General features: G+C 46.9%; 47 protein-coding genes and 2 tRNA genes (2 of these 49 cut by a window edge). 20 read left to right on the top strand and 29 right to left on the bottom strand.

Annotated features, from left to right (window positions below):
* Positions 1–223 carry the 5' portion of an adenylosuccinate synthase gene (locus KO518_RS19465; RefSeq protein ID WP_216027528.1) on the bottom strand. The gene continues 1,076 nt to the left of window position 1, outside the view, so only the first 223 of its 1,299 coding nucleotides appear in the window; it begins with the start codon at positions 221–223; its stop codon lies off the left edge, out of view.
* A 337-nt stretch (positions 224–560) separates the two neighbouring features.
* On the opposite strand from KO518_RS19465, the gene KO518_RS19470 reads away from it, so the two are divergent.
* The gene (locus KO518_RS19470) at positions 561–986 is read left to right on the top strand and encodes a hypothetical protein (protein WP_216027529.1); all 426 of its coding nucleotides are present in this window, start codon (positions 561–563) and stop codon (positions 984–986) included.
* Positions 987–1,071: 85 nt separating this feature from the next.
* Here KO518_RS19470 and KO518_RS19475 read toward each other — a convergent pair whose 3' ends face one another.
* Positions 1,072–1,932 (bottom strand): co-chaperone YbbN, encoded by an 861-nt coding sequence (locus tag KO518_RS19475; protein WP_216027530.1) that lies wholly within the window; start codon positions 1,930–1,932, stop codon positions 1,072–1,074.
* A 189-nt stretch (positions 1,933–2,121) separates the two neighbouring features.
* Here KO518_RS19475 and KO518_RS19480 point away from each other — a divergent pair, with 189 nt between their 5' ends.
* A complete protein-coding gene (locus tag KO518_RS19480) occupies positions 2,122–4,059 on the top strand; it encodes an aminotransferase class V-fold PLP-dependent enzyme (RefSeq protein WP_216027531.1) in 1,938 nt (645 codons plus the stop codon).
* Positions 4,060–4,112: 53 nt separating this feature from the next.
* Here KO518_RS19480 and KO518_RS19485 read toward each other — a convergent pair whose 3' ends face one another.
* The 6 genes from KO518_RS19485 to purE all read right to left on the bottom strand — a co-directional run bounded on the left by KO518_RS19485 (position 4,113) and on the right by purE (position 8,218).
* Complete coding sequence (locus KO518_RS19485) at positions 4,113–5,219, bottom strand: PQQ-dependent sugar dehydrogenase (RefSeq protein ID WP_216027532.1); 1,107 nt, start codon at positions 5,217–5,219, stop codon at positions 4,113–4,115.
* Positions 5,220–5,226: 7 nt separating this feature from the next.
* Positions 5,227–5,700 (bottom strand): Dps family protein, encoded by a 474-nt coding sequence (locus KO518_RS19490; protein ID WP_216027533.1) that lies wholly within the window; start codon positions 5,698–5,700, stop codon positions 5,227–5,229.
* Positions 5,701–5,808: 108 nt separating this feature from the next.
* On the bottom strand, positions 5,809–6,282 hold the full coding sequence (locus KO518_RS19495; RefSeq protein ID WP_216027534.1) for a copper chaperone PCu(A)C: 474 nt from the start codon (positions 6,280–6,282) through the stop codon (positions 5,809–5,811).
* A 165-nt stretch (positions 6,283–6,447) separates the two neighbouring features.
* Positions 6,448–6,523, bottom strand: a tRNA-Thr gene (locus KO518_RS19500).
* A 61-nt stretch (positions 6,524–6,584) separates the two neighbouring features.
* The gene (locus KO518_RS19505) at positions 6,585–7,730 is read right to left on the bottom strand and encodes a 5-(carboxyamino)imidazole ribonucleotide synthase (protein WP_216027535.1); all 1,146 of its coding nucleotides are present in this window, start codon (positions 7,728–7,730) and stop codon (positions 6,585–6,587) included.
* Entirely contained in the window at positions 7,727–8,218 is a 492-nt protein-coding gene (gene purE, locus KO518_RS19510; protein ID WP_216027536.1) for a 5-(carboxyamino)imidazole ribonucleotide mutase, read from the bottom strand. The genes KO518_RS19505 and purE overlap by 4 nt, the downstream gene beginning before the upstream one ends.
* Positions 8,219–8,429: 211 nt before the next feature.
* Between purE and KO518_RS19515 the strand changes: the two genes are divergently transcribed.
* Both KO518_RS19515 and nhaA read left to right on the top strand, forming a co-directional pair.
* The gene (locus KO518_RS19515) at positions 8,430–9,308 is read left to right on the top strand and encodes a LysR family transcriptional regulator (RefSeq protein ID WP_216027537.1); all 879 of its coding nucleotides are present in this window, start codon (positions 8,430–8,432) and stop codon (positions 9,306–9,308) included.
* A gap of 4 nt (positions 9,309–9,312) precedes the next feature.
* The gene (nhaA, locus tag KO518_RS19520; RefSeq protein ID WP_216027538.1) at positions 9,313–10,560 is read left to right on the top strand and encodes a Na+/H+ antiporter NhaA; all 1,248 of its coding nucleotides are present in this window, start codon (positions 9,313–9,315) and stop codon (positions 10,558–10,560) included.
* On the opposite strand, the gene KO518_RS19525 is transcribed toward nhaA, so the two are convergent.
* From KO518_RS19525 to KO518_RS19535, 3 genes are all read right to left on the bottom strand, one after another.
* Complete coding sequence (locus KO518_RS19525) at positions 10,515–13,343, bottom strand: hybrid sensor histidine kinase/response regulator (protein WP_216027539.1); 2,829 nt, start codon at positions 13,341–13,343, stop codon at positions 10,515–10,517. The genes nhaA and KO518_RS19525 overlap by 46 nt on opposite strands.
* A 34-nt stretch (positions 13,344–13,377) precedes the next feature.
* The gene (locus KO518_RS19530) at positions 13,378–14,673 is read right to left on the bottom strand and encodes an amidohydrolase (protein WP_216027540.1); all 1,296 of its coding nucleotides are present in this window, start codon (positions 14,671–14,673) and stop codon (positions 13,378–13,380) included.
* 131 nt (positions 14,674–14,804) lie between these two features.
* A complete protein-coding gene (locus KO518_RS19535; RefSeq protein WP_216027541.1) occupies positions 14,805–17,972 on the bottom strand; it encodes a TonB-dependent receptor in 3,168 nt (1,055 codons plus the stop codon).
* A 925-nt stretch (positions 17,973–18,897) separates the two neighbouring features.
* Between KO518_RS19535 and KO518_RS19540 the strand changes: the two genes are divergently transcribed.
* The 5 genes from KO518_RS19540 to KO518_RS19560 all read left to right on the top strand — a co-directional run bounded on the left by KO518_RS19540 (position 18,898) and on the right by KO518_RS19560 (position 23,639).
* Positions 18,898–19,632 (top strand): PhnD/SsuA/transferrin family substrate-binding protein, encoded by a 735-nt coding sequence (locus KO518_RS19540; RefSeq protein ID WP_252736345.1) that lies wholly within the window; start codon positions 18,898–18,900, stop codon positions 19,630–19,632.
* Positions 19,616–20,578: a hypothetical protein gene (locus KO518_RS19545; RefSeq protein ID WP_252736346.1), complete on the top strand. Its 963-nt coding sequence runs from the start codon at positions 19,616–19,618 to the stop codon at positions 20,576–20,578. The genes KO518_RS19540 and KO518_RS19545 overlap by 17 nt, the downstream gene beginning before the upstream one ends.
* A gap of 182 nt (positions 20,579–20,760) precedes the next feature.
* Complete coding sequence (udk, locus tag KO518_RS19550; protein WP_216027542.1) at positions 20,761–21,384, top strand: uridine kinase; 624 nt, start codon at positions 20,761–20,763, stop codon at positions 21,382–21,384.
* Between the two features lie 19 nt (positions 21,385–21,403).
* Positions 21,404–22,615: a NupC/NupG family nucleoside CNT transporter gene (locus KO518_RS19555; protein WP_216027543.1), complete on the top strand. Its 1,212-nt coding sequence runs from the start codon at positions 21,404–21,406 to the stop codon at positions 22,613–22,615.
* A 184-nt stretch (positions 22,616–22,799) separates the two neighbouring features.
* Positions 22,800–23,639, top strand: a complete 840-nt coding sequence (locus tag KO518_RS19560) for an isopenicillin N synthase family oxygenase (RefSeq protein ID WP_216027544.1) — start codon at positions 22,800–22,802, stop codon at positions 23,637–23,639.
* A gap of 58 nt (positions 23,640–23,697) precedes the next feature.
* On the opposite strand, the gene KO518_RS19565 is transcribed toward KO518_RS19560, so the two are convergent.
* On the bottom strand, positions 23,698–24,867 hold the full coding sequence (locus tag KO518_RS19565; protein WP_216027545.1) for a tetratricopeptide repeat protein: 1,170 nt from the start codon (positions 24,865–24,867) through the stop codon (positions 23,698–23,700).
* A 187-nt stretch (positions 24,868–25,054) separates the two neighbouring features.
* Between KO518_RS19565 and KO518_RS19570 the strand changes: the two genes are divergently transcribed.
* Positions 25,055–25,822, top strand: coding sequence for a ParA family protein (locus KO518_RS19570; protein ID WP_216027546.1), 768 nt, complete (start codon positions 25,055–25,057; stop codon positions 25,820–25,822).
* 11 nt (positions 25,823–25,833) lie between these two features.
* Here KO518_RS19570 and KO518_RS19575 read toward each other — a convergent pair whose 3' ends face one another.
* Positions 25,834–26,418, bottom strand: a complete 585-nt coding sequence (locus KO518_RS19575; protein WP_256444474.1) for a LysE family translocator — start codon at positions 26,416–26,418, stop codon at positions 25,834–25,836.
* Positions 26,419–26,687: 269 nt separating this feature from the next.
* Here KO518_RS19575 and KO518_RS19580 point away from each other — a divergent pair, with 269 nt between their 5' ends.
* From KO518_RS19580 to KO518_RS19590, 3 genes are all read left to right on the top strand, one after another.
* Positions 26,688–27,113, top strand: a complete 426-nt coding sequence (locus KO518_RS19580; RefSeq protein WP_216027547.1) for an MAPEG family protein — start codon at positions 26,688–26,690, stop codon at positions 27,111–27,113.
* 116 nt (positions 27,114–27,229) lie between these two features.
* On the top strand, positions 27,230–28,183 hold the full coding sequence (locus KO518_RS19585; protein WP_216027548.1) for a diguanylate cyclase: 954 nt from the start codon (positions 27,230–27,232) through the stop codon (positions 28,181–28,183).
* Between the two features lie 9 nt (positions 28,184–28,192).
* Complete coding sequence (locus KO518_RS19590) at positions 28,193–28,534, top strand: Hpt domain-containing protein (protein WP_216027549.1); 342 nt, start codon at positions 28,193–28,195, stop codon at positions 28,532–28,534.
* 35 nt (positions 28,535–28,569) lie between these two features.
* Here KO518_RS19590 and KO518_RS19595 read toward each other — a convergent pair whose 3' ends face one another.
* The 6 genes from KO518_RS19595 to KO518_RS19620 all read right to left on the bottom strand — a co-directional run bounded on the left by KO518_RS19595 (position 28,570) and on the right by KO518_RS19620 (position 35,773).
* On the bottom strand, positions 28,570–30,609 hold the full coding sequence (locus KO518_RS19595; RefSeq protein ID WP_216027550.1) for an EAL domain-containing protein: 2,040 nt from the start codon (positions 30,607–30,609) through the stop codon (positions 28,570–28,572).
* A gap of 359 nt (positions 30,610–30,968) precedes the next feature.
* A tRNA-Leu gene (locus KO518_RS19600) sits at positions 30,969–31,055 on the bottom strand.
* 84 nt (positions 31,056–31,139) lie between these two features.
* Positions 31,140–31,814 carry a 3'-5' exonuclease gene (locus KO518_RS19605; RefSeq protein ID WP_216027551.1) on the bottom strand — a complete coding sequence of 225 codons (675 nt, stop codon included), beginning with the start codon at positions 31,812–31,814 and terminating at the stop codon, positions 31,140–31,142.
* Between the two features lies 1 nt (position 31,815).
* Positions 31,816–33,648 (bottom strand): putative nucleotidyltransferase substrate binding domain-containing protein, encoded by a 1,833-nt coding sequence (locus KO518_RS19610; protein ID WP_216027552.1) that lies wholly within the window; start codon positions 33,646–33,648, stop codon positions 31,816–31,818.
* A 130-nt stretch (positions 33,649–33,778) separates the two neighbouring features.
* Positions 33,779–35,503, bottom strand: coding sequence for a sodium:solute symporter family protein (locus KO518_RS19615; protein ID WP_216027553.1), 1,725 nt, complete (start codon positions 35,501–35,503; stop codon positions 33,779–33,781).
* 3 nt (positions 35,504–35,506) lie between these two features.
* The gene (locus KO518_RS19620; RefSeq protein WP_216027554.1) at positions 35,507–35,773 is read right to left on the bottom strand and encodes a DUF4212 domain-containing protein; all 267 of its coding nucleotides are present in this window, start codon (positions 35,771–35,773) and stop codon (positions 35,507–35,509) included.
* A gap of 251 nt (positions 35,774–36,024) precedes the next feature.
* Here KO518_RS19620 and KO518_RS19625 point away from each other — a divergent pair, with 251 nt between their 5' ends.
* Positions 36,025–39,462 carry a PAS-domain containing protein gene (locus tag KO518_RS19625; RefSeq protein WP_216027555.1) on the top strand — a complete coding sequence of 1,146 codons (3,438 nt, stop codon included), beginning with the start codon at positions 36,025–36,027 and terminating at the stop codon, positions 39,460–39,462.
* A gap of 1 nt (position 39,463) precedes the next feature.
* Here KO518_RS19625 and KO518_RS19630 read toward each other — a convergent pair whose 3' ends face one another.
* Positions 39,464–40,081, bottom strand: coding sequence for a mechanosensitive ion channel family protein (locus tag KO518_RS19630; RefSeq protein WP_216027556.1), 618 nt, complete (start codon positions 40,079–40,081; stop codon positions 39,464–39,466).
* A gap of 177 nt (positions 40,082–40,258) precedes the next feature.
* On the opposite strand from KO518_RS19630, the gene rimK reads away from it, so the two are divergent.
* From rimK to KO518_RS19645, 3 genes are read left to right on the top strand one after another with little or no spacing between them, the layout of a single operon-like run.
* Positions 40,259–41,164, top strand: coding sequence for a 30S ribosomal protein S6--L-glutamate ligase (gene rimK / locus KO518_RS19635; RefSeq protein WP_216027557.1), 906 nt, complete (start codon positions 40,259–40,261; stop codon positions 41,162–41,164).
* A complete protein-coding gene (locus KO518_RS19640; RefSeq protein ID WP_216027558.1) occupies positions 41,164–42,198 on the top strand; it encodes a succinylglutamate desuccinylase/aspartoacylase family protein in 1,035 nt (344 codons plus the stop codon). Before rimK ends, KO518_RS19640 begins: the two co-directional genes overlap by 1 nt.
* A gap of 9 nt (positions 42,199–42,207) precedes the next feature.
* Positions 42,208–42,657 carry a RimK/LysX family protein gene (locus tag KO518_RS19645; RefSeq protein ID WP_216027559.1) on the top strand — a complete coding sequence of 150 codons (450 nt, stop codon included), beginning with the start codon at positions 42,208–42,210 and terminating at the stop codon, positions 42,655–42,657.
* 36 nt (positions 42,658–42,693) lie between these two features.
* Here KO518_RS19645 and KO518_RS19650 read toward each other — a convergent pair whose 3' ends face one another.
* Together KO518_RS19650 and acs are read right to left on the bottom strand one after the other, a co-directional pair.
* Positions 42,694–43,335, bottom strand: a complete 642-nt coding sequence (locus tag KO518_RS19650) for a response regulator transcription factor (protein WP_216027560.1) — start codon at positions 43,333–43,335, stop codon at positions 42,694–42,696.
* A gap of 12 nt (positions 43,336–43,347) precedes the next feature.
* The gene (acs, locus tag KO518_RS19655; protein ID WP_216027590.1) at positions 43,348–45,294 is read right to left on the bottom strand and encodes an acetate--CoA ligase; all 1,947 of its coding nucleotides are present in this window, start codon (positions 45,292–45,294) and stop codon (positions 43,348–43,350) included.
* Positions 45,295–45,538: 244 nt separating this feature from the next.
* Here acs and KO518_RS19660 point away from each other — a divergent pair, with 244 nt between their 5' ends.
* A complete protein-coding gene (locus KO518_RS19660; protein ID WP_216027561.1) occupies positions 45,539–46,708 on the top strand; it encodes a DcaP family trimeric outer membrane transporter in 1,170 nt (389 codons plus the stop codon).
* A 42-nt stretch (positions 46,709–46,750) separates the two neighbouring features.
* Here KO518_RS19660 and KO518_RS19665 read toward each other — a convergent pair whose 3' ends face one another.
* The 5 genes from KO518_RS19665 to trxA all read right to left on the bottom strand — a co-directional run bounded on the left by KO518_RS19665 (position 46,751) and on the right by trxA (position 52,251).
* Positions 46,751–47,908, bottom strand: a complete 1,158-nt coding sequence (locus tag KO518_RS19665; RefSeq protein WP_216027562.1) for a Na/Pi symporter — start codon at positions 47,906–47,908, stop codon at positions 46,751–46,753.
* A gap of 101 nt (positions 47,909–48,009) precedes the next feature.
* A complete protein-coding gene (locus tag KO518_RS19670) occupies positions 48,010–49,062 on the bottom strand; it encodes an aldo/keto reductase (RefSeq protein WP_216027563.1) in 1,053 nt (350 codons plus the stop codon).
* Positions 49,063–49,087: 25 nt separating this feature from the next.
* Positions 49,088–50,161 (bottom strand): chemotaxis protein, encoded by a 1,074-nt coding sequence (locus KO518_RS19675; RefSeq protein WP_216027564.1) that lies wholly within the window; start codon positions 50,159–50,161, stop codon positions 49,088–49,090.
* A 162-nt stretch (positions 50,162–50,323) separates the two neighbouring features.
* Positions 50,324–51,589 (bottom strand): transcription termination factor Rho, encoded by a 1,266-nt coding sequence (gene rho, locus KO518_RS19680; RefSeq protein ID WP_216027565.1) that lies wholly within the window; start codon positions 51,587–51,589, stop codon positions 50,324–50,326.
* A gap of 335 nt (positions 51,590–51,924) precedes the next feature.
* Positions 51,925–52,251 carry a thioredoxin TrxA gene (trxA, locus tag KO518_RS19685; protein ID WP_216027566.1) on the bottom strand — a complete coding sequence of 109 codons (327 nt, stop codon included), beginning with the start codon at positions 52,249–52,251 and terminating at the stop codon, positions 51,925–51,927.
* Positions 52,252–52,350: 99 nt separating this feature from the next.
* On the opposite strand from trxA, the gene rhlB reads away from it, so the two are divergent.
* Together rhlB and KO518_RS19695 are read left to right on the top strand one after the other, a co-directional pair.
* Positions 52,351–53,634 (top strand): ATP-dependent RNA helicase RhlB, encoded by a 1,284-nt coding sequence (rhlB, locus tag KO518_RS19690; protein WP_216027567.1) that lies wholly within the window; start codon positions 52,351–52,353, stop codon positions 53,632–53,634.
* A gap of 8 nt (positions 53,635–53,642) precedes the next feature.
* Entirely contained in the window at positions 53,643–55,154 is a 1,512-nt protein-coding gene (locus tag KO518_RS19695; protein WP_216027568.1) for a guanosine-5'-triphosphate,3'-diphosphate pyrophosphatase, read from the top strand.
* 66 nt (positions 55,155–55,220) lie between these two features.
* Here the strand turns inward: KO518_RS19695 and hemB are convergent, their stop codons facing one another.
* Positions 55,221–56,219 carry a porphobilinogen synthase gene (gene hemB / locus KO518_RS19700; protein ID WP_216027569.1) on the bottom strand — a complete coding sequence of 333 codons (999 nt, stop codon included), beginning with the start codon at positions 56,217–56,219 and terminating at the stop codon, positions 55,221–55,223.
* A 1-nt stretch (position 56,220) separates the two neighbouring features.
* Positions 56,221–57,671, bottom strand: partial view of a diguanylate cyclase gene (locus KO518_RS19705; RefSeq protein ID WP_216027570.1) — the 3' portion only. Its footprint extends 442 nt past the window's final position; 1,451 of the gene's 1,893 nt are visible here — the last part of the coding sequence; its start codon lies off the right edge, out of view — the gene reads right to left on this strand; its stop codon occupies positions 56,221–56,223.

A 57,671-nucleotide genomic window follows, 5' to 3' on the forward strand; every position in this document is an offset into this window, starting at 1 on the left:
GTACTACGCCGTTACCAATAATACAGGTAACATTATCGCGTAAAATGCCGGATGGAATTAAGTGAAGAACGGTTTTCTCACCGTCAATTACCAGTGTGTGACCGGCATTGTGACCGCCCTGATAGCGAACCACGTATTTAGCGCGATCTGTTAACAGGTCTACGACCTTTCCTTTACCTTCGTCACCCCATTGAGTGCCGAGTACCACAACGTTCTTTGCCATGAATCTAGTGCGTAAAAAAATTAGGTGAGGATTCTAACAAAAATACTGACCCATGATCATCTGTTTTATGCGCAAAAAAACCACAATGCGTCAGACTATGTGCAATTCTCACTATTTTAATTGCCTGACTGACGGAACAGGCTCACACGTCCTACCACAACAAATACGTCTTTGCGTTTCCAGAACTGATATGTTGGTTGCCGTCTAATCGACAGTAAACGCGAAGGGCAACTGCACGCACCCGGAATCGCAAACTGATTTGACCAGTGAATTTGTAATAACAATCGCTAAAAAATCTGCTATATCAATACAGTAAGTAATATAAAAGGGATTGTGAATGAGGTTTCCTTTACAGGGCCATTACGCACTTGATGTATCAGGCAATGTGCTGGAAGTATATGCGACGGGGGCTTGGAATAAAGCAACTGCTGAGGCACTTGCCGAGGACATGCACCGAATAACAGAACCTTTGTCTGGAACCCCCTGGGCGGTGCTAATGGACGGAAGACGATGGGTGTTGTCCACACCGGAATGTCAGAACGTACTTACCGTTGCTATTAAGAAAAGCATTGCAAAAGGGTTAGTTCGTTCGGCTTACGTACTCGACTCAGGTATGGTTAAAAGAGCCCAGTTAGAAAGGACACATCCCCACTTGCGGGAAGACATCTCAAACCACAACTACGACAGGGCGTATTTTACCCGATATTTTGAAGCACTGTGCTGGTTGGAAAGAGATGGCTTCACACCTTACCAGCACAAATAGTCACTGCCTTTGGGCATTGTCAGCAAATCAGTAGCAAGCAAAACAGCCACCAGCGCTAACACACACGGCAAGAGCATCCTCTTGTTTAATACAACAAACTGTATACCTTTCGGCGGTATTCCGACTTCAGAGGGTCTCCGTCTGGCAATGCGTTAATCATATCCAGCATTAACTTCTTCGCTTCACCAAAATTCAGATCTTTACTCAGCACGCTGAATAACAATGCCAATGCATCTGCAGACTTATGTGCCTGTTGTAACTGTACGGCAAGGTCCACTTTGAGCTGCAAGTTATCGGGCTGGGCCTCAACGTCTTTCGTCAACTGTTGAATTTCCGGTGAATCGGCAGCTTGCTCTGCAAGCTCTATTTTACCTGACAGAGTCTGATAACGACTATCCTGATCAACGAGCTTGATCTCTGAAAGCAGCGTTTTTGCCATCTCAATCGCGCCAGTTTCAACCAAACAATCGATATACATATAACGCGCGTTGACGTTTTCCTGATTTAGTTCAAAGGCTTGCTTTGCATGGGGAAATGCTGCCGCGTAATCGCCTTCGTAAATCGCTTCACCAGCCTTTGCCAACAAGGCGTCTTCTGGTTTAGGCAAATATTTTTCTAACATTTCTCTGATTTGCGCTTCTGGCTGTACTCCGGCAAATCCATCAACTGGCTGGCCATCCTTCACAACCATCACGGTGGGCAAGTTGCGGATACCGAACTGAGCGGCTACTTCCTGCTGCGCGTCACAATCAACCCGCGCAAGAAGTAAACTGTCACCATACTCAGCTGCAATTTTTTCCAATAATGGAGAAACATCTTTACTTTGTTCGCTCCATTCGGCCCAGAAATCCACCAGCACCACTTTTTCCTGGGAGTCGTTCAATATCACTTGCTGAAAATTTTCCGGGGTGATGTCAACGGTCTGGTTTGCTACTAAATTATCCATGAATGTCGCCTTTAAACTGTTTGCCCAATGATATGGGTATCCCAAAATAAATCTCAAGTACGCGAAAAGCAGTAGACACAATATAACGCGCAATACATATACTGAAATCGCGCCTTGAATTCCACTGACAGTTTGACAAAAGCAGGATACACTAAACAAACACCGTATTAATGGGCATCTTCCACTAACATGCTTCCTGCCTTAAAAATTCTTATCATCGAAGATTCAACTGCGCTTCTTGAACAACTAACTGACAGTATTCAAAATACAATTGCGTTATTTGATCGACCTGACATTGATATATCAATAGTCGAGGCAGCTTCAGTGGAAAAGGCGCTGCAAGTGGTGCATTGCGATGGAGATATACAAGCAGTGGTCTTCAGTTGGGACACTGATGTCAAGCAATGCGAAATAGACGCTGACAACCCCGGCAAACAACGGGTAGAAAATAACGCCATTGTTATTGAAGCGATTAAAGCGATTCGTCCGGAACTGCCGGTTTATGTACTCGGAGACGCCATCAAAGGCCTTGATATAGTTAACCAGTCAAACGGCATGGAGTCGTTTTTCTATCGCAATGACATCATCTCTGACCCCGAATCCATTCTCGGGTATATCATTAACGATTTCGATGATCGCAATGAAACGCCGTTCTGGACTGCTTATAAAGAGTATGTACTCGAAGCCAATGACTCCTGGCATACGCCCGGCCACAGTGGTGGTGCCAGCTTTCGAAACTCACCATATATAAGCGATTTCTATCGTTTCTTTGGGCGCAATGTTTTTGTCAGTGATTTGTCGGTGAGCGTAGATTCCTTAGGCTCATTGTCTGATGGCACCCATGCAATTGGCCGGGCGCAAGCGGCATTGGCAAATACCTTTGAAGTTAAACAATCTTACTTCGTCACAAACGGCTCTTCAACATCGAACAAAATCATATTGCAAACCTTACTTCGCGAAGGGGATAAAGTGATTGCCGATCGCAATTGTCACAAATCGGTACATTACGGCATTGTGCAAGCCCGGGCCATGCCAGTTTACCTCGACAGTGTGTTTAACCCGGACTACGGCATTTTTTCTCCGCCCAGACTGTCTCAACTACGGGAACTCATTGAAAGTAACCCGGACGCCAAGCTGATAGTGTTAACCGGGTGTACCTATGACGGGCTGCTCACCGACTTACAACAGGTGGTGAGCCTTGGACATGCACACGGCATGAAAGTCTTCATTGATGAAGCATGGTTTGCCTATTCCTTATTTCACCCTTACTTCAGGCACTATTCTGCCATTAACTCCGGCGCCGATTACATCACTCACTCGGCTCACAAAGTTGTATCTGCATTTTCTCAAGCCTCGTTCATTCATGTCAACGACCCGGATTTCGACAAGGATTTCTTTAAAGAAGTGTACAGTATTCACACCAGTACATCGCCAAAGTATCAGTTGATTGCATCATTGGATGTATGTCGACAGCAGTTGGAAATGGAAGGGTATAAAATACTCAATGAGTTGCTGAGTAACGTGGCAGAATTCAAAGAACAGGTAAGCCGCTTCTCAAAAATCCGTATTCTGGAAAGCGCAGATTTTAAAAAAATCTTCCCTCACTTTAGCGAAGATAATATCGGCCACGACCCCCTTAAAATTTTGATTGACGTGTCGGAGTTGTCCTATTCGAATCAGGAAATTCACCGTTTTCTTATGGATGAGGTTGGCTTGGAAATTGAGAAATTTACTCACAGCACTATTCTGGTTCTGCTTACCCTTGGCGGTATGCGCTCTAAAATTGTCAGATTATACAATGCTCTGAAAAAACTCGATCAAGGCAAAGCGTCCCTTACAAAAAGTAAGTCTCGACCTTCTCTCCCTGCCATCATCCCACCCATAAGCCTGGAAATGTTGCCGTCTTCGGCCTTTTTTGGTGAACGCGAAGCGGTTCCGTGGCAGGAGAGTCAAGGTTGTATCGCGGCCGGATTAGTAACGCCTTATCCGCCGGGTATTCCGCTCATCATTCCTGGGCAGCGCATTGAAGAAGACCACATTAATTACATGCGCTCATTATCGAATCAAAAGTTAACCATCCAGGGCTTGTATGACGGGGAACTTTACGTGGTCAAGCAACGCCCATAACTGACAGGCAAGAAACCGGTCTTGTAGCACTGACCGGCTTCTTATGCGGGTGCTCAATCTTCCCCTGGCATCACTTTTAGCAATTTGCCTTCTGGCGTATCAGTAAGCAGATAAAGATAGCCATCGGGCCCTTCAACCACATCGCGGATCCGCTCTTTTCTGTCTTGCAAATACACCTCCTGTTGGCCTGGCTTTCCCTCATTCATCCCGATGCGACGTAAGTGGGTAAATTTCAGTGAACCTACGAGTAAATCCCCACGCCAGTCAGGAAATTTATCGCCCTGATAAAATACCATACCACTTGGCGCTATAGATGGATCCCAGTACAACACAGGTTGCTCCATACCTGGCATCTCTGTTTTATCAGAGATGATGTCCCCACTGTAATCAATACCATAGGTGATCACCGGCCAGCCATAATTCTTGCCTTTTTTGATCAAATTGACTTCGTCACCACCTTTCGGCCCATGTTCCATTGCCCACACCGCACCGGTCTCAGGATGAATGGTCAACCCCTGTACATTGCGGTGTCCGTAAGAATAAATCTCCGGCGCTTTACCGTCGACAAAGGGGTTATCGTCAGGAATCGATCCATCTGGGCGAATGCGCACAATTTTGCCCAAATGATTGTCGGTATTTTGCGCTTCCTGCATAAGCTTATAGCGTTCACCCAGTGTAATAAACAAATCGCCGTTACCATCAAACGCCACTCGACAACCAAAGTGAAAACCATTGTCTACCCTGGGCGATGCCGTAAACAGTGTTTCGACATCTTCTAGCCGATCTCCTTGAATGCGGGCGCGACTAACCGCACTGGTACTGCCATCTTCACCGGGCTGACTGTAACAAAAGTAAATAGTTTGGTTGTCTCGGAAATGTGGGTCGACGGCTATCCCCAACATGCCACCTTGATTCACCGCAGCCACAGCTGGCACGTTTTTAAGCGGTGCACCCAGCCCTGTATCGTGACGAAAAAGCCTAATATTTCCCGGCCTTTCAGTAAGAACAATGTCTCCCCCAGGCAAAAATGCCAAACCCCAAGGGTGAGAGAGTGCATCGGTCAGTGTTTCCACTTTCACCGTATGCGCCCATGCCGATGTGAAAAAAGCAGTGCCCAACGAGGCAGCCAGACACCACTTTCTAAGTTGTGAAGTGATCATGTGATCACTAGTTTGGCAAAGTCGCGCGAAGCATCCACGCAGTTTTTTCGTGAACCCGCATACGATCAGACACCAACGCAGCAGAAGACTCGTCGTCGGCATCCTGCGCCAACTTGAGCGCTTCCCGGGACGTTTTCACCACAGCTTCATGACCTAGGGTTAACAGACGCACCATTTCACTCGCTTCCGGTACACCTTCAACTTCTTTAATTGAGCTTAACTCAACGAATGACTTATACGTTCCTGGTGCTGCTACACCTAATGTGCGGATGCGTTCCGCAATTTCATCCACGGCTTCTGCAAGTTCGGTGTAATGCTCTTCAAACATCAAATGCAGTTCACGGAATTGCGGGCCTGTGACGTTCCAGTGAAAATTATGGGTTTGCAGGTACAATGTGTACGAGTCGGCCAGTAAGCGTTTTAAACCTTCCGCAACTGCAGTGCGGTCTGTTTCTGAAATACCGATGTCTATCTTACTCATCTTACTCTCCTGATAGCAATTACCAATTAATAAGAAAATTTCAAATCTATAATTATGATACTAGCATGCTTTAATTTTGGATTACACTTATTCAGAATAATATTCGTACTAGTGGTGATGATGCGCAGGCATATCCCTATCTTCAGCCGGTTTTACGGGGACATTTACAGAAGAGCTTTGCCCGTTAGAAAACTGTAAATACAAAGGTACTGTTTGCCCTTCCGTTAGCCCTACCTTCAGCCCCACAAGCATGATGTGCGCAGCTCCCGGCTCTAACACAACTGATCCCTGCGCAGGGATCACGAGGCCTTTTTTCATCTCGCGCATTTTCATCATACCTTCAGACATAAGTGTAGTGTGAATCTGAGCAGCTCTTGCTATGCTCGCCTCAGTAGCTACAGACTCAAGCACCAGCTCGCTGTTTGACTTGTTACTAAGCGTTAAATAAACAGCACCAGAGTTTGCCATTGGAAATGTTGCCCTGGCCCACGCATCTGTGATGCTAATTTGCGCGAAACTCATTGTCGAAAAAAAAAGGAAAAACAATGCCGTTAAACCGGCCACACCTCGTACATTCATCATCTGCCACTCCGTGTCTGCGTTATTGCCATACTATCCCTAAGCAGACACAGAATGAAGTAATTTGCGCTGAAATAACCTTACCAAAGGTGATGTAAAACAAGGAAAGCTGATAAAATTGCGCCAAAAGATGACATTGGAGAGATAAGGATGGGAAAGTGAGAAAAATGGTGCCGACTGCCGGAATCGAACTGGCGACCTACTGATTACAAGTCAGTTGCTCTACCAACTGAGCTAAGTCGGCACACTTTCACACTTTTTGCTGCGAACAGCGGATGCGTATTGTAGCTATGAATTCCGCTGTGTCAAGGCTCTATGTGTTTTAGTTTTCTCGCTTCTCTGCCTAACGTTGGGAAAAACTCGGAAGGCACAAATTGTCCCAGCGCTTCCAGTTTCTCACCCAGCTCGCGATAGCTTGCTGCAGTAACGTTAATATGACCCATTTTTCTCTTTTCCCGCACTGTTTTGCCATACCAATGCAAATGGCAACCGGGTATTTTAAGCAAATCACGGGAAAAGCTGCTACAACCGATAATATTAACCATAGCACTCGGCCCTCGGGCAGCGGTATTTCCCAGCGGCAAGCCCACAACGGCGCGCAAGTGATTCTCAAACTGACTGGTATCACTACCACTCATTGACCAGTGACCGGAATTGTGAACGCGTGGGGCCAGTTCATTCACCAACAAACCGTTACCACACTGAAACATTTCTACGGCCAGCACACCGACATAGTTCATGCCGTCGGCGAGGTTGCGAAAGATGTCTTCTGCCTTGCTCTGCAAATCATCACTCACATTTGGCGCCGGCGCCACGGATACGTGGAGCTGCCCTTGGTGATGCAGGTTTTCAGCCAGAGGATACACTTTAATATCGCCTGATTTATCGCGTACACCCACCAAGGAAAGTTCGCGGTCAAAATTAACCATTTGCTCTACAACCAGCGGTACTGTAGTGAGGTTGAGATTACCCAGCGCTTGTTTTAGCTCTGGTAACTGCTCTTCACTGGTTAAACGCCACTGCCCATAGCCATCGTAACCGTCGCGACTGGCCTTAATAATGAGTTTATCCCCTAGGGCTGATATACAATCTTCCAACTCATCAATGTAAGTCACGACCTTATGAGCGGCATTCGGCACATTTAGTGCGTCTAACAAGCGTTTTTCCCTGACGCGGTCAGCGCCCACCAACACAGCATCGATGGAGGGGTATAATTTTTCTGACTTACTGGCTTCTTCCAGTAAGCGCTCCGGTACGTGCTCAAACTCAACAGTCAGCGCATCTGAAGATTCAATAGCCTGAGCCAGGGTAATGTCCAGCGGACGCTTGCTGACGGGGTGTACAACGGTGTCATTGCTGACCTCCACTGCATGCACTTCAATACCCAGGGGACAACCCGCCAGGTACATCATTTGCGCGAGTTGCCCCGCCCCGTACACCAAAACTCTCATTCATCTAACTCCAATTCACCACTGCTCAACACGGTATCGGTTTGCGACTGCCTGAAAGCAATGACTTTATCACGCACATTACCGTCATTCAGTGCCACAACCTGTGCGGCAAGTAATCCGGCATTGGCGGCACCGGCATCACCGATCGCAAGAGTACCTACAGCAACACCTTTGGGCATTTGCACGATGGACAACAGAGAATCTATACCGTTTAGCGCCTTAGATTTTACAGGGCAACCAAATACCGGCAGATGCGTATGCGCGGCGATCATGCCTGGCAGGTGTGCAGCACCACCAGCGCCGGCAATAATACAACTAAACCCCTCTTTGTGCGCAGATTCAGCAAACTCCACCAGCAAATTTGGTGTTCTATGAGCAGACACCACGCTTGCCTCATAGTCAACGCCAAGGTTTGTTAGCATTTTTGCAGCGTTCTGCATGGTGGGCCAGTCAGAGGTTGACCCCATAACAATAGCAACTTTGGCCATCGTGTGACTCCCGTCATCAAATTAATAGCTTGTGGGCCTGCGAATGTTTGATATTTATGCAACAAGCCAAAGAGCGGGAGATTTTAGCATAAATTCTGATAATACCCATATACCGTACGACAGCCATGCGCGTATAAATCTATCTTTTTAACTTTTTTACTATAATCTATAAGGGAAACGGCACAAAACACATCTGACAGATAGGATTTATATGCAGTCTCTCACATTTCGACTCTTGGAAGTGTTTCAAAGTATTGTTGACAATGGTTCCGTTACCGCCGCGTCCGCTGCCCTTTCATTGTCACAGCCGACAGTATCTTTACAATTAAAGAAGCTCACAGGCATTATCGGCATGCCATTATTCGAACAAACTTACGGACAGTTAAAGATGACTGAGGCGGGTGAAGCTGTGTATCAGTGTGCCCAAGAAGTGCTCGGTTCTCAGTCCCGACTTGAAAGTCAGGTTCGCGCTTTGCAGGGTGTTGAAATAGGCACGTTAAAGCTGTCGGTAGTCACCACTGCCAAGTACATCATTCCGCCAATCCTCAGCCCTTTCTGTCAACAGCATCCCAATATTGATGTACGTTTCACAGTGGGTAACCGGGCAGATATCATTGAACGCCTCCGACACAACCGTGACGACATTTATATTTTCACTCAACCACCTGCAGACAGTACCTTAGAATGTACGCCGTTTTTGCAAAACAAACTGGTCGTGATCGCCCCACCCAATTATGACGGCCCTGATCACTGTGATTTACAGACACTCAGCAAGCAAAAATTTTTACTCCGGGAGTTTGGCAGTGGCACCCGCCGGACTATTCAGGACTACTGTGATGAGCACGGTATCGTGTTTGAGAATCCCATGTTAATAGAGAGCAATGAGGCTATTCGCCTTGCCGTGACATCAGGTCTGGGTTTGGCTATCATTTCTGAGCACACACTGGAACAAACCCACAGAGAAAGTGTAAAAATACTTACGGTAAAAGATTTTCCGCTGGTGAACCACTGGCAGGCTGTCACCGTAAAACACCGACAGATAAGTCTTGCCGCCCAAGCATTTAAGCGGGCGCTATTGAGCGCGGAGTAGTTACATGGCTAAAAGAGATGTTGAACAGGTACTAGATGATATTGTCTCTGACGTTCACAATTTTCTGAACCGCGATTCTTCGGCCGGAATCGTGCTGATGGCAGCTACCGTCCTGGCATTGATCGTAGCCAACACGCCACTCAATTATTATTACAACCAACTTATCGACATGTATGTCACCATTGCGGCTGGTAGTTTTGCCATAGACAAACCTTTGTTGTTGTGGATCAACGATGGGTTGATGGCTGTGTTTTTCTTTCACGTCGGCCTGGAACTAAAACGAGAGGTTGCCGAAGGCGAACTTTCCAACCCTAAGGACATTGTCTTGCCCGCGGCAGGTGCCATTGGCGGCATGATTGCACCAGTAACCATATATTTGTGGTGCACCTGGGGAGCCGAAAATGCCATGTCGGGCTGGGCGATTCCGGCAGCAACGGACATAGCTTTTGCATTGGGCATCATGGCTCTGCTGGGTAGTCGCGTGCCTGCCAGTCTAAAGATTTTTTTAGTTACCCTCGCAATTATTGATGACATTGGCGCCATCATTATCATTGCCGTTTTCTACACCGAAAACATCACACTAACCGCCCTCATTGTTGCCGCCGTGTGCCTGCCGGTGCTGTATATGATGAATCGAAAAAACGTGGTTGATATTCCAGCTTATATAATGGTGGGCATTATTTTGTGGGTTGCTATGCTAAAGTCTGGTGTTCATGCCACTCTAGCCGGCGTAGTACTGGCCGCGTTTATTCCCATGCGTGATAACAAAGACCCGGGTTATTCTCCCGTAACCCGGCTGGAACACAGCCTGAACAGCACAGTAAGCTTCGCTATCTTACCAATTTTCGCCTTTGCCAATGCCGGTATTGATTTTAGCCAAATTCGCCCGGAAGGTATTTTTCACCCTGTCACCTTTGGTATTTTTCTGGGTTTGGTGGTAGGAAAGCAGCTTGGCGTTTTTGCGTTCAGTTGGATGGCAGTCAAGCTAAAGCTGGCGACATTACCTGATGATTTGTCGTTCAAACACATATACGGTTGTGCGCTGCTATGTGGCGTAGGCTTTACCATGAGTTTATTCATAGGTTCGTTAGCATTTGAAGGCACCGGGGTTAACCGAGTATTTGACGAACGAGTAGGTATACTCTCAGGTTCGGTGGTGGCCGCCCTCCTCGGTTACCTTGTGTTGTACGTAGTGGGAAAACCGACTCAATCGGCGGATGCAACGGATGTGGATACACCACTTGAGCCATAGTGGCGTTGGTAAACTTCCGACAATTTGGCAAACAGCGCTTGCCGCCTGACGGGCTTACTTAAATACCCGTTCATACCCGCGTCCAAGCAACGAACCTGGTCTTCACTAAATGCGTTCGCTGTGAGCGCCACGATGGGGATATGGCGTTTTTCACCCACCAGAGCACGGATTTCCCGGGTCGCCTCGAAGCCATCCATCACTGGCATCTGACAATCCATTAATACGATGTGAAAGTTAAACTGATGTATTGCGTTTAACGCGTCTTTCCCATGTCCGACTCTGATGCATTTCACCTTTTGCGCTTTTAACATATCGAGCACTATGTGAGCGTTAATATCATTGTCTTCCACTACCAGTACTTTGAGGTTGTCCGGAAGAGTTACCGGGGCATTTTCGAAACTTTGTACTTGGCGGGTTGCTGGCTTAAATGGCAAGGTAACAATGAAAGTGGTGCCCTCTCCCACTTTCGAATCCACCTGTATTTTCCCCCCCATTAATTCAACTAGCCGTTGCGTAATTGCCAACCCAAGACCAGTACCGCCGTATACCCGGGTGGTGGATGTATCAGCCTGGGCAAACTGCTCAAAAATACCTTGCAGCTTATCGTCCGGGATCCCGACACCGGTATCTTGCACCGTTAGCGTTGCCCATTGTTCCTCATAACCCAAAGACACTGTAATTTCACCGTCTTGCGTGAACTTAACGGCATTGCTAAGGAGGTTATTAATAATTTGCGACAATTTACCCATGTCACCAAGCACGGCATTGGGCAAGTCATTCAAATACGTTAACGAACAGGTGACGCCTTTATTAATCGCCGAGTCCTGATGCAGGTAAAAGGATGCTTCGATCACGTCTTGCAGGGAGAAAGACGTACTGTCGAGTTGCATTTTACCCGCTTCAATTTTAGACCAGTCCAAAATACTGTCCAGAATCATCAGCAAATTCGCGGCCGACTGAGAAATCATCGTGATCCTGCGCGTGATGAGTGGTGGAATATCATCGTCTAACAAATTCTCACAGGAACCGATAATCCCATTCATCGGCGTTCGAATTTCATGAGACATATTGGCAAGAAATTGTGACTTGGCAATATTAGCGGCTTCCGCCTCACGAAGAGCCAACTCAAGAGATTGGGTTTTTTCTTCAATACGAGACTCGAGCGTCTGATTAAAAGAATTGAGTTGGGCATTTAACTTTTGTTGATCCAGGTGGGCAGAATCGAGTTCATTAAACGCTTGTATAAGGCGCATCTGTAACGACGAAAATGCCTTTTCAAGTGCTTGAACTTCAGCAATAGGCTGGAGTGGATCGGATTTTGCGGAAACCCTTGAATACTTAGGATCAAAGCGTTCAAATTGTTCAACTAGCCGATTGAGCGGCAACGCCAAAAAGCCGGATAAGGCAAAACCACCTGTAAGACCCAACACCCCGAGAATGACAAGCAAACCGAGCACAGTTACCAGTGATTCATTGGTAATAGCAACAAATTCTTTGTAATCGAAAAAGAACCGTACATGCCAACCATAAGGCTGTATAACTGCACTCTGCGCAAACCATTTGTTGCCGTTAAAACCTACCACTCCGTTGCAGGACGCGGCGTCACAGGAATCAAAGGAAAACAACGACAGCGTATTGATATGGAGTGGCGTTGAGGCATATACAACTCTGCCACCGCTGTCTTCAACCATCATTCTGAAGCCGCCGATGTTTTGCGCATCAAAACGATTAAATGCACTCAACGACAGTGAACCTTCAACGATTCCCATGATTTCATTCTGCGCGTTTTTCACAGGAGCGGATATTGCCACAATGGGCTCGGTGCCAAAACCTCGCCCTTCGAAGGCTTCGGAAAAATAGGGTTCTCCAGTTTGTACGACTCGTCGATAGTAAGTCCGTTCCGAAATATCCAGCATGCCCGAACGCTTTACCAGTTCCAATAGGTTCTCAGGCCAGGCATTGGTAATAATGCCCTTATTATTGGTGGTCAGAAAGGTTAAAAATGACGGGCTTGTTACCGACAAAGACGCCAGAATAGCGTTGGCGTTATCACTCTCAACGTAAACAGAATTGTCTGCCTGCGACAAACTGATGGCAGCTAAATTAATTGCGCCCTGATGTTCACCGAGATAGGACTGAATTTGCTCACTTAACACAAAGACACGCTGCTTCATGTAGTAGCTAAACTGCTGCAACTGAGTTTGCTGGTTCTGATAAATAAACGCATAGCTGACAGTAAACACTGCCACAAAGAACAATGCACTAAAACAGTACCCCAACAATTGCTTAACGTGAATTTGCTCTGAAATACGTTGCGGGAAGAATCTCAGTTGAATGAAAAGAAAGGCCAAATGGCCCGTCATCATACTCATCAGGGCACAAAACCAGGTTACCGCTGTAGCGGTAATCGTAAGCTGCGAGAAATTGCCCAAACTGACACTGTAATACCCCAATAAAATGAGCACAAGAGCGCAGCTGTATGTAACCGTAGTAACTTTTAAGTGATAAAAAATGGCCTTCCCGTAAGCCTGCAGCGACACAAACACCGGTAGCGCAAACAGGGCAACAAGCGGTAAGCTCAAAGCGTGCAAATAGAGCGCGGGCGATAGCGCAACGCCAATAGCAAACAAAGCACAACGCGGCGGGAAAAACAATGCTATCAGTACAGCGACGGGCAACCCAAAAAGCGTTAACCCTTCACTTATAAACGGCTGTGGCAGAAAGCTCAGACCAAATCCAATCAGTGTTAATGCCACCAGCCATTTAAAATTTTTATCGCGCATTACGCCATTCTCTACGCGAGACCAACCCCAGTAGTTAGTCTGCTTGGTTCATGTAATCTAACGTCAGATTTGTCAACAACTTAACACCAAGCTTCATGCCTTCGTCATCTACGTAAAATTCAGGTGTATGATGTGCTGGTGACGCTTCTTCCGGCACATCCAGCGGTTTGCCGCCTACCCATAAGAATAAACCGGGCACCTTTTCCTGGTAGAAGGAGAAATCTTCTGCTCCCGTCACGGCCTTTGCAAGTACTGCTTTATCCTCACCCGCTGTTCGCTGCAAGGTTGGCAGCATTTTTGCTGTAAGCTCTGGGTCATTATAGGTAATTGGGTAACTATAATCGAGCGGTAATATCAGTTCCGCCGAAGCCCCCATACTGTCGGCAATGCCTTTTACTTTTCTTGCCATGGCTTCGTAAACGTGCTCACGCGCTTTTTTATCTAACGTGCGGATGGTTCCCACCAACTCAACCTCACGAGGAATAATGTTGGAACGGTTTCCACCATGAATAGAACCAACAGACACCACGGCAGCATCATCAATTAATTTAATCTCACGGCTCACTATCGTTTGCAATGACATCACCATTTGTGCAGCCGTTACCACAGGGTCAACACTTTTCCAAGGGTACGCGCCATGTGCCTGCTTACCCTTGATAACAATTTTAAACGGATCGACGGCGGCCATAGCGCCCCCAGGCTTGTAGCTTACTTTGTTCACATCCAGATTCGCACTGATATGCAATCCGAAAATAACGTCAACGTCAGGGCCTTTGAGCACGCCTTCTTTTACCATGATTTCAGCACCACCGACCTCACCGGGGGGAGCGCCTTCTTCAGCAGGCTGAAAGATAAACTTCACTTTTCCTTTCAACTCGCTTTTCATATCTGACAGAATTTTCGCGGCCCCCATTAGCATAGCCATATGAGTGTCATGACCACATGCATGCATTACTGGCACGGTTTTGCCGTCGTATTCTCCGGTTACCTGAGAACGCCAGGGCAGGTCATTTTCCTCAGGTACTGGCAAGCCATCCATATCTGCCCGCAGGGCCACAACTGGCCCAGGGTTTCCACTATCGAGAATAGCTACCACCCCGGTTTTCGCTACCCCGGTTTCTACTTCAAGGCCCAAAGAACGCAAATACGTCTCAACGTATCTGGCCGTCTCGAATTCACGATTAGATAACTCAGGGTGTTGATGCAGATGGTGGCGCCATTTAATAACATCAGCCTCGATGTTGTCTGCCATGGTATCGACATTAGTTGCAGCTAAAGAGCAGGAGGAAAACGCTAGTGCGAGGGAAACGCCAAATAGTTGCTTACGCATATTATTATTCCTGTTTGGTGTGTGTTTAGTTTTTGTTTTTCTACACCCTATCCCAAACGGCAGTTTTTTAACAGTCGAAAAAAAACCGCCGTGTGATACGGCGGTTTTTTTATTTGAAGAACCAATGGCAATTAGAAGTCGTACTTCACGCCAATTCGGATCTGCCACAACGACTGTTCGTTGAAGTAACCATTCTGGTTAGTGTTTCCTTCAAAGAACTCGTTGTAGGTGTAGGTGCCATCGCTGTTCAGCGACGCATCCAGCACTGGTGCAGATACAAACGGACCAATGCGACGTACGCCCCAGTCATCATTCAAGAAGTTACCTACGTTCTTAAGAATGAAGTATGCACTCGCTCTGTGACCTTCCATAAAGCCAGGCAATTCCTGATCAAGACGGAAATCTACGCGGCTATACCACTCAGCATTTTGAGAGTTACGGCCGTTGATTTCGCCACGAGTTAACCCTTCACGGTCGATGAATTCGTTGAATGCAGCGAGGTCGAAACCTTCAGCATAGGTTACGATAGCATCGTTTTCCTCAGGGATGTAAAGCAAGGCATTGTCAGTGTTAAATTGCGCTTCACCAATTGTGATACCGTCAAAGGTATAAGAGAACGGACGACCTTTTTGACGCGAACCGAACAATGAGAAGCTGGTTTTGTAACCATCTACAAACTCAGTGGAGTAACGCAGGTTAAAGGTGAAACGATGCGGAACTTCGTAGTTTGAAGTAGCAACACCTGGGTTCAATGGGTCTGAAGACGCAAAGTTTGTGAAGTTCGAGTAAGCTACAGAACTTGCCATAGGCGTTACGTCTTCAGATTTGTTGTAAGCATAACCAAAGCTTGCATCAAGGCCGAAGTCGTAGTTTTTCTGTACCGCGAAGGAGATAGTCGTGGACTTACCGTCTTCTTTGGCATTTGTCAGCACCAGGTCACTCTTCAGGAAGTTACGTACAACAGCATCGCCGTCATCGTCAGTACCAACCTGGATGTAGTTGTAAATAGGACGACCGTCAGCAGTATAAGTTACGTTTTCAGTATCCCAACCTACGTTGATGATTTGTGCGCTGTCCTGCTTGCGATTGTGCAAGATGTCAGCCTGGAACACGTAGTCGTCTTCTGTTACCCAGGTAAAGCCTAAGTTGAATTTCCACTCGCTTGGAATTTCAAAATCAGGGTGCACAGCGTTGGTTGATGGCTCGTTACCCAAAGAAGGATTCGCTGCAGAAACTTCGTCGTACATCTCCTGAACTGGGTCGTATATTAAACGCCCGCCGTTTGCGATAGGCACGTTCACGCCATTTTCGTCGAACAGGTAGAAGTCACGACGATAGGTATCAATGTTAGTAATACCGTCGTTAGAGAAGGAGTTTGACAACCAAACGTTCGGGTTACCGCCTGAGTACAGACCTACGCCACCACGAAGTTCCATGCTGTCGTTAATAATGTAGTTAAAGCCTACACGTGGTTGCAACAAGTCAATGCCGTCGAAGGTTGAGGTGTTGGCATAACCATAACGATCTTCAAATACTTCATTCAGTTTAGGCTTATCATCACTCACGTACTTGTCATAGCGCAAACCGAACAACAACGTCAAGTCGTCAATAACCCACTCGTCCTGAACATACAGGGTGTGCGTGTCATAAGTGAAACGCTGAGCGGCATCCTGAGGATTGTGCGTACCGGCAGAGTTATTGTAGTAGATATCGTCGGCCAAGCCGTTTTCGAAGTCATCAATAGTGTTGAAACGGTATTCACCGATAGTATGCTGCATAAACAAGTTATAGGCTTCTAGCGTTTCCCACTCATAACCAAACGTAATAGTGTGGTCGTCTAAGTAATACGTACCTGCAAATTTCGCTGTGGTGCTGTTCCAGTCCATTTCGTTAGACTGACGAGAGTCATCGGGACCGATATAAACATCAGCGCCGTTTACGTTATCAATGCGAATTTCACCGAAACCGCTGTCAGCATCTAAAGAGTTCTGGCGGTTAGTTAAACTGATGTGGCCTAAACGTACTTCGGTTGAGAAGCTGCTCGACCAATCAGAATATAAGGATGCCACAGTTGAATTAAGCTTTGCGCCAACTTCGTAGAAGTGACTGTCGAGTGACAACGCAGTAGAGTAATCGTCAGACTGATCGATGCGGAAACCATCGTTGTAGTTATAAACCAATGAGGCACGGTGGTCGCTGTTGATGTTCCAGTCGAGTTTAACCAACACTTTTTCATCTTCTACTGGCATTGAACCAGGCATTTCACCGATGTCGTAATTGTAAACATCACTGGCAATTTGTCTGATGCGGTCAAGGTCAGCTTGTGAAACCTGATTGCCCATAGGACCGTAAGAAAAGATTTGTGCACCTTCCAGTTTCTCGTACGCACCGAAGAAGAAAAGCTCGTCTTTAATCAGTGGGAAACCGACATTAACGCCATAACGTTTTTCAGTGAAGTCACCGGTATCAACATCAGTGTCTTCAATTTTATCACCCATCAGAGAATCGCTGGTGTAATCGAAGAAAACGCCGCCGTGCACTTCATTAGTACCAGACTTGGTTACTGCGTTAATGTTACACGCTGTAAAACCACCGTACTGTACGTCAAACGGAGCAAGTTCAACGGCTACCTGATCGATAGCATCAAAAGAGAATGGCATTCTTACAGTAGGGTAACCGTTCTGGTTAAGACCAAAACTGTCATTCATGCGCACACCGTCAACAGTCAATGCACTGAAACGCGGGTTACCGCCACCACAGATAATGGCTTCTTCACCGTCACTTTCTGAGATACTGATACGCGGGTCAACGCGAACAATATCTTTTAAGTCACGGTTAGCAGCAGGGGCTGACTGTAAATCTTCAAGGTTAAAAGTCGCAGCAGGACTTTTCTGGCCGAAAACATCAGCACCAATTTGAGAAGCCGTTACCTGGATACGCTCGATGCTTGATTCGTCAGACAGCGCCAAATTTAACACTAATGGCTCACCTAACTGCAGGTAAACATCGCTTACGGTTTTATCGTCAAATCGGTCGGAGTCAAATGCCACCGTGTAAGGACCACCTACACGCAGCCCCTGCAGGCTGAACTGACCACTGTTTCCGACTGTAACTACTTTAACCGCACCAGTAGGTACGTGGGTAATTGTCACAGTGGTACCAGCAGCTGGAGACCCTTGTGGACCAACAATACTACCTTTAATAGCAGAAGACGTTTCCTGAGCCATTGCTGCTGTAGATAACCCTACAGACACAGCAACAGCTAACGCAACGCGACTTAGCTTAGACTTGTTAAACATGTGTGTTTCCCTATCGTTTTTAAAAATTTATCTGAACGTCAGCGAATTATTGTTGTCTGACGTTACGAGATAAGATCTTGGCGTCATTGTGCCTCTTACAGGTGTCACTCTTATGACAACTCTGACCATATTATATATGGTTCAGTGTACGCCTTTTGCCATTGCAAACAAGCGAGCTTATCTGCAACGGTGAAATTCAAATTTATGTATTGCTCCCGCCCCGGCAAAAAGAACAAGCTACCTGGCTGGTAGCCTGTTTAATTCTGTCGCCAGTTGTACTTAGCCGTATTCCTGGCTTGTGCCCCTGCCTATATTATATTTTTGGTCAGTTTGCACAGGTTGTGATTCTGACCGAGGAAAAGCCGTGCACTTTGGAGAAGTGGCTTTTCCTCTGGTCACAATCAGCAAACGGACAACACGCCAGTATTCTTGTGTCATCCGATTTTAACTGAGAGCCGCTGCAATTCTTCGTGAGTTTTATGTCAGCTTTATGACAGTTTCGTCTCCCAAACATAATATAACACGCTGAGAAAGCTGATTTTTTTATTATAATCCGGAACAAATGGTCTGGAAAAGTTATTCATAAAACACTTGCGATTGCTTCACACTGTCAGCAAATCTATTCAACTCTGTATTTTCTCGGATAACCATCGTTTAATAGAATTCAAACTCCTTAATTAAAAAACATTAAAAATCAAATACATAACTCTTTAAAATAAACTTACCTATTGCATTAAATAAGGTTAACTGTTGAAATTCATTCATTAAATAACCCTGCGAAACACGATTCATCTTGGTTTACCTAAAGATTTTCAAACAATATCGGGTACTCATAGCCACGCTCATGGCTGTTTGTTGTGTGTTCGCAGGTTTTTCACAAAATTTTGTAAAATTAACTCCGATTCCGCCACAAACAGGGCAAATATTGACCTGTTCAACGGCACTTTCGACTAATCCTGAGACTTTCGACATCTATTTAACTGAACAATCTTTTGCGGAACTGGCTTTGTCTGCCTTGTGTAGCAACCCCGTCATTCAAAGACAATTTGGCAATGTAAGGGTGACAATAGGCGAAAATGATTACGACACGTTTCGCTACATTAGCCATGGCGTTAGTAATTTAGCGCTGGTTAAAGCCAATGTAGTTACCGCATTCGGAGCCGACGAAATTTACGGGTACGAGGAAGTGGCTATGCACCCGGATTACAGTGCGTACTTTATCGCTTTGAAAGAAAAACCCGAGCTGACAAAAGAGTATTTACTCGGTAAGCGCATTGGTATTTTGGATTACCCCAGCAGTCGCTCTGGTCATATTGTCCCTAAAACCCGCCTTAAAGCCCTGGGCTTAAACACCAATAATATCCACCTGCATTATTACAATTCACACGGAGAACTGCGCAGGGCGCTCTTGGCTGGAGATGTAGACATCATTTCCTCCTATTGGGACAAAAACGACGGAAAAAAATTATCGAGAAGCTACATTACTGCATTGGAAGAGAGTGTGAGTGGCATGCGCTGGTATTTAAAAATGCAAACACGAAACACAGATCTGCGCTGTGCAGTGCAATCTGCCATACAAACTATGTCTGCCAATCAAACCAAGAAGTACTATCAACAAGTACAAATAGAGGAGCCTTGTATTGATGCAGTCACTCAGTGAGATGCCATTGTCACAGTGGCTCAAATTAGCAGTGGTAGCAGTGGGTCTCTTTATCCTATTTCAGACTGTAACCGCCATAGGGCAAATGGCAGCCACGTTTGTTAATCAACACCGGGCATTGGATGAAATTGAACGTAGGATCAGTCTGGATTCTGCTTATCTCGATGTGGGGAATCAGGCATTAAATACCCCAGTTAATGATGGTGCCGTCTATCGATACCTCGGCAAGATCAATGGCTACTTGAAGGATCAGCAATACCCTATGTTCATAAGCAGTATACAGAACGTGCGCGTTCAAAGTGATACTCACCGCGGTTGGACAACAGAAACCGTGCTTGTGTTGTCAACTGCAGAACAGCAAATTAAGGTAGCCGTTGCAATGGCGCCTGTGACAACTGCATTACACCTGCACCCACTTCCCATTCTCTTTGCTCTATTGTTGGCCCCTGTGGCTTTTCAGCGCAGACCAGGCACTAAGCGAAAGCGAGCCAGAAACAAAGACGTGGTTGCACCACCCAAACCCAAACTGGTTATAGATATGAACGCCAAATCTATAGGCAATGGCATTTCCAGCCAATTTGTACAAATGCAAAACAAACCATTCTGTTTTTATATTGCTCTCGTGCGCTACTGTATTGACAACCCCCAGGCTACGCTGCCTCAAAATAAAGACGCTCCTCAGGAACTCATCAACATTGCAAACCGGGTTTTCCTGCGGCTTATAGAGCTTGGTCATACCAAACGCAAACGCCCAGATTTCAATGCCAACCTGGACAAAACGTTAAGTGAAATCCGCGCAGCCCTGGACGAATCTTTCATGGCATATCCCCAGGACAAAGAAAAGTACTATCCTCCGCGAGCGCAAGGTGAAGGTTCGCGGTCCAAGCAGCATTCCTACGCCCTGCCCCCCCTCTCAGAAGAAGATTTAACAATTATCGGGAAGTAGTTGCACAGAAATAAGACGGTGTTGATACGGACTTTATGTTTCGCTTGTATTGGCTAACCCCCTTAAAAATGGACAAAAACCAAGCCGAAACGGTAAACCTTCACTAATTATCGAGAATTATACATTGATTCACACAAGTCAAATGCGTATCTTTGCAAGAGGAAAAACAGCCCTCGAAAGTTATGCAGTCGCCATTAATCATTGCAATCTCCGGAGCTTCAGGCTCTGGAAAGTCACTTTTTACCGAAAATTTGTTAAAAGCATTCAGTGCTCAAGGTAGGCCCGTTCAGATATTGCGGGAGGATCATTACTATCGCGCCCAGGATCACCTCCCCATGGAGGCAAGAGAAAAGAACAACTACGATCATCCCAATGCATTTGAGCACGAGTTACTCAAAGCCCATTTGCAAGCGCTGCGAAACGGCGAGCCTATTGACTACCCCCATTACTGCTTTAAGACACACACCAGACTACCGGATACTGAACGGTTAAACCCGGCCCCGGTAATCATTCTTGAAGGCATAATGCTACTTGCCAGGCCCGAGCTACTGCCCCATTACGACGTTAAAATTTTCATTGACACGCCTTTGGATATTTGTCTGATGCGACGGATGATGCGCGACGTCAAAGAACGTGGGCGTACTTTGGATTCCATTGCCAAACAATACGAATCCACGGTAAAACCTATGTACCATCAGTTCATTGAACCCAGCCGGTTTACTGCGGATGTCGTGGTAACCCAGGGTGGTAAGAACCAAATTGCATTGGATGTCATTAAGTCACACATTCAACAGGCATTACAATAATAATTAAAGGAGCCTCATCATGGTGAGTTTACTGGGCATAGTGCTGCTGCTTGGCATCGCTTATCTGTTGTCTTCGCATCGCAGCCAAATCAATTGGCGCACGGTGGGCGGAGCATTTGCAATTCAGGCACTAATTGGTGCATTTATTTTGTACTTTGAGCCCGGTATAAAGTTGCTGCTAAACATGACTGAATTTGTCGGCAATATTATTGGCTACAGCCAAGACGGCATCAATTTTGTGTTTGGTCCTGTGGGCGACAAATCTATTGGTTTTATATTCGCCTTCAATGTATTGCCTGTCATTATCTTCTTTTCCTCCCTTATCGCCGTGCTTTATTACCTCGGAATTATGAGCTGGATAATCAACATTATCGGTGGTTTTTTACAAAAGGTACTTCGCACCAGCAGACCTGAAAGCATGTCAGCTGCGGCCAACATTTTCGTCGGCCAAACAGAGGCCCCGCTGGTAGTAAGACCCTTTATTCCACACATGACCCGCTCAGAACTCTTCGCGGTTATGGTAGGAGGCCTGGCCTCGATCGCAGGCTCCGTGATGGCAGGTTATGCAGGAATGGGCGTAGAGCTCAAATATCTCCTTGCGGCCAGTTTCATGGCCGCACCCGGTGGTCTGCTGATGGCCAAAATTATGTTGCCAGAAACCGAGAAGACCAAAGACGGTTTGAAAGAAATTGAAGCATCGGAAACCAGCTATGCCAATGTGTTTGATGCCGCAGCCAGCGGCGCCGCCTCAGGCTTACAACTGGCTCTCAACGTAGGCGCAATGTTGCTGGCCTTTGTTGCCCTTATCGCCATGCTGAACGGGCTCATCGGCTGGAGTGCTGCACTACTCGGTTTTGAAGATGTTACCTTCCAAGGCATTCTTGGCTATTTGTTGCAACCCCTCGCCTGGGCCATCGGCGTGCCCTGGGATGAAGCTCAGTTAGCGGGAAGCTTTATCGGACAAAAATTCGTCGTTAATGAATTTGTAGCGTATCTCGACTTTTTAAAACACCAGAGCGAGCTCTCTGAAGTATCGCAAGCAATTATCACGTTCGCATTATGTGGATTCGCCAACTTCTCATCCATTGCCATTCTCATGGGGGGAATTGGGGCTATGGCCCCTACGCGCAGAAAAGAAATAGCCCGTTTAGGTTTAAAAGCCGTCTTTGCTGCGACCTTGTCAAACCTGATGAGCGCCTCACTGGCTGGATTTTATCTTACGATGGCCTAACCACTCATTGGCAAAAAAGTGAGTAACACTCACTTTTTTGCCCTTCAAAACCAGACTGAATGGTCAGCTTTGTAAATATTATTGACCACAAAAACAAGGGTAATTAAGGCATATTACGTCTCGAACCTTTTACCGGCAAGACAGATTTTCTATAATCTGTATATCGATTAAACAGGATAATGTTATGCAACTAAAAGCTGTAGACTACCAATCTCCTTCTGCCCAAGAAGAATTTGTCGCCTCACTGCGCGAAACTGGCTTCGGCGTACTTAAAAATCATCCCATCAGCCAGGACAAGGTCACAGCGATCTACGACGCCTGGCAAGCTTTTTTTGACAGTAAAAATAAAGAGGCATTCCACTACAACAAGGGAACCCAGGACGGTTTTTTCCCCCAAAGTGTTTCTGAAGTCGCGAAGGGCTTTACCAAGAAAGACATCAAGGAGTATTTTCACTTTTACCCTTGGGGTCAGTGTCCGGACGATCTACGACCACAGTTGCAAGACTATTATGACCGAGCTAACACTCTCGCCAGGGAATTACTTGGTTGGATTGAAATTCACTCCCCTAAGGAAGTTAGCCAGCATTACAGCCAACCTTTGTCTGACATGATAGAGAACAGCGACCAAACGCTGCTGCGCATCTTGCATTACCCACCGTTAAAAGGCAATGAGGACGTCGACGCAATCAGGGCAGCGGCTCACGAAGACATTAACCTTATTACGATATTGCCAGCCGCGAACGAACCTGGCTTACAGGTAAAAGCCAAAGATGGCAGTTGGCTTGACGTGCCGTGTGATTTTGGCAATCTAATCGTCAATATAGGTGATATGCTGCAAGAAGCGTCGGGTCACTATTTCCCATCTACGACCCACCGTGTAGTCAACCCGGATGGTGCAGACATGACCAAATCGCGGATTTCCTTACCCCTGTTTTTGCACCCTCGTCCAGATGTGGTGTTGTCAGACAAGCACACTGCCCACAGTTACCTGCAAGAGCGATTAAAAGAACTCGGGGTGATTTAGTCCCAATGTAAACCCATGCGCTGTGATCAAATCACGGCACATGGGAATGCGCGAGAATCTAAAGGGCGCTTTGCAGCGTTGAAACTTTACTCAAATAACGATACTCGTCCTGTGTGTCAATAGCATGCTTAGCTGCTAACTCTATGAACTTTTTCGCCTTTGCGATATCCCCCAATTCCAGGTGTGCTTTACCCAACCCGAAGAGAATTTCGTGTCTGTTTCTATCTAACCGCCTTGCCCGGTTAAAATGAACGATGGCTTCATCAGGTTTACCATAATCCAGCGCTTCTTCTCCCAGTATAAAATGGTAAAACGGATTCGCTTCCCGCCTGGCTATAACTTTGCGTCGAATATCTTCAGCCGCCTCCTCCTTACCTTGCAAGCGAAAGAGTAACGACAGGTTTTCCCACGCAGTATAGTTATCTTCATCAAGGGCAATGGCATTTTCATAACTCGCCTGAGCCAGCTCGAACTGCCCCATACGACGGTACAGTACGCCCAGATTTACCCAGGTAGAACCAAATTTGTCATAAAAGGACGCAGCTTCCTTGAAGTACGCATAGGCCAGCGTATCATTTCCAGCCAACAAGGCATCAGCCCCCTTGTTATTATAGAACATCGCAATAACTTCGTTTTTACCCACCGCGTAGCGATGAAAATCATCCCGAATGGCCTGAGGATCAAAGTCCACATCAATGTAATCATCTGACATCTGGTTTTTCTTGCTGTTATTTTGCAATGAAATACGCAGGTTAATGTGCCCATTGAGAAGATTAACCCCTTCCCTACGCGTCCAATACTCAGGAATTTCAACTTCATAAAACGTGGCGTCAAAACCGGCGTGTTTAGCCATCGCATATGTCATGATGGTCAATGACAAACAGTTGGCGGCCTGATTCGCAAACGTTTCAGAAGCCACAGAATTAGCATCCGATTTGTATCGCAATCCGTGTTCCGAGTGATCAAAAATCTGCCTGACCAGGTTTTTGAGATTCTCATTCTCAGTTTTTGTCTTTAACTGAGTACTGTCGACAAAGGCTCGTGCAGCCCTGTCTAGCTCAAAAATTTCATCAGGCTGCTCAATTGTTACAAGTTTGTAATCAGGAAAGGTTTTATCACTAAGTAACTTTTCGGTTTCACTCACCGTGTAATCAGTAGATTGACACCCAAACAGGGTCAATACAGGCAATATAATAAGTAATTTATAATTTAAATTACGTCCCAGCATCGGCGTGTCCTCCAAACTTGGTCCGTATTCAAATTATAGCTCACATCGCCGGCATTAACATTTAATTCACATGTATTATTCAGCGTTCCACCGCAAGAAAAAACAAATGAACTTCTGTCCTTTACAAATGCATGTAAAACTGTGCATATTTTAAACATCAAGTGTCGAACTCTCACCAAGGAAAAACATGAAGCGCGTTGTGTTTAATCAAAAAGGGGGCGTGGGGAAATCGACAATAAGCGTAAATCTTGCAGCGGAAAGTGCTCGTCGGGGTCTGCGTACATTACTGGTCGATTTAGACGCCCAAGGAAACAGTTCCTATTATTGTGGTGTGGACAACACAGACAATGCCCTCACAGTCGCAGATATGTTCAAACAGATCGTCGGATGGTTCAGTAAACCCCAGCCTGCGACTGCATTTATTCACGAAACCCCCTTCAAGGGACTCTCAGTACTGCCCGCACACCCCACATTGACAGAATTGGAGCGGGAGTTGGAAACCCGCTATAAAATGTTTAAGTTAAAGGAAACTCTGGCTGCGTTGGAAGGACATTTTGATCGGGTTTATATCGACACCCCGCCCAACTTCAACTTTTACTCGAAAGCCGCTCTCATTGCTGCCGACAGCTTCATTGTACCTTTTGATTGCGATGACTTTTCTGTGCAGGCAATTGGGCGATTGTTGAACAATGTTCTGGAACTGCGAGCCGATCACAACCCCAACCTCGCCTTTGAAGGTATAGTGATCAATCAGTTCAACCCTCAGGCGAAACTGCCTTCGGCACTCATTGACGAGTTGAAAAGTCAGTCTCTGCCTGTATTTGAAAGTAAAATAACCAGTACCGTAAAAGTGAAGGAATCACACTCGAAGCGCACTCCCATGCCCTTTCTTACCCCGACTCATAAAGTCAGTTTGCAAATCGCCGCACTGTGGGATGAACTGGAGTCAAGGTAAATACGGCCTCGCTATGCAGTAGGGTGATAAAAAATTTGAGTGAAAATGACCAGCCCAAGAAGAACGAGAATAGCGCCCGCAACCCTCTCCTGCCAGATGGCAAACTGTGGACGGCGCTCAATAAGCATTTTTATTTTTGCGTACAGCGATACAACCAACAGGTCACTGCTCAGGGCCACTAGCGCGTATATTAGTCCAAGCACTAATAGCTGAACCGGCACACCTCCGCCCTCGACCTCAGCAAACTGCGGTAAGAAGGCGAGAAAAAACAAAATGGTTTTAGGGTTTGTCAGTTCAACAATAAGACTTTGTCTGAAAATTTTGCTCCTGGCTTTCACAATTGAGTCTTTCATCTGAGGTTTATGCGCTTTGTGCAACGTAGTTGCGCCCAAATAAAGTAGGTAGCACGCTCCGCCCACCTTAATGCCCACAAACAATGTCGGCGACACTACAATTAACGCACCGATACCCGCGGCTGTAAGTATCGCGTAAATAATACTGCCTAACGCCATACCAGTCGCCGCCGCTATTCCTCCCCGCGGGCCACTCCCCATAGTGCATGCGAGTATATACAGGTTAGAAGGACCGGGGGACAAGCTAAGTGCATAAGCGGCGATTAGAAAGGCGAGAAGCGTATCAAATGAAACGATGAGGATGGCCTCCTATAAATACTTCAAAAAGGACGTGACACAGCAAGCGACTATGCACGAGCTAAGCACGAGCTAAGCACGAGCCGTGTAACACGATAAGGAAAAAACCACCACCTGGGTTATTCACTTCAGTTACAGCCCTTGCTCTTTAAGTGATCTGATTTAGCATAAAATGAGAAAAAAGACTAGCAAACACAATGACAGGCGGGGGCGCAATGGCAAACACATATCTATGGTCTTTGATGGGATTGTCGGTAATTTTTTTTACTGTAATGATTCAGAGTATAGCGGCAGCGATCGCACACGCAAAAGCACCTGGTGCAGTTCCTGGAAAGTTATGCGATAACCTTAGCCATGATTCCTTCGTATTCCGCAGCCACCGAACATTCCATAATTCATTGGAAAATTTACTTATTTTCGCAGGTCCTGCGTTAATCGCCATATTTGCCGGGGTGTCAGAATTTACGCTATCAGCTATTATATGGGTTTACGCCATAGCCAGGGTTGTGCACATGCTGCTGTACTACTTTATCGCCACGGAAAAAAATCCCAGTCCCAGGAGCTACTTCTATTTAATCGGATTGGTGGCAAACCTTGCGTTATTTGCTGTATTAGCGTATCACTTTACCGTTTCTTTTTAACCTCTACCGGGTTTTGTGTTTAACACTTTATACGATGGGTTAATGTACATCTTTCCTTCATAGGTTTAGTGTAACCAAGTGATGGACGCCATTTATTCACAACTAAGGGGTTAGTTTTGCATCATCGCCCGGCCCGTCGATCGATTAAGGATTGCACGGTACTGATTGTGGACGATCAGACATCGAGTCGTCTCGTGATTGCCACATTGTTACAGGATATCGTAACTTGTGTTCAGGCGAGCAATGCCAGGGAAGCACTCGATTACTGTGCTCACATACCACCCGATCTGATTCTGATGGATGTATTTATGCCAGAAATGGACGGGCACGAAGCTTGCGCGCTGTTAAGCCTTAACCCCAAAACCCAACAAATACCCGTGGTGTTTGTAACCGGGTCAGTTTCTGACGAAGAGCAGGAAAAATGCTGGAATGCTGGCGGCGTGGATTTTGTGCAAAAGCCAGTCAACGCTACCACCTTAATCAATCGGGTTAAATCTCACCTCGCCCACAAACTCAAAACCGATTTGCTCGAACAACTCATTTATACTGACAGACTCACTGGCTGCTTCAATCGCCATTATCTTGAGGAACGTCTGCCAGATATCGTCAGAGATGCGAACAGAGACGCAACCCCTTTGTCCATTGCCATCTTTGATATCGATTTTTTCAAGCAATTTAACGATGAGTACGGTCATATAGAAGGCGATACCTGTTTGTGGAAATTGGCCAAAGCACTGAAGGAATCCTTATTGCGACCCATGGACAGGCTGATAAGAATAGGTGGTGAAGAGTTTATGATTATTCTTCCTGACACTAATGAAGCCGGAGCTAAAACCGTGTGTGAACGGATACTTGTCACCGTCGATCGCCTGCAGTTAAAGCACAATCGTTCTCCCACCGGCATGGTAACCGTAAGTGCTGGCGCAGCCACATTTTCCCACGATGGGATCGGTAATATTGATGAAGTCGTATTGAAAGCAGATCAATGTTTGTACAAGGCCAAAGAGAACGGCCGCAACACCTACGCATACATCAGCGAAGCGGGCGTCATCGAGTCTCCAGGATTGTAAAACGACACTATGAATACAACGTTAACACTTGACAAAAAATCGGCGCTCAAGCGTCTTATGAACAATGAAAACTTGTACGACAAGCTCGTGATCCTGTTTTCGGAGCAAGTTGAAGATATAAGAAGAACATTGCAAAACTACCGGGATATGGATACTGACTCTTTGCGATTTGCGCTGCACACACTGAAAGGTTCCGCCGGAGAAATCGGTGCCGAAGCCCTTCGCGTTGAATTGGCCCGCGTCGAAACCATTGTGAAAATGACACCGGATAGCATTTCAGATAAGGACATTCACGCCGTAGAACATGAAATTAGTCTTTTGATGGGTGAATTAGCGCTCCACTACCGCTAGTTTTCCAAAAAGTAGCGAAACGTGAGCGACGGACTTTACTTCAACGTGCGCACTTTTTTGTTGATTATCTGGCAAGTTTTGAGAAGTGCTGCCAAAGGCGCAGGCTTCGCAATGAGATAACCCTGAAAATATCTGCATCCCAACCCTGTCATTTTCTGCATTTGCTCTTCGGTTTCTACCCCTTCAGCCACTACGTCATACTTACAGATATTGGCTATTGAAATGATCGCATCAACAATCACGGCGCTTTTCTTGTCATTTAACGTCCACACAAAACTGCGATCTATCTTCAATTCGTTCACTGGCATATTGAGCAAATGCTGAAGTGAAGCATGGCCAGTTCCAAAATCGTCCAGAGACAGACGAATTCCCAATTGTTTCAACGCCTGAATAGATTCAAAGCACATCGTGTTTACGTCGACGAAGAAGGTTTCCGTGATTTCCAAACAAAGGTTACTCGCATCCACATGGTATTTTTCAATGAGTCGTTTGAGTTCATCTGCGAAGCGCGTGTCCATTAATTCTTTGCTGGAAATATTAACCGACAGAGTGAAGTCTCTTTCAGGTATGGACTTGAGGGCCAAAACCGCCTGTTCCATCACCCAAAAATCAATTTCGCGGATCAGCCCGACCTTTTCAGCTACTGTAATGTACACTTCGGGAGAGAAGCCAGCCAGCGGCAGGTGGCTGCTTCTGAGTAATACTTCCGCGCCACTTATCCGTTTAGACACAACATCATATACGGGCATAAACACAATGTTGAAGGCATTTCTTTCCAATGCTATGCGCAGTTCCTGTTCGATATAGCGCGCTTGGCGATACTCTTTTTTTAATGCGGGCTCGTAGACTGTATAGCTGGGTTCTGAATCTAAAATTGCATCGATGGCGATGGTGCTTTGGGACAACACCTCATCAATATTCATTCCGGGCATCCCTCTGGCAATTCCCAGCTTTACATCCAACCGTAAATGCCCCAGAGATGAGAAATCTACCCCCCGCTGTGACGCCGAAACCAACCTGGCGAAAAAGGCTTCGTTGCAATCGTCCATCACCATTAGTAAATTTTCGTCTTGCTTTTTAACCAGTATCGGTCCGTGCTTTTCCCCTTGAGAAAAAGGTTTAAAGGTTGAGTGAATTAGTTCCAGTACCGTTTCTCTGGAGAATTCTCGCTGCAAAGCGGCAAAGTTTCTTATCCGAATATTGACTAGGGTTAAGGGCTGTTTCAGAGGATCGGGGTAGCGCCGCTTAAACCCACGAAGGTTTAACATGTCGAATTCAGCATCATAGTCAGCTAACGTCCGCCACCTGGCCAACTCCCGGTTCTTTACCCACAGATAGTGAATCAAAAAACAGAGGATCAGCACTGGCCAGCTAAAGGAAAGTAATGTGTGCACAAACGACGGTGAAATGAGAAAGCTCACGAATGACAATTCGTGAATATGCAAAATATAGGTACCTGGGGTACTGATCACATTACCTGCAAAATTCACCGAAACATGGGAAACTGAAGAGAGATCAGTACCAGCGGCTGCAAATGGTACGTCAAACTGTCTTACCCACCACTGATCGGTGATTACCCGATCAAGAGAAAGCCGTTGAGGCCCCCCTGGTGAAAACCTCACGGATTGAAAACGGGTTGTGCTTAAATCTTCTTCGTTGTAATCCAGATCATTGCGCAAGGAGCGAAAGGTTAGCTTTAACGGCAGATTTACCTCGACACCAACTGTTTCCACCCCAGCGTTCACACTTATATAGGCCAGATTATCCAAATGAACAAAGATGTCTGTGCCTTCTTGACTTCTTAGGTCAAACTGCAACCCACATAAATTATTGGCGCGAATACTACTGATAGCGCAGTCCAAAATAACGCCCTGACGCTCATCGAACTCAAACAAACTTTCTTTTCTATAACCTGTGACATCTATGCCCGAATACGCTCTCAACACGTTCAATTCGTTTTTGTTAAAAGAGGAATGAGAAAACATCATCAAAGCCAATGAGCACAAAGCCACCGCGAGAAACACGTGTTTGTATATGTGTAACGACAATCTGCTTAATAGTAAGGCCGGCGGCATGATTTTTTTGCATGTCCTGGTTCGTAATACATTGGTTAAACCAATAGAATATTGGCTACTATCGACGATTGTATCGCTCCGTCCATACAAATAGGTATAAACCTTTATAACTGCTTATTGTCCCCTATCATTCGCAGTAGACTTTTGTCTAGGCAACGCCAGCTATCCCGTGGGATACAGCCTTTTCAGCAGAATTTAAGCACAGGCAAAAAGTTGATGTCGCGCAAAACCAAACCGCAATACCAAAGACGGTTCAAGATAACATTGATTGCAAACTATGCCAGCAACAGTATTTGACACTGCTTAATAATAGGAATTAATAGTATTTGAGAAGAGTGATATTGAGAGTTATTTTTAAATGGTGCCCAGGGGCGGACTTGAACCGCCACGACCGTTAGGTCACTAGCACCTGAAGCTAGCGTGTCTACCAATTTCACCACCTGGGCTAACAAGAACAATTCGGGTCGGTACCCTGCCTTGTTGTGGGAGCGCAATTTACGGGTTATCGTTGGTTTTGTCAATTCCCTGCATCACTTTTTTTCCATTTTTCTATAATCAACTGCGCGAGTGTGTAACAAATCGCCAAATCTAATCGCCTTGCTGCCATTAAGAGCGTGATTTTGTGCAATCCATAGCTGTAACGTAGCCATGGCATCATCCAAGGCGTTATGTGCCGGTGCAGCCGGTAACCCCAAACGTTGCCGACATACCGACAAGGTAGCGCTATTGGGCGGTAGAATTTGGTGGTACTTTTTTAATTGATAGACCGCAAGCTTCAGTGTATCAATGAACATCACTGGCGGGCAGTGAATACCCGTATCAGCAAACACCCGCTGCAATATGGATAAATCGAGGTTTGCATTGTGGAACACCCAAATATGTGTGTCGGCGTACGTTTTTAAGCGTTTTAATACATCACGCACGTGTTTTCCTCCGGCAATGTGCTCCTGGATGAGGCCGTGGATAACCGGGCTCTGCGCGAAATCACCTGAGGCTCTAACCACAGAATAAAAGCAACTATCCAGATTAATGGTATTTCCCAGCCCTTCCACCCAGCCCACTGACGTTACTTTCGCTTTTGCGCTGTCCAGTGAGGTTAGCTCTAGATCTATCGCTAACAGAGGCGCCTCATGTATCAGGCGCTCCGCTTTGTCAGCCGGTATTCTGTTGAATAGCCCCAAACACTGTCTTAACACGGCAAGCACGTTAACTCATCCCACCGGAAAAATGCATCACGGCCCCCTGCTGCGCCCGCTCAATGGCCTTAAAAGCCGCTTTCAATTGGTGCTTTTCGATAGATGATAAATCGGAAACGCGAACGCGATTATCGGTAACCTTGTTTGTCAATTGGTGACGCCAGCGCAATCGGTTCAAAAACAACCAAATATCGCGAAGATTCTGTGCATCTTTGGTTGATAACCCTGCCCCCGCTGGTAAAGCGGCCAGACGGGATAGTGTGGCAGGAACAGTCAGCCCACTCGCCAAGGCATATATGCGGGCTAAATTGTTGATAACTGCTACCGCTTTGACCTTTAAGTCAATCGTATCTTTATGCTCATAGCCTTTCTCGTATACAAACTTCTGAAACATGGACAAGGGCACAGACACATCGTTGTTGTGCCTGGCAAGTGCGGCGAGAAAGATCTTCTGCTTCAATACAGGAGCGCGCAAACGCTGCAGACAGTGAAATAAATCAGTATCGCCAGCAGCACAGCGCGCATCGAGGAATATGTTAAAGTGCATTATGGCAGCGGGAGTGGGCTGTCTTACCCATTCCTTTGCTTCTCCTTCTGCTTGCTTTAACGACAGGCGCAATGCGGGGTTAGACGCCATAATATTACCATCGCACAACTTAATGCCACACTTTGCCAAACCGTTGCACACATAGGCTGACAAGGCTTCAAAATACTGGCCCTCAGCATGGTCAGGCATGGTTTCCAGCAACAAACCGTTATCCTGATCCGACCCCATGGTTTGATCTTCTCTCGCTTGAGAACCATAGACAACCCAACTGAATTTTATCGGTGCCGGACCGTGTTCGCGCTGATAAAAATATATGAGCTTTCTGGTCATGATGTCCGTTGCCTGGGAAAGCACTTTCCCGGCAATATCAAAATCGCCTAATCGTTTGGCGTGAGTGGCAAAGTAATGGGGCATCTGCCAAGACAAGCGCGTCAACTCATACAAATTATCTGCTTTGGCCAACTCGCCAATGATGAAGAGTACGTTTCCACGTTGATGTCTGACCACGTCAGACGTCGTGATCATACCAAGGGGTTTTCTGCTATTGCGATCCACTACCGGTAAATGATGTATATTTCGCTCTGTCATCAATGCCATGGCATCAAACATGGTGCGATACTGATGCAACATGGCAGGTGTACGGGTCATGATGGTGTGCACTGGCAAAGTGATATCTGTTGCCTTCGCGACGACCCGGTTGCGCAAATCTCTGTCGGTGACAATCCCTACCAGTTTATCGTTCCGGGTTATCAAGAGCGAAGATACCTTGTTTTGTGCCATAACGTTCGCGGCATCGCGAATGGTTACATTCTGAGATGCCTGAACCGGCGTACCGGCAATAACGTCATTGAGGGCTTTATACAACCACATTGAATTTGAATCATTCACAGCCTGATTTTGTAACGCATCTGCACGGGAACCGTGAAAAAAATCGTTAACCGCCGGAAGATCCATAGCCCGCTTAAATGCCTCTGCAGTAAAGCAAAACACCAGTCCGGGTTTATCCACTTTTACCGTCAGTGGATAAGAGATATTGTCGATCAACTGATGATAGCCAAAATAGTCACCTTCACTGAGATGACGTTCTCCCTCTTCTGAATCCCTGACGGAAAACTGCCCGTTTTGAATAAGAAAAAGCCTGCCGGCATTTTCCTCTAGCAAAGTGTCTTGGTTTTCCTCAGTGAGATATATCAGTGAGGCGTACTTAGCTAAGTCACTCATATCGGCGTCACTTAACTGGTCAAATGGTGCCGACGTTTTGAGAAAATCCGTCACCTGCTGTGGTAGTACGCTCATGGTAACCCCCTTCACAACCTTTTCGTTACCGGGACAAAAAGAGTGTAGTCAATTCCTTCTTCGACCTGCAAACGACAAGAGGCTCATCGCTGGGATAAGCCTCTATTTCAGGTATTGTTATCAGGCGATGTTAGTGCGCTGACGCCTCACCTGACCCTTTGGGATAGCGAATATCTTCAACCATTTGCTGAATCTCTTCTGGTGCTTCACCTGTCATTTTGAAAACGGCAAAAGCAACCAGGAAGTTTACAACCATGCCCAACGTACCAATACCTTCAGGTGAAATACCAAACCACCAGTTGTCAGGCGTGTTAGCCGCTGGATTGACAAACTTGAAGTAAATAATGTAGGCAGCGGTGAATGCTATACCGGCAATCATGCCTGATACAGCGCCGGTTCCGTTCATCCGTTTACTAAAGATCCCCATAATAATTGCTGGGAAGAAGCTCGATGCCGCCAAGCCAAAGGCAAAGGCAACCACCTGAGCCACGAAACCAGGCGGGTTAATGCCAAAGTATCCGGCAATGACAATAGCAACACCGGCCGCCAACCGTGCGTAAAACAACTCAGCTTTATCGGTAATGTTGGGTGCAAAGTTTCGCTTCAGCAAATCGTGAGACACCGACGTGGAGATTACCAACAATAACCCCGCTGAAGTTGACAGGGCTGCAGCAACACCGCCGGCAGCAACTAATGCGATAACCCACCCTGGTAAATTAGCAATTTCTGGGTTCGCCAACACCATGATATCGCGGTCGACATTGACTTCATTTCTGCTGTTAGGGTCATCAATACTACCCGCCGCATAGAACATTTTACCGTCATTGTTTTTGTCTTTAATGGTAATAAGACCGGTTTTCTCCCAATTCTTAATCCATTCCGGACGTTGGGAAATTTCAGTTCCGGCCATATCCGGCCCATTGATGGTTTCTATCATGTTCACGCGGCCAAATGACGCCAGTGCTGGTGCCGTCGTATATAAAATGGCGATAAACAACAACGCCCAGCCTGCAGACTTACGGGCATCACGTACTTTCGGTACAGTGAAGAAGCGCACGATAACATGGGGTAAACCAGCGGTTCCGACCATTAGGGCAAAGGTGATAAAGAAGACGTCAATTGTACTCTTCGAGCCATTGGTATATTCATTAAATCCAAGCTCAACGGAGAGGTTATCCAGCTTTTCAAGCATGTATACACCTGAACCGTCGGCCAATGTTGCACCGAAGGCCGTTTGCGGCAATATGTGCCCGGTCACCATCATAGAGATAAACACAACGGGAACAAGATAAGCGAAAATCAGTACACAATACTGCGCCACCTGAGTGTAAGTAATCCCCTTCATACCGCCTAAAACGGTATAAAAGAACACAATGGCCATACCAATAACCACACCGGTTACAATATCAACTTCAAGAAAACGACTGAATACAACACCTACACCGCGCATCTGCCCGGCAACATAGGTAAAGCAAACAAAGATGGCACAAAACACGGCAACCGTTCGCGCCGTTTGTGAATAGTAGCGGTCACCGATGAAATCCGGTACAGTGAATTTACCAAATTTTCTCAGGTATGGGGCAAGGCATAAGGCTAGTAAAACATAACCTCCGGTCCAACCCATGAGGTAAACGGCGCCGTCATATCCCATAAAAGAGATCAAACCCGCCATAGAAATGAATGACGCAGCCGACATCCAGTCAGCAGCCGTTGCCATGCCGTTCATAATAGGCGGAACGCCACCGCCGGCTACGTAGAAATCGTTGGTTGAACCAGCGCGGGCCCAAATTGCTATGCCAATGTATAATGCGAAAGAAGCACCAACAATGATAAAGGTTAATAATTGAACGTCCATGGCTTACTCCTCGTCTACACCGTATTTTTTGTCCAGTGCATTCATTTTCGCCATGTAGACAAAAATCAGCGCAACAAACACGTAAATTGAGCCTTGCTGTGCAAACCAGAAACCCAACTTAAAACCAAAGAATTGAATCGTGTTAAGTGCGTCGACAAATAAAATGCCAGCTCCAAACGAAACAATAAACCAGACCACCAACAATTTGGCGAGGAGGGAAAGGTTTTCCTTCCAGTATGCCTTTTTGTCGTCTTCATTTTTAAATGCCATCTTTCCGTCCTCTTATCAGGTTAAGCAGATGTTTTTTTTACATTTGTATAACGACTGTTTTTTTACCGTTTTTTTCATTAAAACGATGCATTCGTTTATTGATGAAAAACGCGCAAAAACCTGCCGAGACTTATTTTTCCTCTACTCTAGACGGGGTAAGGCAATCGAGAAATGAGACCATGGTCGTAGGTCAAGAAATAATCAAGCAGATATAATACACACAAACTTGTTAAGGGAATGTATATAAAATAATGACTTTTGCATGGGTTTCACTGGCACTGCTTTATCTATTCACCCTGTTTTATATTGCCAGTTGGGGGGATAAAAATTCGCCCACCGCCAGGTGGCTAACCTCGCACCCTGCCATCTACTCTTTAGCACTGGCTATTTATTGTACCGCCTGGACATTTTTTGGCGCTGTGGGGCAGGCAAGTCGGGACACCTGGATTTATCTGCCAATTTTACTCGGTCCGGTATTAGTTTATGTTCTTGGGTACCGGTTCATCTATAAGCTCACGTTGGTCAGTAAAAAACAGCATATCAACACCATTGCCGACTTTATTGCTTCTCGCTATGGCAAACGTCAGGGGGTTGCTTTGTTGGTAACCATTATTGCGTTGCTGGCCACTATTCCCTACATCGCCCTGCAACTGAAGGCCATCGGCTCTACCTTTCAGCTTTTAACACAACAGCCGAACAGTCATTTCATCATCATTGTTGCCACCAGCTTCATTGCCATTTTTGCTATTTATTTCGGCACAAAGCAAACTGATGTTACCGAATACCGACGCGGCCTCATGCTGGCCATTTCCTTCGAATCAACGATAAAATTAATCGCCTTGGTACTGGTTGCCTTTGTTGGCTACGCTGCATGGCAAGCGATGGAAAACCCAGCCCAGTACAACCACTTTTTTACCCAGCAAGCACTGTCTCAGTTTGGCTCCTATTCCTTCGTGGCACAAACGGTGATGGCTGCCGCTGCCGTAGTGTGCCTGCCCCGGCAATTTCACGTTGCCATTATTGACAACCTAAGTCTCGGTCATCTGAAAACTGCACGATGGTTATTTCCGCTCTATTTGGTGATAACAGCAGCAGTTATTCCTGTTATTGCCATTGCCGGAAATGCGATTTTTGCCGGGCAAAATGTGGAACCCGACACTTATGTGCTTTCCATGGCCATATATTCAGATTCACTGATTATTCAGATTATTGTGTTTGCCGGAGGCCTTTCAGCCGCAACGGCAATGATCATTGTTGCCACGCTAACATTGAGTACCATGCTCACCAACGATGTTATTCTTCCGCGGGTTTTACTGTTCAAGCCTGGCGGCCCCCGGCACGCCGATTACGGCAGACGCATTCGACTCATACGCCGCATTGTCATCGGGCTTATTCTGTTACTGGCATTCCTATACCACCAGCAAATGACAAACAGCCGCTCACTGCACTCCATCGGTTTGATTGCCTTTTCATTGGTCATTCAGTTAATTCCTGCCGTAGTGGGCGGCCTCTATTGGAAACGAGCCCACGCCAATGGTGTATATGCAGGCCTGGTCACCGGCTTGTTCACCTGGGTTTTGTGGCTAATTCTTCCCCTGATTAACGGTGCTCCCACTACCGCGGTGCAGAGTGAACAAATCAGTCAGGGTGCACTGTTAAGCCTGGGAATGAATTTCATTGCCTATGTTGGGTTTTCTGTTTTTGCCCCAGCCAGACTGGTAGACAGAATTCAGGCAGAAGCCTTCGTTTCTCCTACGGATGTGAGAAACGGTACCGTTCGCCGGAACAATACCCATGTGACGGTAGAAGACCTCATTACTCTGTTGTCGACATTTATGGGCAAGGGGCGCTGTGAACAGCTAGTTGAAGAATATCAGCACCTCAATCACTGCCAGGTGGCAAGAACAGACATCCCGGATGACGGATTCCTAGCATTCGCTGAACGGGCACTAGGCGGGGTAATTGGCGCTGCCAGCGCAAAGGCGCTTATTGATTCTATTTTGAAAGGGAAAAAGCTGGATTTTACCGAAATCATCAACTTCTTTGATGATACCACCCAGGCCATGCAATTCAACATGACCGCCTTGTTGACGTCGTTGGAAAACATGGATCAGGGGATTAGCGTTATCGACAAACACCTCAACTTAGTGGCCTGGAACAAACGTTACTCCGCGCTTTACAATTATCCGGAAGGGATGCTCGCTGTCGGCACGCCAATAGAAAAACTGGTGCGCTACAACGCGCAGCAAGGCGAATTTGGACCTGGCGATCCGGAAAAACAAATAGAAAAACGGCTCGAACACTTGCGCTCGGGCACCCCTCATCGCTTTACCCGGCAACGCAATGACGGACGGGTAATTGAAATGGTCGGCAACCCGCTGCCCGGCGGAGGCTTCGTGACGAGTTTTAACGACATCACCGGCCACATCGAAATTCAACAAGCCCTGGAAGAGTCGAATGTGGACCTGGAAGCCCGAATTAAAAAGCGAACAGAAGAAGTTCACTCCATTAATGCCGAGCTAAGGCTCGAAATTGAACGACGATCGGAAGCGGAAAAAGAACTTATTCGGGCCAGAAAAGCAGCAGAAGATGCCAATGCCAGTAAAACGCGATTTCTCGCCCTCGCCAGTCACGATGTATTGCAACCCCTCAACGCGGCAAAGTTGTATGTTACCGCTCTGCAAGAGGCAGGGTTATCCGGCCCAGTCAATGATATAGTAACGAAGTTGGCCCATTCAGTTTCATCCAGTGAAGCCCTTATCGGCACACTCTTAGACATAGCCCGTTTGGACCAGGGCGAGCTGAAGCCATCCATTGAAGCCATACATGTACCTACGTTGCTCAGCCCGTTGGTGGATGAAATGGGCATGCAGGCAGAGGAAAAAGGGCTGCAAATGCGCACGCGTATAAGAGATTGCTGGGTACTGGCGGATAAAACATTTCTCTACAGAATCGTACAAAATTTGCTATCAAACGCGGTGAAATATACCGATAGTGGTAAGGTTCTGCTTTCTGTCAGACCTAAAAAAGATCGCGTTTTCGTAGAAGTCAGGGACACCGGCATTGGTATTTCCGAAGAGCAGCAAGGCATGATATTCAGTGACTTCTATCGCACCCATGATTCTGCAGAACACGGTGTTGGCCTCGGCCTTGGCGTTGTGCGAAGGTTAGGCCAGCAAATGCAGAGCAAGATTTCGGTGTCATCTATGCCCGGAAGGGGAAGTTGTTTTACCCTGGAAATAGGCAAAGCCGCTACTCGTCGCCAGGCGCTTCAGGAAACGCCTTCTAAGACGTCATCATTCATGGGCCTTCGGGTACTGTGTGTTGATGACCAGCAGGAAAACCTTGATGCGCTGCAAACACTACTGGAGAAATGGGGTGTTACTGTGGTGCTGGCAAGCAATTGGGATGACGCGTTAAAGCAAGCCGACATCTTTGCGCCGCAAATATTACTCATGGACTACCAGCTTGATGCAGACAAAAATGGATTGGATCTCATTGAAGCGATCCGTCAACACTTAAATATAGTGGTACCGGCGTCGCTGGTAACGGCAAACCACGAAGACGAGCTCATCGCCCGGTGTAAGGAGCAAGGTGTAAATTACCTGACTAAACCACTCAAACCGGCCAAACTGCGGGCGCTACTACAAAGTCTTTCGCGCCACATCAAAGACGGGAAGAAAAGCTGATCTAAGGAGCTGGCTTTTCTTTTTCTTCTGATTCAGTCGGGTGTTGTGGTGGTAAAGAATTATTTGCAGTGACTTTCCCCAAGGTTCCCCACTTCCCCTTGGGGTTTATCAGAACGGGGCGGGTTAATATCAAATTATTCGGATAGAGCACGGTTTCTCTATCCTGGGTTACTAACCGGGTATTAAACAGGTTGATGTCGGCGATGTACCCTTCAATAAAGTTATCACCGTCCAGTATGCGCACATAATTACCCCGACGATAGGTTACGCTGGTAAGTAAAATAAAGTATGCCGTGACGTTACTAATAAGCGACCAGTTGGCAAACAACGCCACGCCCAGCAATGTGAGAATTGACGTGGACAGGACTAACAACCCTGAGACATCCACGCCCCACACCAAGAGAATAAGTGCCAGCGCGATAGTGCCGCTTAATATACGGGCGGTAAAGAGTCCTTTCATCGCGCTTGATGATTTAAGTTTGCTCTTCTCTACGTTTTTTTCAAGACGAGGAATGGCAAAGCGGGTCATAATGAGATAGAGAAGCAGCATCGCCACCGTCCAGATGACATTCGTCTGATACTCGATGAACCAAGCGCTAGTTTGTTGCAGCCACTGCATGAAAACACCCTGAAAAATAATAGACAGTTACGAGAAATAAGTGGGAATATTTACGCGCCAGAAAAAAGAAATCTTCCTGAACAGACCTGCATAATATAATATCCATTCATACCTCAGTTTGTCACGTTTTTAACGCAGTCGTGACAGCGAATTCACTTGTTAAGGTCTATTGCCGTTATGCGTATTGCTATCCTGTCCCGCAATCCCAAGCTCTACTCCACACGCCGACTTAAAGAAGCCGGCCTTGAGAAAGGTCACGACGTTGACATTATCGACACAATGCATTGTTACATGGACATCACCAGTGCCAAACCTTCAGTGCGTTATAAAGGTAAACGACTGCCTTTCTACGACGCAGTTATTCCGCGAATTGGCGCGTCGGTGAGCTTTTACGGTACTTCGGTGGTTCGCCAATTTGAAATGATGGGGACATACAGCATTAACGAGTCAGTGGCAATTAGCCGCTCAAGAGACAAATTGCGCTCTCTACAGTTGCTCTCTCGCAAAGGTATAGGCATGCCGAGAACCGGCTTTGCACATCACCCGGATAAAATAGACGACCTAATTAAAAACGTAGGCGGTGCCCCCGTTGTTATCAAGCTACTTGAAGGAACCCAAGGTATTGGCGTGGTTTTGGCTGATACACAAAAAGCCGCAGAATCAATTATTGAAGCTTTTATGGGCTTAAATGCCAGTATTTTAGTGCAGGAATACATCAAAGAAGCCGGCGGATCAGACATTCGCTGCTTCGTGGTAGGAGATAAAGTGGTTGCTGCAATGAAACGACAAGCTGCACCCGGCGAGTTTCGTTCTAACCTGCACCGCGGTGGCTCTGCCAGTCTCACCCGCTTGTCGCCTGAAGAACGCAAGACCGCTGTCGCCGCGGCCAAAACCATGGGATTAAACTGCTGTGGTGTTGACATATTGCGCTCGAACAATGGCCCCGTGGTGATGGAAGTAAATTCTTCACCAGGCCTGGAAGGTATCGAAACCGCTACGAAGAAAGACGTTGCAGGCATGATCATCGATTTTATCGCTAAGTCAGCGAAGCCCTACAACACCCGCACCAGAGGCAAAGGGTAATGGCAAACCAGCCTGTTGAGATTGGTGGCCAGCGTATACTCCCCGGCGAAACTAAACAGATAAAGCTGGAAATGCCGCCGTTGTATACCTCAACGAACATGAGTATTCCCGTTTATGTTAAATGCGGTAAGCGCGCAGGGCCAACACTTTTTGTCTCAGCGGCCATCCACGGGGACGAACTCAATGGCATTGAGATAGTCGGCCGACTCATTCACGCCAAAGCCATTGAAAAGCTACGTGGCACGTTAATCGCGGTTCCTATGGTAAATGTATACGGCGTACTCAACCAGTCGCGCTACCTGCCTGATCGCCGTGATTTAAACCGCAGTTTTCCAGGCAGCAGAAAAGGTTCATTAGCCGGGCGCCTTGCAAACCTGTTTTTTAAAGAAATCGTCACCAAATGTGATTTCGGCATCGATCTTCACACTGGGGCCATTCACCGCAGCAACCTGCCGCAAATCCGTGCAGATCTCGATGACGAAGACGTACTGGAAATGGCCAAGGCATTTGGAGTACCAGTTTTGTTAAACGCCGATTTGCGCGATGGCAGTTTACGACAGGCCGCTAGTGAAGCCGGGGTGAAAATACTCTTGTACGAAGCAGGGCAAGCACTTCGCTACGACGAATTTTCTATTCGCGCGGGTGTAAGGGGAATCATCAACACCATGCGCCACGTCGGTATGCTCAACAAAAGCCGCGCCAAAGGCCACGATATACAACGCTTTATTGCCCGCGAAAGTGGCTGGGTCCGGGCGCCAGAAAGTGGTTTTGTCCGGCACTTAGCGCAATTGGGTGATCACGTGGAAAAAGGTGACCGGCTCGCCACTATTTCAGATCCCTTTGGTGAAATTCTAGCGACGATGTACAGCCCGATGCACGGCGTGATAGTGGGGAAACAAAATATTCCACTGGCGCAGGAAGGCGAAGCAATTTACCACATCGGCTATTTTAACAAACCAGATTCTGTTGCAGAGCACGTAGAGCTGTTACAGGACAACCTGGTGCCTGATGAACCCGGCTTGCCCGGCCCCTGAGGAGACGCTATGCAAGAGCAGAAAAAGCGATTAATTGGTGCATTGGAATATTGCGATTTGCCCGAGTTAGCCATTAACGATCTCACCATTCGCGTAGATACCGGTGCAGCTACCTCATCGCTGCACGTGGATAATATCGACGAATTTGAAAGGGATGGGCGGTTGTGGGTGAGTTTCGATATTCATCCTGACATCCATAACGTAGACAGTATTGTGAGACGGGAAGCCCAAGTAGTCGCGCAAAAGAAAGTAAAGAGTTCAACGGCCACTCTGGAACGCCGCTACGTGATTGATACTGAAATTGTCATGTGCGAAGAAACCTGGCGCATTCAGCTCACCCTTACCGATCGCAGGGAAATGACATACCTGATGCTATTTGGTCGTGAGGCGATGAACGGTCGGTTTATTGTTGACCCCGAGCACGAATTTCTGCTCACGCAAAAACGCGCCTGGCCATGACGTAACTGAGAGTATTAACTACCACAAGCAGACCGCCTATTTGGGCGGTTCCAACTCCAGCTGAGAAGCAATAAGCACAGCCTGTGTGCGGTTATTAATACCGAGTTTTTTGAAAATCGCCGTCACATGGGCTTTTACTGTTGCTTCTGCAATATCAAGATTGTAGCCGATTTGTTTGTTCAACAAGCCATCGCGCATGTAGCACAGCACTTTGTATTGAGATGGGGTAAGGGAAGCAATACGATCGGCCAGCTGAGAAAAGCTATCGTCCACTTCTTCTATCTTTTCACTTACCGATTCCGGCAACCAGATATCACCATCGAGAATAGACTGTACTGCGTTGGCAATATCACCGGAGCTTGCTGTTTTAGGAATAAAACCAAGAGCCCCAACACTGACAATTTTAGAGATAATTCCCGCATCTTCTGTGCCGGATACAACAGCCACAGGAAGTTCGGGATAGAGCTTGCGAATATGCAACAAACCGAACAAGTCATTGCTGCCCGGCATGTGCAAATCCAATAACAACAAATCGATATCTTCTTTTTCAAGAATATCCACTGTTGTGTTGAGGTCACCGGCCTCGCGCAGCACCAGGTCGGGCAAGGTTAACGATAACGCTCCCCTTAAGGCATCCCGGTATAGCGGATGGTCGTCAGCAATCAACAACGTTATCATTTCATTCCCTATTTATTTGTTTAGGCGCTCCTCTATGAGTGTATCAACTACGGAGGGATCCGCCAACGTTGATGTGTCACCGAGTTGCTCGTGCTCATTAGCCGCTATCTTACGCAAAATACGGCGCATGATTTTGCCCGAACGGGTTTTAGGCAGACCGGTTGACCACTGAATCATATCCGGTGTGGCAATGGGACTCAGCTCTTGTCGCACCCACGCACGGAGTTCTTTGGTAAGTGCTTCGTCAGGAACCACGCCTTCATTAGGCGTGACGTAAACATAAATCCCCTGGCCTTTGATATCATGGGGAAAGCCCACCACAGCGGCTTCAGCCACCTTAGGATGCGCCACCAGTGCACTTTCTATTTCTGCCGTGCCCAAGCGATGCCCGGATACATTTAACACGTCATCAACCCTGCCGGTTATCCAGTAGTAGCCGTCCTCGTCGCGTTTTGCACCATCACCGGTGAAGTACACCCCTTTGTAGGCACTGAAATATGTACTGATAAAGCGGTCGTGATCGCCATACACTGTTCTTGCTTGGCTAGGCCAGCTGTCTTTTATAACCAAGTTACCTTCTGCAACACCCTCTAGTTCATTGCCTTCAGCGTCGAACAGCGCAGGCTGAATACCAAAGAACGGGCGTGTTGCAGAACCCGGTTTAAGCGGCGTTGCTCCAGGCATTGGCGTGATCATCAAACCACCGGTTTCTGTTTGCCACCAAGTATCCATAATAGGACAACGGCTTTCCCCTAGCACTCTATAGTACCATTCCCAAGCTTCCGGGTTTATGGGTTCACCGACAGAGCCCAGTATCCGCAAGGACGATAAATCACAGCCTTCTGCGGGCTTGTCACCATGGGCCATGAGCGCGCGAATAGCAGTAGGCGCAGTATACAGGCTATTTACCTTGTATTTTTCCACCACTTGCGCAATTCTTCTGACATCAGGGTACGTTGGCACACCCTCAAAAAATACCTGGGACGCCCCGTTAATAAGTGGACCATATACCATGTAACTGTGCCCGGTGATCCAACCCACATCAGCGGTACACCAATAAACATCGTCTTCGCGATAATCAAAAGCGTATTTAAATGTCATGGAGGTGTACAAGAGGTAACCTCCGGTGGTGTGGACTACGCCTTTTGGCGTTCCCGTCGACCCAGAGGTATAGAGGATAAACAGCGGATCCTCAGCGTTCATGACCTCGGGCTCGCACTGCGCACTGCAATCTTCGATCAGAGCGTCCCACCACACGTCGATTGCGTCGTTAAACGCTACATCACCGGCCGTGAGTTTATGCACAACAACAGCACTAACTGAGGGGCAAGCGCCATCGGCCAGGGCTTTATCAACATTGAGTTTCAATGGCACATGACGCCCGGCCCGGCGTCCTTCATCACAGGTAATAACCACTTTCGCTTTACTGTCGTTAATTCGATCTGCAATGGCGTTGGGTGAAAAACCACCGAATATAACTGAGTGAACCGCACCAATCCGGGCACAGGCCAACATAGCGTAGGCAGCCTGAGGAACCATTGGCATGTAGATCGCCACGCGGTCGCCCTTCTCTACCCCGAGTTTTTTCAAACCGTTCGCCAGTTTGCATACTTCGTAATGCAGTTGCTGATAAGACACTTCTTCGCTGTCTTCCGGCGAGTCCCCCTCCCAGAACAGCGCAGTTTTTTTTGCGTTTTCTGCAAGGTGGCGGTCAATACAATTATAACTCGCGTTAATTTCGCCATCTTCAAACCATTTAATGGACACGTCATCCTTGCCAAAGTGGGTATTCTTCACTTTTGACGGCTTGGTGTACCAGTCCAGGGTACTTGCGTACTCCCCCCAAAACGCCGTTGGGTCTTCAACAGAGCGCTTGTACATTTGATCATACTGTTCTTTAGTCAAATGCGTTTGATCGAGAATATTCTGAGGGACAGGATACGTCTTACTGGCAGTCATGGATAATGCCTCCGATGTCATATGTAATTCATTAAAAACTAACTGTGAAACAGGGTAGCGCTATTAATGTAAAGCAAAATGAGACTTTGGTCTTAGCGATTTCCCCGTTTTTCAGACAGAATGCTACGACTTTAGTCTTATAGACCAACCGCTTATTTGCAATTGGTGAAATGTCAGCCAAATTAAACCTCGTTAACTCCTTTTTTACAGTTTCTTAACTTAACACAAGAATACGGGAACGATAATGACACACACATTTAAAAAATCGGCGTTGTCTCTTTCTGTTGTCGCTGCGAGCCTGATGGCAACAACAGCAATTCAGGCAGCCAGCCTGGGCAGTACTGATATCGCTTTTACCGGCTATGTTAAAGCCGATGCGATGGTCAGTAATTACTCAGAAGGCAATCTTGGGGCGGGTAGCATTGGTAGGGAGTTCTATATCCCTTCCCTGACCCCAGTCTCCGGCAACGACGAAGGCACACAATTCGACTCACATATTCGCCAATCCCGTTTTCGCTTTACATCCAACACTGAAACCCCTGAAGGCGATACAGTAACAGGAGTTCTTGAACTTGACTTCCTGGTTACTGACGGCGGCAATGAGCGTGTGAGTAACTCTTATACCCCAAGAGTCAGACACGCTTTTATTAAATATAAAAATTGGCTTGTTGGCCAAACGTGGACAACATTCATGGATGTGGGTTCGCTACCAGAGTCATTAGATTTCATCGGCACCACCGACGGCATAACCTTTGGTCGCCAAGTCATGGTGCGCTACTCCCAGGGCGGGTTTCAGTTTGCGTTGGAAAACCCGGAAACCACAATCACGCCGTTTGGCGGAGGCGGACGCATCGTAGCAGACGATAACGCGGTGCCCGACGTAATCGCCAATTACACCTGGAAGCAAGACTGGGGCTATGTAAAGGTTGCGGGCATTGTACGCCAGTTGTCCTATGACGACGGCGGTGCAATTGACGATGATGAAACCAGCTATGGCGTTCAGTTGTCAGGTAAATTCACAGTAAACAACGGCGATGATATACGCTGGACCTTTAACACGGGGGCGGGCTTGGGCCGCTATGCTGCACTCAATGCTTCCAATGGTGCTGTGATCACTGCCAACAACGAACTTGAAGCCATCGATTCCATGGGTTATTCCATTGCCTACCGGCATCTTTGGAGCGACAAAATGCGCAGCAGCATTATGTTTTCAGCCCTTGATATCGACAACGATACCAGCCTCACGGGTACAGGTGTGACTGAAAGTACCTACAGCTCCAGGGTGAACCTGCTCTACTCACCCACAAAATCATTAACTGTCGGCGCCGAGTACGCCTATGCCAAACGAGAAACCGAAGGTGGGCTGGACGGCGACATGAACCGCATTCAGGTTTCAGCGAAGTACGCGTTCTAACAATTTAATATTTCTGTAAAAACCCTGTCTTAACAGGGTTTTTTATTGAGACAGGAAAATAACTGACAGCGGCACCACAAAAAAAAGCCCAGCAATATAAGCTGCACCGTATAACTTGCGTTCTGAAGCTGCGCACGCCAAGCCATAAGACAGTCTAAGGGGGATGTTTTTGAGCAAAGGTATGCTGAATATTATCAGCACAGAAAAGAGATTAAACAGTAAATGTACCAGCGCTATCTGCATGGCAAAGCCCCCCATGGGACCGGTAATAGCTAGTGCAGCTATGAGAGCCGTGATACAGGTTCCGATATTTGCGCCAAGCGTGAAGGGGTATACGTCTTTAGCCCGCAATATTCCACTGCCAACTAAAGGCACCATGAGTGATGTGGTGGTGGAAGACGATTGTACTAATACTGTCATCACCGCGCCGGAGGCTATCCCGGAAATCGGGCCTTTACCAATACTGGTATGCAAAATTTCTTTTGCCTTCCCCACCATCAACACCTTCATGATTTTACCCATGAAGGTGATAGACAGCACAATTAACAGTACCCCGATAGCAATTTTAGCCACTCCCGGATAAACCGACGGCAAGAACATTAGTGCCTCGGTTACCCAATTAACTACGGGCTGGGTGACTGCTTTAACCGGATTAACACCGTCCATCGCCAAACCGCCATCCATATGTAGCAGAGAAACCAGGAATTCACTGCTCTTCTCCAGCACACCTGTGGCAATTTCCAAAGGCAGAAACAACAATACAGACAAAACGTTAAAAAAGTCGTGAATAGTAGCGGCGTGAAATGCACGCTTGAACTCATCTTTACGTGCCACATGGCCCAAACTAACAATGGTGTTTGTGATGCTCGTACCGATATTCGCGCCCATGATCATGGGCACGGCAATGGGAATAGGCAGGCCGCCCGCCACCATGGCCACTAATATAGAGGTGACTGTACTGGAAGACTGAATTAACGCCGTACTAACCATGCCGATGATAAGCCCCATAATCGGGTTAGAGGCAAATTCAAATAAATTCTTTGCATGGTCAGCAGTGGCAAACTTAAAACCACTGCCTATCATGGACACCGCCAGTAGCATTAGATACACCAATGCCATAAGCAATAACCAGTTTTGTGCAGAATGACGAGGCGTTCCGGCCTGTAGGACCTGTTCCGTGTTAGTGGTTGAGAGCGTCATACGATTACTCACTAGTATCAGTCGCACCAGTCTATGTCGTATTTATGACAGATCCATGACGCCCCTTAGATGCTGGTCTCGCCTTATTTTCTCCGCTTTCGTTAAAAAGGTTGCGGGTAACGCTTATATACCTCGTGAATTTGACGCAAAACCGCTTCATCCAGCGTGAGATCAAAGGCAGCAATATTTTCAGACAACTGAGACGATGTCGTCGCCCCTATAATGGTAGAAGTAACACCGGGTACCTGCTGACACCATGCTAGCGCCAACTGAGACGGAGTAATATTCGCCCGACGAGCAATTTCGACGTAACGTCGAGTGGCCTCATGAGCCAAAGACTTATCCCGGAACAACCCTTGACGCTGTATGAAAGTCCACCTTGATCCTTTTGGTCGCGCATCATCTAAGTACTTACCCGACAACAGCCCAGTGGCCAGTGGTGACCAAGGCAGGTAAGCAATATTTTCTAACTGACACATTTCAATGAGATAGGGCCAGTCTTTACCGTGAAGTAAACTAAATTCATTTTGAATTGAAACCGGTGGAGGCACATTCATTTCTTTACACAAACGCAAAAAGGTATGAATGCCCCACGGCGTATCATCTGACAGACCCCAGTGACGAATTTTACCACTGTCCAACGCCCGGCGAATACCTGCAAGTATATCTCGCATACCTGCTACTTCATCTTCCCTATGGATGTTCGACGGGTTCACTTTGCCAGGCCAGTGCTTGCCAAAATGCGGCGTAGTGCGGTTTGGCCAATGCAACTGATAAACATCCACATAATCGGTTTTCAAGCGCTGCAACGACGCTTCCAGCGCAGTAATAATGGCATCACCAGTGATGTTTCCACCGTCGCGGATCCAGCGAATTCCCGACCCGGCAATTTTGGTCATTATGACGAGCTTACTTCGCTGCGCCTGATGACGCGACAACCAGTTCCCCAGCATACGTTCTGTGTCACCACTGGTTGGTTCATTGGGAGGAACCGGATACATTTCCGCGGTATCTATAAAATTAATTCCGCTGTCCAGCGCAATACCCATTTGCGTATCGGTGTCGTTTTGATCATTTTGAATGCCCCAGGTCATGGTGCCCAGGCAGACTTCAGAAACAGATAATTCACTGCTTCCAAGGGCGGTATATTTCATGATTTTCTTGCCTTTCGTTGCGTTTCTAAGCAGAGGAAGTATTGTGCTTTTTCAGCTTGGCCTCTGCTTTCGCGAGTTTACTTTCTATTTCCCGTCTCGACTCAACCATTTCATTGGCAAGTTCAGCCAACGATTTGAATTCAGAGAATCCTAGTTTTCGGGTGTCAATTTTTTGATATTGCCTTTTGCAGCGATAAAAAAACATGACAAAGTTAGCAAAAGCACTGTGAAAGGTCGCGAAACTTTTGACCAGCAGTAATACCAGCGCGACAGACGTGCCTGCGGCAATAGAAAAACTGATTATTTTTACCTTTTTTTGCTGACTCTTAATCATAGGCTGCAAGGCAGACTCCACACTCTTAAGTTTTTCTTCCACATCATGAGCCTGCCGCCGAAACTCTCCCTGTAGACCATCATTGTGGGTCAATCCCATAGCCGAGTAGGCATCGCTCAATCGCGAAAAGGTGTTGTCGTACTTATTAACAAGCGCTAAAGCCTGAGTGTCGCTTTGCGTATTGGCAAGGTGACTAAGCTTTGCCAAGGCTTGTTTTACATCCTGGTGATGAAAGCTGTCTTTGTTGAGCAAATAACTCCGCATTGCTAGTTGCAGGCTTACCTTTAACGGATATCCGTCGTTGCCATAACTAAAAAAAGACAAGCCAGCCATAGCAGCTTCAATATCATATAACCTTCCCTGCAAACCGGATTGCGCGTACATACCCAACTGACTTTGCAATGTGACTACCTGCTGAAATAATTGCTGGTAGTCGCGCATACTTTTTGCCAACTGCCCTGTTTGCTCAACCGGCAAATCGTATTCATTCAACAGCGGAGAGAGAGCAGAGAGCTGTCGATTAAACCTCTCAGCTCTGCTGGTAAACTGATGAAAATAGGTCATTTGATGCCTAAGTAAAAAGTCTTTTTCGTGGCGTCGTAACTGCAGTAACTCCTTTTCCAGGTTCAAAAGCAAATTGTGCTGTGCCTGCAACCCAAATAACGTTGTGGTGAATAAGTGCTGATTAGCTATCATCAGCGCCATACCCAGTACACAAATTAGTGTCATCAGTAATAAACGGGATTTAATGGAATCAAATTTCATGTGCATACCAATTCGTTGGACCTGCCCAACATACCCCCAGTTTATGACCAGGGTGTTATACCAACTGCTGTGGACACAATTGAAAGCGTATTACCAAGGGATTCCCGCGGAATGGCAGACACAAAAAAAGCGGGCAAGCCCGCTTTTTCACAATGTTTTGCTTTAACTCTTCTGGCGCTTCATAGCATCAAAGAATTCGTCATTGGTTTTCGTCATCGAAAGTTTATTGATGAGGAATTCCATTGCGTCAATTTCTGACATTTCATGTACGATTTTGCGTAAAATCCACATTTTCTGCAATTCGTCCTGGCTCGTCAGCAGTTCTTCCCGACGGGTACCTGAGCGATTGAAATCGATAGCCGGGAATACCCGCTTCTCAGCAATCTTGCGGTTTAGGTGCAGCTCCATGTTACCTGTGCCCTTAAACTCTTCGTAGATAACTTCGTCCATCTTAGAACCAGTATCTATAAGTGCAGTTGCGATGATGGTTAAGCTTCCACCTTCTTCCACATTTCGGGCCGCGCCAAAGAAACGCTTGGGTTTGTGCAATGCATTAGCATCCACACCACCGGTAAGTACCTTCCCGGAGGACGGAATTACCGTGTTGTACGCACGAGCTAAACGGGTAATTGAATCGAGTAAGATAACCACGTCTTTCTTGTGCTCGACCAAGCGCTTGGCCTTTTCAATCACCATTTCTGCAACCTGGACGTGGCGGCTGGCTGGTTCGTCAAAAGTAGAAGCCACAACTTCGCCGCGAACCAGACGGTGCATTTCTGTCACCTCTTCCGGACGCTCGTCAATCAACAATACCATTAATTCACATTCTGGGTGATTAGCAGCAATAGACTGGGCGATATTTTGCAGCAACAGCGTTTTACCTGCCTTAGGAGGCGCAACAATCAAGCCGCGTTGACCTCTCCCAATGGGCGAGGCCAAATCGAGAACCCGGGCAGTGATATCCTCTGAAGAACCATTACCACGTTCCATTCGCAAGCGATCGGCGGCGTGAAGTGGGGTTAGGTTTTCGAAGAGAATCTTATTGCGGGAGTTTTCAGGCTTGTCGAAGTTAACTTCGCGAATTTTCAGCAACGCAAAATAACGTTCGCTGTCTTTTGGCGGTCTGATTTTCCCCGAAATCGTGTCGCCGGTACGAAGGTTAAACCTTCGAATCTGGCTGGGTGAAACATAAATATCATCAGGCCCTGCCAGGTAGGATGAATCTGCGGAACGCAAAAAGCCAAAGCCATCCTGTAGTATTTCGAGAACGCCGTCTCCGAATATATCCTCACCGCCCTTGGCGTGATTTTTCAGAATGGAGAAGATAATGTCTTGTTTTCTGGCTCGCGCCATGTTTTCCAGGCCCATTTCCTCGGCCAGGGCGACCAGTTCATTGATCGGCTTGTTCTTAAGTTCGGTTAAATTCATACTGGTGGGTCTTTGTGCTTGAACTTCATTTACGGGACGTTAGCCCCTGATTAAAATTAATAATTGGAATAGATGTTCGCCCAGGTTGGACGTAAGCAGTGCGCAGCTCGGCAAATGAGCTAATAGGTGAAAGTTAGCACCTTATTTCGCCAGCGTCCACTCTTTTTCCAAGATATGTTAAAAACTATTTACATTCTGCGGATAACATCCTAAACAAAAAATATAGCAGGAGATACCAGCGGGGTGCTATTCCCAATCAAAAAAACAAAAAAACTGCTGTCAAAGACAGCAGTTTCGCTATTAAAGCATGTTAACCTCAGGTCAAACAAGCATACTTACAGGTTTTCGTTCAAAAACTCTGCAAGTTGTGTTTTAGACAATGCGCCCACCTTGGTTGCGGCTACATTGCCGTTTTTGAATAACAGTAATGTTGGAATGCCACGAATGCCATATTTTGGCGGTGTTTCATTATTTTCATCGACATTCAACTTACCAACTGTTAATTTGCCTTCAAACTCGGTCGCAACTTCTTCAAGAATTGGTGCGATCATTTTACAGGGGCCACACCACTCGGCCCAAAAGTCAACTAGCACGGGGCCTTCAGCATTGATAACATCTGCTTCAAATTTGTCGTCAGTTAACTTGATAATTTTGTCGCTCATTCTTTTCTCCAATATTTGGTCTGCAGCTGATTTGTCTCAGCTTTACCATTAGTGTTATAAGAAACCGTTTTTGATGCAAGCACAGATAAGCTATAAGCTATGCAAACAACACATTTAACTGAAACACATTTTTCTGATTTGCCTATTAATGCCAAAGTCATTACGGCATTAAAATCAGCAAATTTTACGCACTGTACGCCAATCCAGGCGCTTTCCTTGCCGCCCCTGTTAGAGGGGTTGGACATCGCTGGGCAGGCGCAAACGGGTACTGGCAAAACAATGGCATTTCTTGTCGCAACTTTCCACCATCTGCTGGAAAAAGCGCAAGCCGACACCACTGGTCAACCTGGTCCACGAGCCATTATTATGGCACCTACCCGCGAATTGGCTGTGCAAATTTATAATGATGCCAAGCCTCTTAGCGAGCACACCGGTCTCTCACTTGCTCTAATTTATGGGGGCGAAGGATACCAAAGTCAACGTGAATCCTTACAAGAAGGGGTAGATATTGTCATTGGTACGACGGGCCGCATATTAGATTATTACAAACAGGGCGTATTTACCCTCGATAACATCCAAGCCGCTGTGCTTGATGAAGCAGATCGTATGTTCGATCTGGGTTTTATCAAGGATATTCGCTTTTTATTCCGTCGTATGCCACCGGCAACTGAGCGATTGAGTATGCTTTTTTCTGCTACACTCAGTTACAGGGTGCAGGAACTGGCCTACGAGCATATGAATAATCCCACCCATGTACAAGTGGAACCAGAGCGGAAAACGGCGAAGCGGGTTAAAGAAGAGCTCTTCTATCCGTCTGATGAAGACAAAATGTTGCTGCTGCTCACCCTCTTGGAAGAAGAATGGCCAGATAAAGCCATTGTATTTGCCAACACAAAGAGTGGGTGTGAGCGCGTAACTGACTGGCTTGCAGCCGACGGTCATCGCGTTGGCATGCTCAGTGGTGATGTTCCACAGAAGAAACGGTTGTCTATTCTGGAAGACTTCACCACCAATAAACTCGACATACTTGTGGCAACAGACGTTGCAGCCCGAGGGTTACACATCGATAAGGTAACTCACGTGTTCAACTATGATTTGCCCGACGACGCGGAAGATTATGTTCACCGTATTGGACGCACCGGTCGTGCAGGTCAAAGCGGGCAAGCCATTAGTTTTGCCTGTGAGAAATATGCTCAGAACCTGCCAGCCATAGAGGAATATATCCAGCATGCAATTCCTGTCACTGACTTTGACAAGACCGCACTTCTGGATGATGTAACGCCACCGAGACCCCGCCGACGCAGACCGGCTAATAATAGAAATGCCTCCCGAAGGGGCAAAGGTCGGGGTAACGGCAGCAATAGTAGAAAAACGTCAAGCTAAAGGGTTTTATGCAGCCAGAAATTCAACATGATACCGTAGTTCACGGCGAGTACTATGCGGCAGTTGACCTGGGCTCGAACAGTTTCCATATGGTTGTGGTTCACGTGGTAAACGGAAGTGTGCAAATCATTGGAAAAATAAAGCAAAAAGTCAGACTGGCTGCAGGCCTGAACGAAGCGATGGAGCTCGATGACGTAAGCATGGAACGAGGATGGCAATGCCTGCAAACCTTTGCAGAAAGGCTTCAGGACATCCCCCGCTCCAATGTAAAAGTTGTCGCTACCGCCACCCTGCGTCTTGCCACTAACGCCCGCACATTTATTACCAAAGCAGAACAAATTCTCGGCCACGAACTCGATGTCATAAGCGGAGAGGAAGAAGCTCGTCAAATATATCTTGGCGTGGCCTATACTTCAGCTAATCAGGGCAATTCCCTGGTTATCGACATTGGTGGTGCCAGTACAGAAATTATCATCGGCAATGACATGCATCCCATTCACCTGGTGAGCATGGACATGGGTTGCGTCACCTTTATGGAGCGTTACTTCAAAGACGGGGTAATTTCAGAACAGAATTTTGCAACAGCACAACACCATGCGGGTTTACTGCTTGAACAGGTTGCCGACACATTCTTGTGCTTCGATTGGCACAATTGCTTAGGTGCTTCCGGGACGCCACAGGCAATAACGGAAATACTGGTAGCTCAGGGTATAAGTGACGCCATCCGGCTTGATTACCTTTGTGATCTTCGCGACCAATGTATTCGCTGTGGCCACATTGACAATCTTAGTATCAAAGGCCTGGATGGCTCGAGGAAGCCCATATTCCCCAGCGGCCTGGCTATTCTCATTACCTTGTTTGAACGCTTAAAGATCAGAGACATGAATATCTCCGGAGGTGCGCTGCGGGAAGGCTTAATTTACGGCATGCTGGACAACCTGCAGGAAAACGACCGACGCAGCCAAACCATCAACCAGATGATATCCCGTTATCACATTGACAGACACCACGCCGAATCGGTAAGAGGTCTGGCGCTGCGCTTGTGTCACCAACTGTGCGCCCAAACCAGCCTCTGCCATCTCGACACAGAAGCAGTATTAGGTGCGGCAGCCTCATTGCATGAAACGGGGTTACACATTGAGTTTAAAAAACACCACGAGCACGGCGCTTATATTCTTACCTATGCCGATCTGCCAGGCTTTACTAAACTTCAACGGGTCGCCATTCGCGATCTAGTTCAAGGGCACCGACTAAGTATTGATCGCTCGCGTTTTACGCATTATCACGACGAAGTACGACCCATGCTAGAAGGGCTGCTGCGGGTACTTAGAATTGCTGTCGTGCTTTGTCTGCGCAGACAAAACAAGCATATCCCGGAAGTGGAATTGAAAGTAGAAGGCGAGGCCTGGACGTTAGTTTTTCCACAAGGCTGGCTTGCGGCACACCCGCTAATAAATGCCGAACTGGCCAATGAGACCTGGCTGCAACACAGAGCCGGTTGGAAACTCACCTGTCAATAGTCCGCCCCTATTGGAAAAAGTGCCGGGGCTGTCATGAGTTCAGCCCCAGTATTATTTGGTGAAACGTCAGTCCTGAAGCAGCGACATTGCCTGTGGTGCGAAATACGTTAAGATACCGTCAGCACCTGCCCGTTTAAATGCCAGCAAAGACTCCAGAATAACTGTATCTTCATTTAACCAACCGTTGTGGAAAGCCGCTTTATGCATGGCGTACTCCCCACTCACTTGATAGGCAAAGGTTGGCACTTCCAACTCGGTTTTACAGCGTCTTACAATATCGAGATAGGGCATACCCGGCTTAACCATGACCATGTCGGCGCCTTCCTGCAAATCCATAGCTATTTCGTGAATCGCCTCATCGGAATTAGCCGGATCCATCTGATAAGTTTTTTTGTTACCCCCTTTAATGTTAGCAGCCGAGCCTACTGCATCGCGAAACGGCCCATAGTAACTGGATGCGTACTTAGCTGAATAAGCCATGATGCAAGTATTAATATTACCGTTGCGCTCCAGTGCGTCTCTGATGACGCCAATTCGCCCGTCCATCATATCTGATGGTGCAATGATGTCGGCACCCGCCTCAGCATGGGACAATGCTTGCTTGACCAACACGTCAACCGTTTCATCGTTCATTACATAGCCCTCGCTGTCAATCAGTCCGTCCTGACCGTGAGACGTGAACGGGTCGAGTGCCACATCTGACATAAGCATCAGTTGAGGAAACGCTTTTTTCAAAGTTCTCATCGCCTCTTGCGCCAAACCTTGCGGATTGAATGCTTCTTTAGCACAGTCTGATTTCATTTCCATTGGCGTAACCGGAAATAACGCCAGAGCAGGCAGCCCCTTGTCAACAAGCGGTGCGAGGTGATTCAGTAACGCGTCCACCGACATTCTCTCGACACCAGGCATGGAAGGTACTGCCTCACGTTGATTTTTTCCCGGCAATACAAATACCGGATAAATCAGATCGTTAACCGTTAAGTGGCTCTCTGCCACCATATGACGCAGTGCATCCTGACTGCGCAAACGACGCATTCTTTTCGCGGGAAAAGAAGAAAATGACATATTAGTCTCCCGTATAATCTTGTGCGATGACTCGGTTTCTGCCCTGTTGCTTAGCCTTGTATAGTTGCGCATCAGCGAATTTGAGCAATTTAAGTTCGTGTTCTTCGTAAGCTATCACCGTTGACGCGACACCAGCACTGATAGTCATGGAAATAACTTTGCCATCCACAACCACAGGTGTGCTTTCAACTTTTACGCGCATAGACTCCAGCACCTGCAGGGCTCCTTCAGCATCGGTGTTAGGCAGGATAATGCCAAATTCTTCGCCGCCATAGCGACACACGTCATCTGAAGAACGTCGCAACATCACTTTTAGCTGGTTTGCAACGTGTCGAATACACTCATCACCTGCGGTATGGCCGTAGGTATCATTGATCGCTTTAAAATGATCTACATCAACCATCGCCAAACTCAACGGCGTTTGTTCACGACGACTACGCCGACTCTCGGCTAATAAGCGCTTATCAAATTGGCGGCGGTTTTTAATACCCGTCAGTGAATCAATACTATTCAGGGTTTCAAGTTCCTGATTAGCCTCTGACAGTTCTCTGAGCGCAATCTCTAGTTCCAGAGTACGTTCCTGTACCTTGTATTCGAGATCGTCCTGATGTTGTTTTTGCAACGCAAGTAAGTCTTCTCTCGCGGCAAGGGCATCTTTTTCCTGAATCAGCGCTCGCTGATGTGATGCGTTAACCGCCGCTTTGTGCTGGCTGTAGCTAATTGCTATGACAAATGCCAATAAAATAGTTTCAACGGTGGCTCCGAGCATTAACAAATAATTGGAGGGCATCGGAAGTACCCAAATTCCAAGATTGTCCATGCTCGCAGCAAAACCACTTACCAGAATAATTCCCCACGCAAAAGAGTAATACCGGGCCGCGATGTGCCCTTTTAAACTCAACCATACGCCACTGGTAAAAATGAACATCACCACTAAACACAACAGTACCAAAAATGCCTTAATGAGGTAGCCATAGGGAAGAATAAAGCTAATTAAAACATTAACGCCAAACAAAATACTCCCCCATTTCATGATCGTATCCAAACGGGCACTGTACTGTGGAATATCCAGTATCTGACGGGAAAAAATCATAGCAAACATAATGGCGGCGTTGGCAAAGACAGCCACAGCCCGGTGCTCAAACCAAACCCAGTTAGGCCAAATATACGCATATGCATGGCCATTCATCGCCGATAGCGCAAGAGTAAGACTAAATACATAACACGTGTAGGAGAGAAAAACGTTGCTGTGGGTAGTCAGAAAGAAGAAAAAGTTACTCAGCCCGACAGCAAGTAAGAAACCGAAAAAGCATCCCATCAGCAGCGTCAACCCGCTTGAATATTCAATAAAAGCGATTTTTTCCCATACCCTGATTGGCACCTTTATAGAACCGTTGGTCTGTACCTTCAACAACACGTGTAAAGGCTCTTCCGTCGCTGGCACCGGGAAAA

It is taken from the genome of Aestuariibacter sp. A3R04 (assembly GCF_018860805.1).
GTDB lineage: Bacteria > Pseudomonadota > Gammaproteobacteria > Enterobacterales > Alteromonadaceae > Alteromonas.

What these genes read in the sequence shown, in the direction of transcription:
- KO518_RS19470 (WP_216027529.1), top strand. Translation starts at nt 561, where the DNA reads ATGAGGTTTCCTTTACAGGGCCATTACGCACTTGATGTATCAGGCAAT.
- KO518_RS19475 (WP_216027530.1), bottom strand. Translation starts at nt 1,932, where the DNA reads ATGGATAATTTAGTAGCAAACCAGACCGTTGACATCACCCCGGAAAAT.
- KO518_RS19480 (WP_216027531.1), top strand. Translation starts at nt 2,122, where the DNA reads ATGCTTCCTGCCTTAAAAATTCTTATCATCGAAGATTCAACTGCGCTT.
- KO518_RS19485 (WP_216027532.1), bottom strand. Translation starts at nt 5,219, where the DNA reads ATGATCACTTCACAACTTAGAAAGTGGTGTCTGGCTGCCTCGTTGGGC.
- KO518_RS19490 (WP_216027533.1), bottom strand. Translation starts at nt 5,700, where the DNA reads ATGAGTAAGATAGACATCGGTATTTCAGAAACAGACCGCACTGCAGTT.
- KO518_RS19495 (WP_216027534.1), bottom strand. Translation starts at nt 6,282, where the DNA reads ATGATGAATGTACGAGGTGTGGCCGGTTTAACGGCATTGTTTTTCCTT.
- KO518_RS19505 (WP_216027535.1), bottom strand. Translation starts at nt 7,730, where the DNA reads ATGAGAGTTTTGGTGTACGGGGCGGGGCAACTCGCGCAAATGATGTAC.
- purE (WP_216027536.1), bottom strand. Translation starts at nt 8,218, where the DNA reads ATGGCCAAAGTTGCTATTGTTATGGGGTCAACCTCTGACTGGCCCACC.
- KO518_RS19515 (WP_216027537.1), top strand. Translation starts at nt 8,430, where the DNA reads ATGCAGTCTCTCACATTTCGACTCTTGGAAGTGTTTCAAAGTATTGTT.
- nhaA (WP_216027538.1), top strand. Translation starts at nt 9,313, where the DNA reads ATGGCTAAAAGAGATGTTGAACAGGTACTAGATGATATTGTCTCTGAC.
- KO518_RS19525 (WP_216027539.1), bottom strand. Translation starts at nt 13,343, where the DNA reads ATGCGCGATAAAAATTTTAAATGGCTGGTGGCATTAACACTGATTGGA.
- KO518_RS19530 (WP_216027540.1), bottom strand. Translation starts at nt 14,673, where the DNA reads ATGCGTAAGCAACTATTTGGCGTTTCCCTCGCACTAGCGTTTTCCTCC.
- KO518_RS19535 (WP_216027541.1), bottom strand. Translation starts at nt 17,972, where the DNA reads ATGTTTAACAAGTCTAAGCTAAGTCGCGTTGCGTTAGCTGTTGCTGTG.
- KO518_RS19545 (WP_252736346.1), top strand. Translation starts at nt 19,616, where the DNA reads ATGCAGTCACTCAGTGAGATGCCATTGTCACAGTGGCTCAAATTAGCA.
- udk (WP_216027542.1), top strand. Translation starts at nt 20,761, where the DNA reads ATGCAGTCGCCATTAATCATTGCAATCTCCGGAGCTTCAGGCTCTGGA.
- KO518_RS19555 (WP_216027543.1), top strand. Translation starts at nt 21,404, where the DNA reads ATGGTGAGTTTACTGGGCATAGTGCTGCTGCTTGGCATCGCTTATCTG.
- KO518_RS19560 (WP_216027544.1), top strand. Translation starts at nt 22,800, where the DNA reads ATGCAACTAAAAGCTGTAGACTACCAATCTCCTTCTGCCCAAGAAGAA.
- KO518_RS19565 (WP_216027545.1), bottom strand. Translation starts at nt 24,867, where the DNA reads ATGCTGGGACGTAATTTAAATTATAAATTACTTATTATATTGCCTGTA.
- KO518_RS19570 (WP_216027546.1), top strand. Translation starts at nt 25,055, where the DNA reads ATGAAGCGCGTTGTGTTTAATCAAAAAGGGGGCGTGGGGAAATCGACA.
- KO518_RS19580 (WP_216027547.1), top strand. Translation starts at nt 26,688, where the DNA reads ATGGCAAACACATATCTATGGTCTTTGATGGGATTGTCGGTAATTTTT.
- KO518_RS19590 (WP_216027549.1), top strand. Translation starts at nt 28,193, where the DNA reads ATGAATACAACGTTAACACTTGACAAAAAATCGGCGCTCAAGCGTCTT.
- KO518_RS19595 (WP_216027550.1), bottom strand. Translation starts at nt 30,609, where the DNA reads ATGCCGCCGGCCTTACTATTAAGCAGATTGTCGTTACACATATACAAA.
- KO518_RS19610 (WP_216027552.1), bottom strand. Translation starts at nt 33,648, where the DNA reads ATGAGCGTACTACCACAGCAGGTGACGGATTTTCTCAAAACGTCGGCA.
- KO518_RS19615 (WP_216027553.1), bottom strand. Translation starts at nt 35,503, where the DNA reads ATGGACGTTCAATTATTAACCTTTATCATTGTTGGTGCTTCTTTCGCA.
- KO518_RS19620 (WP_216027554.1), bottom strand. Translation starts at nt 35,773, where the DNA reads ATGGCATTTAAAAATGAAGACGACAAAAAGGCATACTGGAAGGAAAAC.
- KO518_RS19625 (WP_216027555.1), top strand. Translation starts at nt 36,025, where the DNA reads ATGACTTTTGCATGGGTTTCACTGGCACTGCTTTATCTATTCACCCTG.
- KO518_RS19630 (WP_216027556.1), bottom strand. Translation starts at nt 40,081, where the DNA reads ATGCAGTGGCTGCAACAAACTAGCGCTTGGTTCATCGAGTATCAGACG.
- rimK (WP_216027557.1), top strand. Translation starts at nt 40,259, where the DNA reads ATGCGTATTGCTATCCTGTCCCGCAATCCCAAGCTCTACTCCACACGC.
- KO518_RS19640 (WP_216027558.1), top strand. Translation starts at nt 41,164, where the DNA reads ATGGCAAACCAGCCTGTTGAGATTGGTGGCCAGCGTATACTCCCCGGC.
- KO518_RS19645 (WP_216027559.1), top strand. Translation starts at nt 42,208, where the DNA reads ATGCAAGAGCAGAAAAAGCGATTAATTGGTGCATTGGAATATTGCGAT.
- KO518_RS19650 (WP_216027560.1), bottom strand. Translation starts at nt 43,335, where the DNA reads ATGATAACGTTGTTGATTGCTGACGACCATCCGCTATACCGGGATGCC.
- acs (WP_216027590.1), bottom strand. Translation starts at nt 45,294, where the DNA reads ATGACTGCCAGTAAGACGTATCCTGTCCCTCAGAATATTCTCGATCAA.
- KO518_RS19660 (WP_216027561.1), top strand. Translation starts at nt 45,539, where the DNA reads ATGACACACACATTTAAAAAATCGGCGTTGTCTCTTTCTGTTGTCGCT.
- KO518_RS19665 (WP_216027562.1), bottom strand. Translation starts at nt 47,908, where the DNA reads ATGACGCTCTCAACCACTAACACGGAACAGGTCCTACAGGCCGGAACG.
- KO518_RS19670 (WP_216027563.1), bottom strand. Translation starts at nt 49,062, where the DNA reads ATGAAATATACCGCCCTTGGAAGCAGTGAATTATCTGTTTCTGAAGTC.
- KO518_RS19675 (WP_216027564.1), bottom strand. Translation starts at nt 50,161, where the DNA reads ATGAAATTTGATTCCATTAAATCCCGTTTATTACTGATGACACTAATT.
- rho (WP_216027565.1), bottom strand. Translation starts at nt 51,589, where the DNA reads ATGAATTTAACCGAACTTAAGAACAAGCCGATCAATGAACTGGTCGCC.
- trxA (WP_216027566.1), bottom strand. Translation starts at nt 52,251, where the DNA reads ATGAGCGACAAAATTATCAAGTTAACTGACGACAAATTTGAAGCAGAT.
- rhlB (WP_216027567.1), top strand. Translation starts at nt 52,351, where the DNA reads ATGCAAACAACACATTTAACTGAAACACATTTTTCTGATTTGCCTATT.
- KO518_RS19695 (WP_216027568.1), top strand. Translation starts at nt 53,643, where the DNA reads ATGCAGCCAGAAATTCAACATGATACCGTAGTTCACGGCGAGTACTAT.
- hemB (WP_216027569.1), bottom strand. Translation starts at nt 56,219, where the DNA reads ATGTCATTTTCTTCTTTTCCCGCGAAAAGAATGCGTCGTTTGCGCAGT.